General features: G+C 69.0%; 51 protein-coding genes (1 of these 51 cut by a window edge). 25 read left to right on the forward strand and 26 right to left on the reverse strand.

The window, feature by feature from the left end:
* Positions 1-146: 146 nt before the first annotated feature.
* Positions 147-605 carry a MaoC family dehydratase gene (locus MSZK_RS27965; protein WP_099251786.1) on the reverse strand — a complete coding sequence of 153 codons (459 nt, stop codon included), beginning with the start codon at positions 603-605 and terminating at the stop codon, positions 147-149.
* 19 nt (positions 606-624) lie between these two features.
* Positions 625-2,454, reverse strand: a complete 1,830-nt coding sequence (locus MSZK_RS27970; protein WP_099251787.1) for an acyl-CoA dehydrogenase — start codon at positions 2,452-2,454, stop codon at positions 625-627.
* 261 nt (positions 2,455-2,715) lie between these two features.
* Between MSZK_RS27970 and MSZK_RS32500 the strand changes: the two genes are divergently transcribed.
* Positions 2,716-2,853 carry a hypothetical protein gene (locus tag MSZK_RS32500; protein ID WP_158230651.1) on the forward strand — a complete coding sequence of 46 codons (138 nt, stop codon included), beginning with the start codon at positions 2,716-2,718 and terminating at the stop codon, positions 2,851-2,853.
* Positions 2,854-3,486 carry a TetR/AcrR family transcriptional regulator gene (locus tag MSZK_RS27975; protein WP_099251788.1) on the forward strand — a complete coding sequence of 211 codons (633 nt, stop codon included), beginning with the start codon at positions 2,854-2,856 and terminating at the stop codon, positions 3,484-3,486.
* Here MSZK_RS27975 and MSZK_RS27980 read toward each other — a convergent pair.
* Positions 3,476-4,000, reverse strand: coding sequence for a dihydrofolate reductase family protein (locus tag MSZK_RS27980; RefSeq protein WP_099251789.1), 525 nt, complete (start codon positions 3,998-4,000; stop codon positions 3,476-3,478). The genes MSZK_RS27975 and MSZK_RS27980 overlap by 11 nt on opposite strands.
* Positions 4,001-4,062: 62 nt before the next feature.
* Between MSZK_RS27980 and MSZK_RS27985 the strand changes: the two genes are divergently transcribed.
* Genes MSZK_RS27985 through MSZK_RS27995 form a run of 3 tightly spaced genes read left to right on the forward strand, consistent with a single transcriptional unit; the run spans position 4,063 to position 7,117 of the window.
* Positions 4,063-4,905 (forward strand): PaaI family thioesterase, encoded by an 843-nt coding sequence (locus tag MSZK_RS27985; protein WP_233211555.1) that lies wholly within the window; start codon positions 4,063-4,065, stop codon positions 4,903-4,905.
* 5 nt (positions 4,906-4,910) lie between these two features.
* Entirely contained in the window at positions 4,911-6,074 is a 1,164-nt protein-coding gene (locus MSZK_RS27990; RefSeq protein WP_099251791.1) for an acyl-CoA dehydrogenase family protein, read from the forward strand.
* The gene (locus MSZK_RS27995; RefSeq protein WP_099251792.1) at positions 6,071-7,117 is read left to right on the forward strand and encodes an acyl-CoA dehydrogenase family protein; all 1,047 of its coding nucleotides are present in this window, start codon (positions 6,071-6,073) and stop codon (positions 7,115-7,117) included. Before MSZK_RS27990 ends, MSZK_RS27995 begins: the two co-directional genes overlap by 4 nt.
* Here MSZK_RS27995 and MSZK_RS28000 read toward each other — a convergent pair.
* The gene (locus MSZK_RS28000; RefSeq protein WP_099251793.1) at positions 7,111-8,007 is read right to left on the reverse strand and encodes a LysR family transcriptional regulator; all 897 of its coding nucleotides are present in this window, start codon (positions 8,005-8,007) and stop codon (positions 7,111-7,113) included. The two genes, MSZK_RS27995 and MSZK_RS28000, sit on opposite strands and share 7 nt — an antisense overlap.
* A 72-nt stretch (positions 8,008-8,079) precedes the next feature.
* Between MSZK_RS28000 and MSZK_RS28005 the strand changes: the two genes are divergently transcribed.
* A complete protein-coding gene (locus MSZK_RS28005; RefSeq protein ID WP_199203522.1) occupies positions 8,080-9,096 on the forward strand; it encodes a DMT family transporter in 1,017 nt (338 codons plus the stop codon).
* Here the strand turns inward: MSZK_RS28005 and MSZK_RS28010 are convergent.
* Positions 9,023-9,805, reverse strand: a complete 783-nt coding sequence (locus MSZK_RS28010) for a crotonase/enoyl-CoA hydratase family protein (RefSeq protein ID WP_371411399.1) — start codon at positions 9,803-9,805, stop codon at positions 9,023-9,025. The two genes, MSZK_RS28005 and MSZK_RS28010, sit on opposite strands and share 74 nt — an antisense overlap.
* Positions 9,806-9,959: 154 nt before the next feature.
* On the opposite strand from MSZK_RS28010, the gene MSZK_RS28015 reads away from it, so the two are divergent.
* From MSZK_RS28015 to MSZK_RS28030, 4 genes are read left to right on the forward strand one after another with little or no spacing between them, the layout of a single operon-like run.
* Positions 9,960-10,700 carry a 1-acyl-sn-glycerol-3-phosphate acyltransferase gene (locus MSZK_RS28015; protein WP_371411403.1) on the forward strand — a complete coding sequence of 247 codons (741 nt, stop codon included), beginning with the start codon at positions 9,960-9,962 and terminating at the stop codon, positions 10,698-10,700.
* On the forward strand, positions 10,700-12,328 hold the full coding sequence (gene fadD12, locus MSZK_RS28020; protein WP_099251795.1) for an acyl-CoA ligase FadD12: 1,629 nt from the start codon (positions 10,700-10,702) through the stop codon (positions 12,326-12,328). The genes MSZK_RS28015 and fadD12 overlap by 1 nt, the downstream gene beginning before the upstream one ends.
* Positions 12,297-13,583 (forward strand): alpha/beta hydrolase, encoded by a 1,287-nt coding sequence (locus tag MSZK_RS28025; protein ID WP_099251796.1) that lies wholly within the window; start codon positions 12,297-12,299, stop codon positions 13,581-13,583. The genes fadD12 and MSZK_RS28025 overlap by 32 nt, the downstream gene beginning before the upstream one ends.
* Positions 13,576-14,463, forward strand: a complete 888-nt coding sequence (locus MSZK_RS28030; protein WP_233211557.1) for a DUF4436 family protein — start codon at positions 13,576-13,578, stop codon at positions 14,461-14,463. Before MSZK_RS28025 ends, MSZK_RS28030 begins: the two co-directional genes overlap by 8 nt.
* Here the strand turns inward: MSZK_RS28030 and MSZK_RS28035 are convergent.
* From MSZK_RS28035 to MSZK_RS28045, 3 genes are all read right to left on the reverse strand, one after another.
* Positions 14,460-15,878, reverse strand: coding sequence for a wax ester/triacylglycerol synthase family O-acyltransferase (locus tag MSZK_RS28035; protein ID WP_099251797.1), 1,419 nt, complete (start codon positions 15,876-15,878; stop codon positions 14,460-14,462). The two genes, MSZK_RS28030 and MSZK_RS28035, sit on opposite strands and share 4 nt — an antisense overlap.
* Before the next feature lie 55 nt (positions 15,879-15,933).
* A complete protein-coding gene (locus tag MSZK_RS28040) occupies positions 15,934-17,124 on the reverse strand; it encodes an alpha/beta hydrolase (RefSeq protein WP_099251798.1) in 1,191 nt (396 codons plus the stop codon).
* 156 nt (positions 17,125-17,280) lie between these two features.
* Entirely contained in the window at positions 17,281-18,267 is a 987-nt protein-coding gene (locus tag MSZK_RS28045; protein ID WP_099251799.1) for a glycoside hydrolase family 6 protein, read from the reverse strand.
* Between the two features lie 111 nt (positions 18,268-18,378).
* Here MSZK_RS28045 and MSZK_RS28050 point away from each other — a divergent pair, with 111 nt between their 5' ends.
* Entirely contained in the window at positions 18,379-20,013 is a 1,635-nt protein-coding gene (locus MSZK_RS28050; protein WP_099251800.1) for an amidohydrolase, read from the forward strand.
* A 6-nt stretch (positions 20,014-20,019) separates the two neighbouring features.
* Here MSZK_RS28050 and MSZK_RS28055 read toward each other — a convergent pair whose 3' ends face one another.
* The gene (locus MSZK_RS28055) at positions 20,020-21,045 is read right to left on the reverse strand and encodes an alcohol dehydrogenase catalytic domain-containing protein (protein WP_099251801.1); all 1,026 of its coding nucleotides are present in this window, start codon (positions 21,043-21,045) and stop codon (positions 20,020-20,022) included.
* 7 nt (positions 21,046-21,052) lie between these two features.
* The gene (locus MSZK_RS28060) at positions 21,053-22,996 is read right to left on the reverse strand and encodes an NAD(P)/FAD-dependent oxidoreductase (protein WP_099251802.1); all 1,944 of its coding nucleotides are present in this window, start codon (positions 22,994-22,996) and stop codon (positions 21,053-21,055) included.
* A gap of 138 nt (positions 22,997-23,134) precedes the next feature.
* Here MSZK_RS28060 and MSZK_RS28065 point away from each other — a divergent pair, with 138 nt between their 5' ends.
* Genes MSZK_RS28065 through MSZK_RS28075 form a run of 3 tightly spaced genes read left to right on the forward strand, consistent with a single transcriptional unit; the run spans position 23,135 to position 26,291 of the window.
* Positions 23,135-24,022, forward strand: a complete 888-nt coding sequence (locus MSZK_RS28065) for an alpha/beta hydrolase (protein WP_099251803.1) — start codon at positions 23,135-23,137, stop codon at positions 24,020-24,022.
* A gap of 5 nt (positions 24,023-24,027) precedes the next feature.
* Positions 24,028-25,131, forward strand: a complete 1,104-nt coding sequence (locus tag MSZK_RS28070; RefSeq protein ID WP_099251804.1) for an acyl-CoA dehydrogenase family protein — start codon at positions 24,028-24,030, stop codon at positions 25,129-25,131.
* Complete coding sequence (locus MSZK_RS28075) at positions 25,128-26,291, forward strand: acyl-CoA dehydrogenase family protein (protein WP_099251805.1); 1,164 nt, start codon at positions 25,128-25,130, stop codon at positions 26,289-26,291. The genes MSZK_RS28070 and MSZK_RS28075 overlap by 4 nt, the downstream gene beginning before the upstream one ends.
* On the opposite strand, the gene MSZK_RS28080 is transcribed toward MSZK_RS28075, so the two are convergent.
* The 3 genes from MSZK_RS28080 to MSZK_RS28090 all read right to left on the reverse strand — a co-directional run bounded on the left by MSZK_RS28080 (position 26,195) and on the right by MSZK_RS28090 (position 29,774).
* The gene (locus MSZK_RS28080; RefSeq protein ID WP_099251806.1) at positions 26,195-27,589 is read right to left on the reverse strand and encodes an amidohydrolase family protein; all 1,395 of its coding nucleotides are present in this window, start codon (positions 27,587-27,589) and stop codon (positions 26,195-26,197) included. The two genes, MSZK_RS28075 and MSZK_RS28080, sit on opposite strands and share 97 nt — an antisense overlap.
* A complete protein-coding gene (locus tag MSZK_RS28085; protein WP_099251807.1) occupies positions 27,583-28,770 on the reverse strand; it encodes a CoA transferase in 1,188 nt (395 codons plus the stop codon). The genes MSZK_RS28080 and MSZK_RS28085 overlap by 7 nt, the downstream gene beginning before the upstream one ends.
* 83 nt (positions 28,771-28,853) lie before the next feature.
* Entirely contained in the window at positions 28,854-29,774 is a 921-nt protein-coding gene (locus MSZK_RS28090) for an acyl dehydratase (protein WP_099251891.1), read from the reverse strand.
* Positions 29,775-29,943: 169 nt separating this feature from the next.
* On the opposite strand from MSZK_RS28090, the gene MSZK_RS28095 reads away from it, so the two are divergent.
* Both MSZK_RS28095 and MSZK_RS28100 read left to right on the forward strand, forming a co-directional pair.
* Positions 29,944-31,101, forward strand: coding sequence for an acyl-CoA dehydrogenase family protein (locus MSZK_RS28095; protein ID WP_099251808.1), 1,158 nt, complete (start codon positions 29,944-29,946; stop codon positions 31,099-31,101).
* Between the two features lie 6 nt (positions 31,102-31,107).
* Positions 31,108-31,860, forward strand: coding sequence for a GntR family transcriptional regulator (locus MSZK_RS28100; RefSeq protein WP_099251809.1), 753 nt, complete (start codon positions 31,108-31,110; stop codon positions 31,858-31,860).
* Here MSZK_RS28100 and MSZK_RS28105 read toward each other — a convergent pair.
* The 6 genes from MSZK_RS28105 to MSZK_RS28130 form a co-directional block, all read right to left on the reverse strand.
* Positions 31,857-32,795, reverse strand: coding sequence for an enoyl-CoA hydratase/isomerase family protein (locus MSZK_RS28105; protein ID WP_099251810.1), 939 nt, complete (start codon positions 32,793-32,795; stop codon positions 31,857-31,859). The genes MSZK_RS28100 and MSZK_RS28105 overlap by 4 nt on opposite strands.
* Positions 32,796-32,806: 11 nt before the next feature.
* Positions 32,807-34,342, reverse strand: a complete 1,536-nt coding sequence (fadD4, locus tag MSZK_RS28110; RefSeq protein ID WP_099251811.1) for a fatty-acid--CoA ligase FadD4 — start codon at positions 34,340-34,342, stop codon at positions 32,807-32,809.
* Between the two features lie 66 nt (positions 34,343-34,408).
* Entirely contained in the window at positions 34,409-35,314 is a 906-nt protein-coding gene (locus MSZK_RS28115; RefSeq protein ID WP_233211558.1) for a DUF4436 family protein, read from the reverse strand.
* Positions 35,315-35,402: 88 nt separating this feature from the next.
* Positions 35,403-37,229, reverse strand: coding sequence for a phosphoenolpyruvate carboxykinase (GTP) (locus MSZK_RS28120; RefSeq protein ID WP_099251812.1), 1,827 nt, complete (start codon positions 37,227-37,229; stop codon positions 35,403-35,405).
* Between the two features lie 124 nt (positions 37,230-37,353).
* The gene (locus MSZK_RS28125) at positions 37,354-38,805 is read right to left on the reverse strand and encodes a hypothetical protein (protein ID WP_099251893.1); all 1,452 of its coding nucleotides are present in this window, start codon (positions 38,803-38,805) and stop codon (positions 37,354-37,356) included.
* Positions 38,802-39,704 (reverse strand): hypothetical protein, encoded by a 903-nt coding sequence (locus MSZK_RS28130; protein ID WP_099251813.1) that lies wholly within the window; start codon positions 39,702-39,704, stop codon positions 38,802-38,804. Before MSZK_RS28130 ends, MSZK_RS28125 begins: the two co-directional genes overlap by 4 nt.
* A gap of 93 nt (positions 39,705-39,797) precedes the next feature.
* Between MSZK_RS28130 and trmB the strand changes: the two genes are divergently transcribed.
* From trmB to MSZK_RS28145, 3 genes are read left to right on the forward strand one after another with little or no spacing between them, the layout of a single operon-like run.
* Positions 39,798-40,556: a tRNA (guanosine(46)-N7)-methyltransferase TrmB gene (gene trmB, locus MSZK_RS28135; protein WP_099251814.1), complete on the forward strand. Its 759-nt coding sequence runs from the start codon at positions 39,798-39,800 to the stop codon at positions 40,554-40,556.
* Positions 40,553-41,245: an NYN domain-containing protein gene (locus MSZK_RS28140; protein ID WP_199203524.1), complete on the forward strand. Its 693-nt coding sequence runs from the start codon at positions 40,553-40,555 to the stop codon at positions 41,243-41,245. Before trmB ends, MSZK_RS28140 begins: the two co-directional genes overlap by 4 nt.
* Positions 41,246-41,290: 45 nt before the next feature.
* Positions 41,291-44,197, forward strand: a complete 2,907-nt coding sequence (locus MSZK_RS28145; RefSeq protein ID WP_099251815.1) for an MMPL family transporter — start codon at positions 41,291-41,293, stop codon at positions 44,195-44,197.
* 66 nt (positions 44,198-44,263) lie between these two features.
* On the opposite strand, the gene MSZK_RS28150 is transcribed toward MSZK_RS28145, so the two are convergent.
* Complete coding sequence (locus tag MSZK_RS28150; protein ID WP_099251816.1) at positions 44,264-45,418, reverse strand: AI-2E family transporter; 1,155 nt, start codon at positions 45,416-45,418, stop codon at positions 44,264-44,266.
* An 81-nt stretch (positions 45,419-45,499) separates the two neighbouring features.
* On the opposite strand from MSZK_RS28150, the gene MSZK_RS28155 reads away from it, so the two are divergent.
* Both MSZK_RS28155 and MSZK_RS28160 read left to right on the forward strand, forming a co-directional pair.
* Entirely contained in the window at positions 45,500-46,678 is a 1,179-nt protein-coding gene (locus MSZK_RS28155; RefSeq protein WP_099251817.1) for a YbhN family protein, read from the forward strand.
* Positions 46,679-46,708: 30 nt separating this feature from the next.
* The gene (locus tag MSZK_RS28160) at positions 46,709-47,083 is read left to right on the forward strand and encodes a DUF3054 domain-containing protein (RefSeq protein WP_099251818.1); all 375 of its coding nucleotides are present in this window, start codon (positions 46,709-46,711) and stop codon (positions 47,081-47,083) included.
* Here MSZK_RS28160 and MSZK_RS28165 read toward each other — a convergent pair.
* The 4 genes from MSZK_RS28165 to MSZK_RS28180 form a co-directional block, all read right to left on the reverse strand.
* On the reverse strand, positions 47,080-48,405 hold the full coding sequence (locus tag MSZK_RS28165; RefSeq protein WP_099251819.1) for a HAMP domain-containing sensor histidine kinase: 1,326 nt from the start codon (positions 48,403-48,405) through the stop codon (positions 47,080-47,082). The two genes, MSZK_RS28160 and MSZK_RS28165, sit on opposite strands and share 4 nt — an antisense overlap.
* Before the next feature lie 7 nt (positions 48,406-48,412).
* Positions 48,413-49,081: a response regulator transcription factor gene (locus MSZK_RS28170; RefSeq protein ID WP_199203527.1), complete on the reverse strand. Its 669-nt coding sequence runs from the start codon at positions 49,079-49,081 to the stop codon at positions 48,413-48,415.
* 58 nt (positions 49,082-49,139) lie between these two features.
* On the reverse strand, positions 49,140-49,508 hold the full coding sequence (locus tag MSZK_RS28175; RefSeq protein WP_099251820.1) for a heme-binding protein: 369 nt from the start codon (positions 49,506-49,508) through the stop codon (positions 49,140-49,142).
* A 167-nt stretch (positions 49,509-49,675) separates the two neighbouring features.
* The gene (locus MSZK_RS28180) at positions 49,676-50,212 is read right to left on the reverse strand and encodes a hemophore (RefSeq protein WP_099251821.1); all 537 of its coding nucleotides are present in this window, start codon (positions 50,210-50,212) and stop codon (positions 49,676-49,678) included.
* 263 nt (positions 50,213-50,475) lie between these two features.
* On the opposite strand from MSZK_RS28180, the gene MSZK_RS28185 reads away from it, so the two are divergent.
* Genes MSZK_RS28185 through MSZK_RS28195 form a run of 3 tightly spaced genes read left to right on the forward strand, consistent with a single transcriptional unit; the run spans position 50,476 to position 54,331 of the window.
* Complete coding sequence (locus MSZK_RS28185) at positions 50,476-53,412, forward strand: MMPL family transporter (RefSeq protein ID WP_099251822.1); 2,937 nt, start codon at positions 50,476-50,478, stop codon at positions 53,410-53,412.
* The gene (locus MSZK_RS28190; protein ID WP_099251823.1) at positions 53,409-53,903 is read left to right on the forward strand and encodes a transcriptional regulator; all 495 of its coding nucleotides are present in this window, start codon (positions 53,409-53,411) and stop codon (positions 53,901-53,903) included. The genes MSZK_RS28185 and MSZK_RS28190 overlap by 4 nt, the downstream gene beginning before the upstream one ends.
* Positions 53,900-54,331 (forward strand): CoA-binding protein, encoded by a 432-nt coding sequence (locus MSZK_RS28195; RefSeq protein WP_371411400.1) that lies wholly within the window; start codon positions 53,900-53,902, stop codon positions 54,329-54,331. The genes MSZK_RS28190 and MSZK_RS28195 overlap by 4 nt, the downstream gene beginning before the upstream one ends.
* Here the strand turns inward: MSZK_RS28195 and MSZK_RS28200 are convergent.
* Both MSZK_RS28200 and MSZK_RS28205 read right to left on the reverse strand, forming a co-directional pair.
* A complete protein-coding gene (locus tag MSZK_RS28200) occupies positions 54,318-55,007 on the reverse strand; it encodes a hypothetical protein (RefSeq protein WP_099251824.1) in 690 nt (229 codons plus the stop codon). The genes MSZK_RS28195 and MSZK_RS28200 overlap by 14 nt on opposite strands.
* Positions 55,004-55,594, reverse strand: coding sequence for a hypothetical protein (locus MSZK_RS28205; protein WP_099251825.1), 591 nt, complete (start codon positions 55,592-55,594; stop codon positions 55,004-55,006). The genes MSZK_RS28200 and MSZK_RS28205 overlap by 4 nt, the downstream gene beginning before the upstream one ends.
* 67 nt (positions 55,595-55,661) lie before the next feature.
* Here MSZK_RS28205 and MSZK_RS28210 point away from each other — a divergent pair, with 67 nt between their 5' ends.
* Positions 55,662-56,959 carry the 5' portion of a M13 family metallopeptidase gene (locus MSZK_RS28210; RefSeq protein WP_099251826.1) on the forward strand. 688 nt of this gene lie beyond the right edge of the window, so the window shows 1,298 of its 1,986 coding nt (coding positions 1-1,298); its start codon is at positions 55,662-55,664; its stop codon lies off the right edge, out of view.

Below are 56,959 nucleotides of genomic sequence, written 5' to 3' on the forward strand. Positions count from 1 at the left end.
CCAGCGCGGCGACAAAACCACCCGGACCTACCGCCCCCGCGAACCCAAACCGCCATCATGAGTGTCAGCGATGTCCCAAGACATAAGTGTCAGCGATGTCCCGAGACACCACACGTCGCTGGGCGGCGGTTAGCGCGCCGAAGTCGTTAAAAGAGCGCGCGCACGATCATCTCGGCCACCGCGGCCGGCTTGTCGACGCCGTCGATCTCGATGGTGTGCTTCACCGTCAGGTTGACCGTGGTGTCGTCCACCTTGTCGGCGCCGATGAGTTCGGAGCGCACCCGCACGCTGCTGTCGACCGGGACGGCGGCCACGAACCGGACCTTGTTGAGGCCGTAGTTGATGGCCATCTTGGCGTTTTCCAGCCGGAAGTTGTCCTTGGACAGTGCCGGGACCAGCGACAGCGTCAGGAAGCCGTGCGCAATCGGTGTGCCGTAAGGGCTTTCGGCCTTGGCCCGCTCGACGTCGACGTGGATCCACTGATGGTCCCCGGTGGCGTCGGCGAAGTCGTTGATCCGCTTCTGGTCGATCTGCAGCCACTCGCTGACGCCGAGTTCCTGGCCGACCGCGGACACCGCGTCGTCGATGGACGTGATCACCTTCATGGGCACACGATAGCCAGCGTCAGAAGGCCTCTTCGCGCAGGTCCATGATCGTCAGGTCGATGGACTCGGCGATCTGGCGCTCGGCGGCCAGCCGGGGCAGCACGTTGGCGGCGAAGAAGGTCGCCACCGCGACCTTGCCGCGGTAGAAGGCCTCGTCGCGCGGGTCGGGATCGGAGTCCAGCGCCTGCAGCGCGATCTCGGCCTGGCGCAACAGGAACCAGCCGATCAGCAGATCGCCGACCGCGAGCAGGAAGCCGACCGATTCCAGGCCCACCCGATAGAGCTCACGCGCGTCGTCTTGGGCGCCCAGCAGGTAGCCGGTCATCGCCGTCACGATGCCCCGCACCTGATCCAGCGCGCCGGCCAGCGCGGCCCGGCCGGCCGCCAGCTCGGCTCTGGCGTCCGGGCTGTCGACGAACTTCTCGATCTGGGTGACGACATGCGCCAAAGCCCCGCCCTGGTCTCGGGCGATCTTGCGGAAGAAGAAGTCCTGGGCCTGGATGGCGGTGGTGCCCTCGTAGAGGGAGTCGATCTTGGCGTCGCGGATGTACTGCTCGATCGGGTAGTCCTGCAGGAAGCCCGAGCCGCCGAACGTCTGCAGTGACTCGGTCAGGCACTGGTAGGCGCGCTCGGATCCGACGCCTTTGACGATCGGCAGCAGCAGGTCGTTGACCCGTTCGGCCATCGACGCGTCCGCGCCTGAAACCACTTGGGCCACAGCCGGATCCTGATGGGCGGCGGTGTAGAGGTACAGCGCACGCAGGCCCTCGGCGTAGGCCTTCTGCGTCATCAGGGCCCGTCGTACATCGGGGTGGTGGATGATCGTCACCCGCGGTGCGGTCTTGTCGGTCATCTGGGTCAGGTCGGCGCCCTGCACCCGGGTCTTGGCGTACTCCAGGGCGTTGAGATAACCGGTCGACAACGTGGCAATCGCCTTGGTGCCCACGAACATCCGGGCGTATTCGATGACTTTGAACATCTGCGCGATGCCGTTGTGGACGTCGCCCACCAGCCAGCCGACCGCAGGCGTGCCGTGCAGTCCCAGGCTGAGTTCGGTGGTGGCCGACGCTTTGAGGCCCATCTTGTGTTCGAGGTTCGTGACGTAGGCGCCGTTGCGGGCGCCCGGCTCGCCGGTCTCGGGATCGGGCAGGAACTTCGGGACCACGAACAGGCTCAGGCCCTTGGTGCCGGGCCCGGCGCCCTCGGGCCGGGCCAGCACCATGTGCAGGATGTTCTCGAAGAAGTCGCCGGTGTCGCCGTTGGTGATGAAGCGCTTGACACCCTCGATGTGCCAGGTACCGTCGCCGGCGTCGACAGCCTTGGTGCGCCCGGCACCGACATCGGAGCCGGCGTCCGGCTCCGTCAGGACCATGGTGGCGCACCAGTTGCGCTCGGCGGCCAGGCTCGCCCAGTGCTGCTGCTGGGCATTGCCGATGTGGAACAGGATGTTGGCCATGATCGGGCCGGCCATGTACATGAACACCGCGGGGTTGGCCCCCAGCACCAGCTCGTCGATCGCCCAGGCGACCATCGCCGGGGCCGGAACGCCGCCGACCTCCTCGGCCAACCCGATCCGGAACCACTCCCCCTGCTGCCACGCCCGCATCGACTTCGTGAACGGTTCGGGCAGCGTCACCGCATGGGTACCCGGGTCGAAGGTAGGCGGATGCCGATCGGTCTCGGCGAACGAGTCGGCCACCGGCCCCTCGGCCAGCCGGGCCGCCTCGGCCAGCATCTCGCGCACCGAGTCGGAGTCCAGGTCCGGGTAGTCGTCGAGCGTCTTCGCCAAATCGAGCAGCTCGAAGAGGTTGAACTCGAGATCGCGGACGTTGCTCTTGTAGTGGCCCATCGCTTGCGTCCTTCTCATCGCCGGCTGCCTCAACCCTAGCCCGGGTGGCCGGTCTGATCAGGGAGTTCAGCCGGCGCTGAGAAATATGATCTGGATCATACAAAGCGTCTTCGTGCCTGGTCGGCGCCAAGGTCACAAGGACTGTTTTCCAGCCGTTAACGTCGGCGACAACATCGAGGTTGCACTAAGAGCGTTCTAATCTTATGGTCGTAAGCATACTTATGGAGTCGGTCGCCCGACCCACCCCGCGAGGAGACAGACATGTGGCTGATCGAGCTGAACATCGCCGGCCACCGGTTCACGCGCCAGGTGCCCGACCGGCGCCGGCAGCTGTTCGGACGCAGCGCACGCGCGCTGACCTGGCGGGGTGGCCATGTCCGGGAAACCCCCGCCGCCTGAATGACCCCGACACCGCCGGCAACCCCCCGCCGAGCTCGCGGCTCCACCCGCACCAAGATGCTGGTGAGCGCCGCCGAGGTGCTGCGCGAACGCGGCGCGGCCGGGGTGACCATCGACGAAGTCCTGGCCCGCAGCGGGGCACCGCGCGGGTCGGTGTACCACCACTTCCCCGAGGGCCGCAGCCAGCTGCTGCGCGAGGCACTCGACTTCGCCGGCTATGAGATCAGCGCCAGCCTCGACGAAGCCGCCCAGGAGAGCACCACGGTGCTGCTGCGCCGGTTCGTCGATCTCTGGGAAAACGCGCTGCTGACAAGCGATTACACCGCCGGATGTCCGGTGCTGGCCGCCGCCGTGGGCTCCGGTGAGGACGAGAACCAGCTCACCTCGGTCGCCGCGGACATCTTCGGACGCTGGCGGGAGGCCGCCAAGGCGTGCTACGTGCGCGACGGTTTCGAGGCAGCCGAGGCCAGCGCGCTGGCCGACACCACGCTGGCCGCGATGGAGGGCGCGGTGGTGCTGTGCCGCTCCGCGCGCAGCCTGCAGCCCCTGCACGACGTCACCGCCCAGCTGGAATTCCTGATCAAGGCAAAGGAATTCGTGACGAAGTTCGGTGTCCCGACGCTCAACGCCTGAACTGCCAGCGGGCACAGACGAAATCGCCGTTGACACCGGTCTCGGCGAGCACCCACTCCGAACGCAGCGGCAGGACCGGCGCACCCGAGCCCAGGCTGCACGGCGCATACGACACGACCAGCTCGTCGACCAGCCCCGCCGCCACGAACTGCGCCCCGACGTCACCGCCGCCCATCACCCACACGTCCCGCTCACCGGCGGCCTCCACCAGCCGCGGGTGCAGATCGGTCACCGGGCCGGCGAACGCCGTCACGGGGTGACCGTCGGCGATGATCTGCGGGCGGTGGGTCAGCACCCAGCTGGGCTGGCTGTACATCCACTCTCCCGGCTGATCGGCCAGCAGCCACTCATAGGTCGCCGACCCCATCACCAGCGCTCCGATGCCGGCATTGAACGCCCGGTAGCCGAACGGTCCGTCGATGTCGATGTCACGCGAGGTCAGCCAGTCCAGGCTGCCCGCGTCGTCGACGATGAACCCGTCCAGGCTGGAGGCGGTGAAGTACACAGTGGCCATGGCTGCCGAGTATGGTCGGCCCGTCTGACACGGAGCCGACCGCTGGTGCTGGAATACAACGTGTGACGACGTCCGACCCATCGACCGAAGCGCTGGATCCGGAAACCCCGGAAAGCGTGCTGACCCGGTTCGGCATCCAGACGCTCGACGAGAACTTCACCGAGTTCACCGTGGTGGCCTCGATGCCGGCGGGACACCTGACCAACCCGTTCACCGGCATGCCGACCGTCGGGCCGCTGGCCATCCTGGTCGACGACGTGGGCGGGCGGGCCAATTTCTACCGTCGCGGCTCGGGACAATGGACGGTGTCCAGCGAACTGACCGTGGAACTCAGTCCCGACGGCATCGAAAGCCTGCAGGCCGCTCCGGACGAGCCCGTGGTCGCTGCCAGCCGCCCGCTCGGCCCGCACGGGGCGACGCTGCTGGCCATCTGCACCCTCAGCCACCGGGGCACCACGATCGGGGGCGGCACGGTGCGGACGGTGGCGATCGCCGGGGGACCCGACGGACCCATCGACCGCGGACCCGACACCGTGACGCGCACCCGCCAGACCCCGCTGGCCGACCTGATGGCCGTCGACCCGCAACCGGCCGAGTCCGGCACCTACCGACTGACCCAGCGCCCGGATTCGATCATCAACAACCTGATCGGAATCGTGCACGGCGGGGTCAGCAGCGCAGGCCTGGAACTCGTGGCCTCCGCGGCGATCAACCACCAGCAGACCGACCCGCTGCGGACCGCCTCGATCCGGGTCAACTTTCTGCGACCATTCTTCGCCGGCGCCCGATCCCGTTATGAGGGAACGGCGTTGCGTATCGGCCGAAACTCCGCGATCGGTGACGCGCAGGCGGTCGGCGAGGACGGCAAGGTGGCGATCCTCGCCCGGGTCACCGGTTACCGGTGAGCGCCATGATCGACGACTTCGCCGCGCTGTGCGCCAACGAACCCGACCTGGCCGCGCTGCGCGCCTCGGTGCGGACTTTCCTGTCCGCTGATCGCGACGAATTCGGTTGGCAGCCAACGGTCGACGCCTGGCTATCCAGCTGGGACGAGGATTTCAGCGCCCGGCTCGGTGACGCCGGATTCCTCGGCCTGACCATTCCCCGGGAATACGGCGGACACGGCCGCAGTCACCTGCACCGCTATGTGGTGACCGAAGAGCTGCTGGCCGCCGGCGCCCCGGTGGCCGCCCACTGGATCGCCGACCGCCAAGTCGCGCCCGGCCTGCTGGCCTACGGTTCGCAAGAGCAGCGTCACCGGCTGCTGCCGCGAATTGCCGCGGGCCGGTATTTCTCCGCGATCGGGATGAGTGAACCTCAGGCCGGTTCGGACCTCGCCGCGTCTACCGCCAAAGCGGTGCGCGCCGACGGCGGCTGGGTGCTGTCGGGCACCAAGGTGTGGACCAGTGGTGCGCACCTGGCGCATCAGATCGTGGTGCTGGCCCGCACCAGTGCGATGGACCCGGCCCACCGGCACGCCGGCTTCAGCCAGTTCATCGTGCCGACGGAGAGCCCCGGGGTCACGATCAGCCCGATCGTGCTGATGTCCGGCGAACACCATTTCAACGAGGTGACCTTCGACGAGGTGTTCATCAGCGACGAGAACCTCCTGGGCGAGGTCGGCGCCGGCTGGCACCAGGTCACCGCGGAGCTGTCCTTCGAGCGCAGCGGCCCCGAGCGGATCCTGACCACCGCCCCACTGCTCACGGCGCTGGTGCGGTTGCTGGCCGCCCAGGACGATCTCGACGACCATGCCGCCGCGGCCGTCGGCGACCTGCTGGCCCGGGCGATCTCGTTGCGGCAGTTGTCGATCTCGGTGGCCCGAGCGCTGGCCGCCGGGGAGTCGCCGGTGAACGAGGCGGCCCTGGTCAAGGACCTCGGCACCCGCTTCGAGCAGGAATCGGTGGACCTGGCGGCCGATCTGTTCTCCTACGTCGCGACCGACACCCCGGGGCGCGAGCAAGTGACCGCCCTGCTGGATGTCGCACGATTGCACGCTCCGCTGTTCACGTTGCGCGGCGGAACCAACGAGGTGCTGCGCGGGGTGGTCGCGCGGGGGATGGGGTTGCGGTGACCCGGACGTTGACCGGCGGGGTGTTCGGACCCGTTCGCGCCGCAGCGGATTTCGCCGATCTACGGCAGCTGGCCGAGGACATCGGCGCCCGCTCGTTCGACGACCGGATCGGCCACCGCGGCCTGCCGGACGCCTTCGACGCGACGGCGTGGCGTCATCTCCAGGACGCCGGGCTGACCCACCTGACGAGTGATCCCGAATCCGGTGGCGGGCCAGCCGAATCGGCCGTCGTCCTGCGGGCACTGGCCCGTCATGCCGTATCGGTTCCCTTGGCGGAGAACGATGTTCTGGCCGGCTGGCTGGCCGCCAGGGCTGGAATCGAGCTGCCCGACGAAGGCCCATTGACGATCGCGTTCGGTGATGCCGGGGCGACAACCGTCACGGGTGTGCCGTACGCCGGTGCCGCGGCCGCGGTGCTGCTGGCCCTCCGCGACGGTCCCGACCTGAAGGTCGCGATCACCAAGCCCTCGGCAATCACGAACGGCCACAACATCGGTGGCGAGCCGCGCGACACGCTGAACGTCGGCGCCGAAGCGTTCGTCACCGTCAACGGCACAGCCGACGAACTACTGCGGCGCGGCGCCTGGGCCCGTTGCGTACAGTCGCTGGGCGCGCTGGACGCGGCGGTTGAGTTCTCGGTGGCGCACACCAGAGAGCGTGAGCAGTTCGGCCGCCCACTCAGCGCCTTTCAGGCGGTGCAACACACTCTGGCCGCGATGGCCGGTGAGGTCGAGCGCGCCCGGGCGGCCACCGAACTCGCCGTCGCGGCCGTCACCGACCACGGATTCGGCAGCGCCCAAGCCGATTACGCGGTCACCGTTGCCAAAGTGGTGATGGGCCGTGTCGTTCCGAGCGTCGTCACCGCCGCCCACCAACTGCACGGGGCCATCGGGGTGACACTCGAGCACCGGCTGTGGCCGGCGACCATGCGGGCGCGCGGCTGGATCGACGAGTTCGGCGATACCGCCTCGTACGCGCGACGATTGGGCCGGATGGCGCTGACAGCAAGCGACCCGTGGGACTTCGTCGTCGGATGTTACTGAGCGACCACTTCCCTGGCGAGAGTCTCGAGGATCTCGATCACCTGCGCAACGGCCGGACGCGCGGCGGCTCCGGCCCGGGTGACCGCTTCGATCCGGCGTGCGATCCGGACCCCGTTGAGCGGCTTGCGGATCAGGGCTCGGGTGGTGTGGACGTAACGCGGGAGTAGCGCAATTCCGATCCCAGCGGCGACCATTTCTTCGACCACACGGAAGTCATTGACTCGCTGAACTATTCGCGGCTGGACTCCGGCAACGGTCGCCAGAGAGCGCAGAACATCGTCGACCATCAATCCGCCCTCGACACCGATCCAGGGCTCGTCGGCCAGCTCGCGCAGCGTGATCCGCTTGGCATCGGCCAGCCGATGATTCTGCGGCAGAAGGATTTCCAGCGGTTCACGCAGTAGTGGCGTGGCCTCGATCCGCGGCCCCCATGGGCTGATGTCGCGTTCATCCCGGTGCACGACGACGATGTCGAAATCGGCGAGCTGAGCGGGTGCGTTCACGGCGGGCTGATCGATATCGCGGCCCAGGACAGCGACACCGACGTCGGCGGCGCGGGTGATGAGCCCCGCGAGCAACATGGCGGCACCCGAGGGAAACATGGCGACCCGCACCGTGCCGCGCGGGGTTGAGCGGTAGGCATCCATATCCGCCTGCGCCCGGTCGAGGGCCGCGAGAATCTCGTCGACCCTCGCAACCAGGGTGCGGCCGGCATCGGTGAGCCGCACCCGTCGCCCGTCGGGTTCGAGGAGCAGGACGCCGGCTTCCCGCCGCAAGATCTTGAGCTGCTGGGACACCGCGGACGGCGTCAGCGACATCGCCTCGGCGACCGCGTGGACGGTACCGCGTTCGGAGAGCTCACGCAGCAGGCGCAGCCGCATTATGTCCATGTAGAAATACTACTGATTTGGTTAAAGATGTATCGCTTGTCTAATCAGTTGTCGCCTGGACACCATGTCGGCATGCTCGCGCCCCGCCGTGTCGACCCGGCTCTGCTCGCCGTCGCCGCTCTTTGGGGGTCGAGTTATCTGGCGGCCAAGGACGTCGCAACCCCCGATGCCGTCTTCGGCTTTCTCACCCTCCGATTCGCCGTTGCCGCAGTCGGTCTCGCCGTCGCGCTAAGCCCGCGGTTACGCCAGATCAGCCGTGCCGAAGTCGTCCTCGGAGCTCTGTTTGGAGCGATCCTGGGCGTCGTCCTCACGGTGGAGACGTTCGGGCTCACCATGACGTCGGCCTCCAATGCGGGGCTGATCATCTCCCTGACCATCGTCATGACTCCGCTGCTCCAGCAGGGCATCCAGCGCACCCGCCTACCGGTGCCGTTCTACGGGGCCACCGCGATCGCCGTGCTCGGGGTCGGACTGCTCACCCAAAGCGCGCGGTACAGCGCACCCGGCGTCGGCGACCTGTTGATGCTGGTCGCCGCCGCCGCCCGCGCCTGCCACGTAGTCGTGATGGCGCAGCTGTCCCGGGGGCGGCGCCTTGACTCCGGACGCGTCACCGTCGTGCAAATCTGCGTCTGTCTTGCGTTGTTCGCCACAGCCGCGCCACTCACCGGCCGGGATGTCGCCGACGTCGCCGTCGGATTCTCGGTCGAGGACTGGCTCGTCACTGCCTACCTCGCACTGGGATGCACGGTTTTCGCCTTCGCCGTTCAGGCGTGGGCGATCCAACGGACATCACCGGCTCGAGTCAGCCTGCTGCTGGGTACCGAACCGCTGTGGGCGGCGGGAGCAGGCATCATTGTCGCCGGCGACCCGCTCACCGTGATCGGAGCAGCCGGCGCGATCCTGGTGTTGACCGGAACCAATTGGGGCAGAGGGCTTGTCGGAAGGTCAGACGCAGACCGGGATCTCGGTGACGGCGCTCGGGTTGTTGCCGATCGCCGCGGTCCATCGCTCGGGGTCAGCTACCCGTCCAGTTCGGAGCGCGCTTCTCGGCGAAGGCGACCGCGCCTTCCCTGGCGTCGTTGGACGTGAACACCGGCATCATGATCTTGCCCTGTTTCTTCCACTGCTCGTCGGGCGACCAGGCCCGCGACTCGGTGATGATCCGCTTGGTGGCCGCCACCGCGAGCGGGCCGTTCGCGGTGATCCGCTCGGCCAGTTCGATCGCCGCCTCGAGCGCATGTCCGGGTTCGGCCAGCACGTTGACCAGACCCAGCTCGTGGGCCCGCGCGGCGGGCAGGTTGTCGCCGGTCAGCGCCAGCTCCATCGCGATCTGGTACGGGATGCGCTGCGGCAGGCGCAGCAGCCCGCCGCCGCCGGCCACCAGCCCACGCTTGACCTCTGGGATACCGAAGGCGGAATCGTTGGCCGCCACGATCAGGTCGGTGGCCAGCGCCAGCTCCGTGCCGCCGGCCAGCGCATAGCCCTCCACCGCCGCGATCAGCGGCTTGAGCGGCGGGCGCTCGGTGAAGCCCAGGCCGCGCCCCTCGGCCACGACGTTCTCGCCGCGCGCGAACGCCTTGAGATCCATGCCCGCGCAGAACGAACCGCCCGCGCCGGTCACGATGCCCACCGACAGGCCGGCGTCGTCGTCGAGCTCGTCCATCGCGGCGGCCAGGCCGTTGCTGACGGCAGCGTTCACGGCGTTCTTGGCCTTGGGCCGGTTGATGGTGATGATCAGGATGCGACCGCGACGCTCGGTGAGGACGGCGGGCTCTTCGGTAATGGCGTTTTCACTCACGTTTGTCATGGTAACGAGCGAGGTAGGACGATCGGCGTCTGCCCGGTACCATCAAAACTAGAACACGTTTCAATTCTTAGGAGGACGTGTGAGCACCGACGACGTGACCCGCACCGAGACGGAGAAGTGGGATCCGGGCCTGGTGGAGAAGACGATGGGCGTACTGCGCCCGTTCCTCAAGCTCTACCACCGCAGTGAGGTCCGCGGCCTGGAGTCGTTCCCGCACGGCGGCGCCCTGGTGGTGTCGAACCACTCCGGCGGCCTGTTCGCGATGGACGTGCCGGTGTTCGCCCTCGGGTTCTACGAGCATTTCGGCTATGACCGGCCGGTCTACACCCTGAGCCACGACCTGGTGCTGACCGGCCCGACTGCGGGTTTCTTCAAGCGCAACGGCTTCATCCACGCCAACCACGAGAACGCCGATGAGGCGCTGCGCTCCGGCGGCGTGGTGGTGGTGTTCCCGGGCGGTGACTACGACGTCTACCGGCCGACGCTGGCCCAGAACAAGATCGACTTCGACGGCCGCACCGGTTACGTGAAGGCCGCCATCAACGCCGGCGTCCCGATCGTGCCGACAGTGGCGATCGGCGGGCAGGAGAGCCAGATCTTCCTGACCCGCGGAACCGGCCTGGCCAAGGCGCTACGGCTGGACAAGCTGCTGCGCGCCAAGATCCTGCCCATCTCGTTCGGCTTCCCGTTCGGGCTGAGCGCCGTCGTCCCGCTCAACGTGCCGCTGCCCACCAAGATCGTGGTTCGCACACTCGAGCCGATCGACATCATCGAGCAGTTCGGTGAAGATCCTGACATCCACGCCGTCGACGCCTACGTGCGCGCCGTGATGCAACGGGCGCTCGACGAATTGGCCGCCGAACGTCGCCTCCCGGTGATCGGCTGATGGACCTGCTGTCCCGGCTGACGTCCGTCGGCGACGCCGTCGTCACGCTGGCCAAGGCCGGCTTCCTGACCCCGATGCGCCCGGACCGCACGGTCGCGATGGTGAACGCCGCCCGCGCCGAGGGGTTGTCAATCGCCACCGGATTCGCGACGGCCGCCGCGCGCCGCCCGGACAGCCCCGGCCTGATCGACGAGCTGGGCACGCTGACGTGGCGCGAACTCGACCAGCGGGCGCATGCCCTGGCCGCCGCGCTGCAGCAGTTACCCGGCGGAGCCCCCGAGGTAGTCGGCATCATGGCCCGCAACCACCGCGGGTTCGTCGAGTCGCTGATCGCGGCCACCCGCATCGGCGCCGACGTACTGCTGCTCAACACCTCGTTCGCCGGTCCGGCCCTGGCCGAGGTGGTCAACCGCGAACAGGCCGACGTCGTCATCTACGACGAGGAGTTCACCGCGTCGGTGGACCGGGCGCTGGCCGACCGGCCGGCGGCAGTCCGCATCCTGGCCTGGACCGACGAGGCTGGCTCCGATGCACGTACCGTCGAGAAGCTGATCGAGGCCCATTCGGGTCAGCGGTCGCCCCGCAGCGAGCGCAAGAGCAAACTCATCCTGCTGACCTCCGGCACCACCGGGACTCCCAAGGGCGCCAAGCACTCCGGCGGCGGTGCGGGCAATCTCATCGCGATCCTGGCGCGCACACCGTGGCGCCTGGGCGAGACGACGGTGGTGGTCGCGCCGATGTTCCACGCCTGGGGCTTCTCCCAGCTGGTGTTCTCCTCGGCCATGGCCTGCACGATCGTGACGCGCCGCAAGTTCGATCCGGAAGCCACGCTGGCCCTCGTCGACCAGTACCAGGCCACCGGACTGTGTGTGGTGCCGGTGATGTTCGACCGCATCATGGACCTTCCCGAGGATGTCCGGCGGCGCTACAGCTGCCGTTCCCTGCGGTTCGCCGCCTGCTCGGGGTCGCGGATGCGGCCCGATGTCGTCACCGCGTTCATGGACGAGTTCGGCGACGTCATCTACAACAACTACAACGCCACCGAGGCGGGCATGATCGCCACCGCGACCCCGGCCGACCTGCGCGCCGCACCCGACACCGCGGGCAAACCGGCGGTCGGCACGCAGATCCGCATCTACGACGACGAGTTCGGCCCGGTCCCCACCGGTGAGGTCGGCCGCATCTTCGTGAAGAACTCCACCCAGTTCGACGGCTACACCACCGGCAGCACCAAGGACTTTCACGACGGCTTCATGTCCTCGGGCGACATCGGCCGCCTGGACGCGGCCGGTCGGCTGTTCGTCGTGGGCCGCGACGACGAGATGATCGTCTCCGGAGGAGAGAACGTCTACCCCATCGAGGTGGAGAAGACGCTGACCGCCCATCCGGAGGTGGCCGAAGCCACGGTGCTCGGCGTCGACGACGAGCAGTACGGCCAGCGCCTGGTCGCGTTCGTGGTACTGACGGACGGATCGACCGCGACCGCCGACGACCTCAAGGCCCACGTCCGGGAGAACCTGGCCAACTACAAGGTGCCGCGGGAGATCACCATCCTGACCGAGCTGCCGCGCGGCAGCACTGGCAAGATCCTGCGTAATGAACTCATCGCTCGCGCGTCTGACGGCTAGGCTGCGGCGCCCCCGCCCCCTGGCCCGCGCCATCGTCGAATTCGCCAATGCCGCCAACGGCTTTCGCCCGCTCGGCCGCCAAGGCTACAAGACCCTGGCGATGTTCTGGTTCGGCTGGCCGACCTCGGAGCTGCCGCTGTTCTACCTGACCGGCTCGGTACTGGACGCCGCCCGGCGCGGCCTTCGCGGCGACTTCCGCGGCCGCCGTGGCCTCGCGGCGCTGCTGCTGACGGTGGCGTCGTGGCCGATCCTGGTGGCGATCCAGCGGCGCAACGTGACCACGCCCCGGCCGGTGCTGCGCGCCGCCCTCGTCGACGGTCTCGGTGAGGATTTCGCCGACGTCCTCGACACCCTGCCCAGCACCCCGTCGCCGTCGGGGCGGCCCACGGCCTGGCGGACCACCTGGTCGCGGCGGCGCTACGTGGAGAAGTCCAACATCGTCACCTACGGCCCGCACGGCCGGGCCAACCTGGCCGACGTGTGGCGCCGGCGCGACCTGCCGCGCGACGGCAAGGCGCCGGTGCTGCTCGAGGTGCCCGGCGGGGCGTGGGCGATTGGCTGGCGACGCCCGCAGGCCTATCCGCTGATGGGCCATCTGGCCGACCGCGGCTGGATCTGTGTGGCGATGAACTACCGGGTCAGCCCGGCGCACACCTGGCCCGACCACATCGTCGACGTCAAACGCGCGCTGGCCTGGATCAAGGACAACATCGCCGACTACGGCGGCGACCCCGATTTCGTCGCCATCACCGGCGGGTCGGCCGGCGGCCACCTGGCCGCGCTGGCCGCCCTGACCGCCGGCGACCCGGAATACCAGCCCGGCTTCGCCGACGCCGACACCTCGGTGGTGGCCGCGGTGCCGGTGTACGGCCGCTACGACTGGTACACCGCGCACGGCGACGGCCGCCGCGAGTTCATCGGCTACCTGGAGCGGTTCGTGGTCAAGCGACAGTTCAGCCGCTTTCGCGACATCTACACCGACGCCTCACCGATCCGCCGACTGCGCGCCGACGCCCCGCCGTTCTTCATCCTGCACGGCGAACACGACTCGCTGATCCCGGTCGGTGAGGCACGCGAGTTCGTCGAGCAGTTGCGGGAGGTGTCCCAGTCGCCGGTGCTCTACGCCGAGCTGCCCGGCGCCCAGCACGCCTTCGACATCTTCTCCTCCCCGCGGGCGCACCACTCGGCCGAAGCGGTCGGCGAGTTCCTGTCCTGGGTGTATGCCAGCCGGATGAACACCGATCGGCATGCGTAGACACATCCGGCGGGTCCGCGACATCGGCCTATGGCGGTTGACGGTCGCCGTCGTCGTGTTGGCCGGCCTGATCACCGCGAGCGTGTCCGGATACCTGACCAGCCGGCACAGCACCGACCAGGAGTCCGCCTTCGGCGACCAGAACAACCCGAACCGGGTGAACGTCACCGTGTGGATATCGCGGGTCGACGCAGTGACACAAGCACTTTCGGTCACCGTGATGGGTGTGGAGCCGGCCGGGTCGATGGCCGACCCCCAGGGTGCGTTCGCCCAGGACCTCACCCTCACGACCAGAGCGATCGGCAACTGGCGCGCCGAGATCAAAGCCGGCGATTTCCCGCCCGACATCGAACAGAAAGTCACCGTCGACGGCGCCGTCACCGACTATCCGTTCGACAGCTACACCGGAACCATCGAGGTACACGTCTTCGACGCGGCGGGCACCGACGTGCCGATGTACCTCACCGTGGTGAACACCGACTCGTTCTTCTCGATGAGCACCTCGGCGGGCGCCGCCCCCAACGGCGGCACCGTGGTCAACGTCAGCATGCACCGCAGCGCACCGACTCTGGCCTTCGCGGTGTTCGTGATGGTGCTGATGCTCGGTCTGGCCGTCGGCGCCGTGGTGGCCGCGTTCTACGTGCTGCACTGGCGGCGGGGGCTGATCTTCCCGGCCTGTTCGATGATGGCCGCCATCCTGTTCGCGCTGATCCCGTTGCGCAACGCCGTGCCGGGCGGTCCGCCGATCGGATCGATCATCGACTTCGGCTCGTTCTTCATCGCCGAGGCCGTCATCTCCATCGCGTTGATCGCCAGCATCGTGGTCGGCTTCCGCCATCAGCGCGACATCGAACGCGCCGAGGGCACACCGCAGCCCTAGGCTTGCGCCATCGCGCTGTCCACCACCGCGAGTTCGCCGGAAAGACCTGCGGCAACCCGTATTTCGGAGAACGCCTGCAACATCGCCTCGGTGACTTCGTGCGGGTCGCCGACGGTGGAGCCGTCGGAGAGCACCGAGATGTTGAGCTGGTCCACGTAGCTCCACACGGTGATGTTCAACCCGCTGCCCGCGGTCAGCGGACCCACGGAGTAGATCTCGGTGACCAGCGCACCGCCGACGCGGCCGTGCTCACGCGGGCCGGGCACATTCGAGATGGGCAGGTTGAGCACCTTGTTCTGGCCGTCCTTGGCCGACAACCACTTGAACAGCGCCTGCGCCGGCGCCGGCGGCAGGTACGTCGACCACCGGCTGACCAACTCCGGGCCGACGAGTTGATGGCTTTCCTTGGCCAGCACCGCGGCGTCGTGGGTCTGACGCACCCGCTCCAGCGGGTCGGCCACCTCGACCGGAACGGCCACCATCATGCCGGTGAAGTAGTTGCCCGAGACACGGTCCGGGTCGAAGTTGAAACTCACCGGCACCGAAGCCAGCAGCGGGTGATCCGCCTTGCCGTCGTAGCGCAACAGCAACGTGCGCAGGGCTCCGGCGGCGGTGGCGAGCACCATGTCGTTGATCGTCACGCCGAGCAGCTTGCTCGTCTCCTTGACCTCGGCCAGCGCCAAAGTCGCAGTGGCGAAACGTCGTTGGGGATCGAGCATGTGGTTGAGGAACGACGGCGGCGGGGTGAAGGGCATGGTCAGCTCTGGTGAGAGCTTGCGATTGCTCCGACGCACCCGTACCAGTCCGTCATAGGTGTACTTCATGACACCGGGCAGCTTGCCGAGCTGGCGCAGATGGTCGGTGAACGCCGACCGGACGAGCTCGCCGCGGGTGGGCGCGGGATCGGTCGCGAACTCCTGATCGGGATCGGGGCCGCTGCGCAGATCCATCCCGCGCGCCATCAGGTTGCCGGAGGCGACCCCGTCGGCGAGCGCGTGGTGAATCTTGCCGACCACCGCGATCCGGCCGTTGGCCAGCCCTTCGACGAAGTACATCTCCCACAGCGGGCGGCTGCGATCCAGCGGGGTGCTGGCGATCTCGCCGATCGCCTCGTCGAGCTCGCGCCGGCCGCCCGGCTCCCGGACCCGCCACGGACGGATGTGGTAGTCGAGGTCGACATCGCAGTTCTCCCGCCACATCGGATGGTGGAACTTGAACGGGATGTTGACCAGTTGGTAGCGGAACGGGTCCAGCTTGTAGAGCCGGCCGCGGATGACCTGCCGGAACTCCTCGACGCCGAAGGTCCGGTCGCCGAGGTCCTGCAACTCGATGACCGCGACTTTGAGGGTGTGCATGTGCACATTGGGCGCCTCGCTGTACAGCAGCACCGCATCCCAGCCGCGCAATCTTTTCATCGTCGCCCTCTCCACCCCTGCCCGTCCCAGTCGGGACGATACAACGGGCGAGGGTTCAGATCACCTCTTTGGTGGACATGACACCGCGGTCACGGTGAATCTGGTTGAGGAACAAACCGATTGCGGTGGCGACCGAACCGGTGCGCGCGCCGTCGGTCATGTCGAAACCGTGTCCGGCACCGGGCAATTCGACGTAGCCGACCGCAGAGCGCGACACCGCGCGCAGCCGTTCGACGAAACTGCGGGCCTGCGCGACGGGGATCACGCTGTCTCCGGAACCGTGCACCAACAGAAACGGCGGGGCCTCGGGATGCACCCGCGCGATCGGCGAGGCCTTGCGGAACAGCTCGCCGTGCCGGCTCTGCCGCTTGTTGACCACCACCCGCTCCAGGAAGTCGACGAAGCGGACCCGCTCGGGGGTCGAGCGGTCCTCCCAGTCGTAGCGGCCATAGATGCCGACGACGGCGTCGACGGCGGTGTCCGATCCTTGCGGCAGGTGCGCCTGGTACTCCGGGTCGTCGATGGTCAGCCCAGCCAGCGCGGCGAGGTGCCCGCCGGCCGAACATCCGGCGACGGCCACGAAATCCCGGTCGCCACCGAAGCGGTCGACGTTGGCACGGGCCCACGCGATCGCCGCCTTGACGTCGTGGATGTGCCGCGGCCACCGGTGGTGCGGCGCGACGCGGTAGTCGATCGACAGGCACACCCAGCCCTTGGCGGCCAGGTGCGACATCAGGGCGTACCCCTGCAGGATCCGGCTGCCGTGCACCCAGGCGCCGCCGGGCAGGAACAGCAGCACCGGTGCGGGTTCGGCGGGCAGGTCCTTGCGCCGCCAGACGTCGAGCAGCTGCGCCGGGTCGTCGCCATAGCGAACTGAGGTGCGGTAAAGGTGCTTGCGGTGTTCGAGCGCGTTCATCACCGGCGGCGTGCGCTCCGGTGCCGGCCACTCGATCTGCAGGTCCTCGGGGGCGACGACACCGCGCAGCCCGGCCTCGGCCACCTCCCGGGTGCTTTCCCGCTGTGCCTTGCGCGTCTCACCGGCGCCGGGGCTCAGCCACGACCGGGCGGCCGCACCGACCAGCTCGGGCATCTGCCGGGCACCCCACACACTCATCGCGGTGGCGGCACCGAGCGGCTCGAGATGGCGGCCGACCACCGGAATCTGTGCGGACGCCACACTCATCGCCAGCAGATAGTCAGCCGGTCCGGCCTTCATCAGCCAGCGCGCTGTCGTCCACGGATTCATTGCGGCAGCGTACCCCGCCGCCCATGGGTGAAACGACAAATTCTTCGGAATGTTCACTGCTTTGCTGGCTCGGGGAGAGATCCCCCGTCCGTCAAGGCATGCCGCGATGGTGGGCGTTTGCCCACACGCGTCGCAGCGGGGTGGCGGGAACCGGCGTCAGTGCCCGGCGTTGCGGGCCAGTTCGATCGCGAATGCGTTGACGAAATTGCCCGGCCCCGGGTTGCCGCGGCCACAGGACCCGTCGGAGTCGCCAGGACGCTTCACCCACAGGAATGCGTCGATGTGGCCGTTGCCGGTGGCGGTGGTGGGCTGCACTCCCAGGGCCCGGCCGCTCGGATTGCACCAATACAATTCGCCGTCGGCCGGTCCGTTGCCGTTACGCGAGGTGTCGATCACGTAGGGCTTGCCGCCCGTCATCCCCGAAATCGCTTCGCCATAACCGATTTCCTCGTCGGTGGTGAAGAAGTTCGAGGTGTTGAGGCTGAAGCCCCTGGCCCGGTCGATGCCGACCTGGTTGAGCCGGTTGGCGATCTCGTCGGCCGGCAGCCAGCGCGAGTGGCCGGCGTCGATATACACCGCAGCCGCCGGGTTGCGGGTCAAGGTGTCGACGCCGTAGCGGATGAGGTCGAACCGCTCCTGGCGGGCGGACCCGGACAGGCAGTCGGCCATGTCGAGCGCGTCGGGTTCGAGGATGATCGTCACCGGGCCGCCACCGATCTGGGCCGCGACGCGGTCGATCCACCCGCGGTAGGCGTCGGCCGAGCCGAACCCGCCGGAAGCGAAGCTGCCGCAGTCGCGGTTCGGCAGGGAATACATGGCCAGCATCGGCATGGCGCCCGCCGCCCACGCTCCGGTGAGGTACTTGGTGACCGCGGCGTCCGGAACCAGGTTGTCGATCCAGTACGCCTGCGGGGTGTTCGCGATGTAGGCCAGCTCGGGGCTGTCCGGGTTGGCCCGTGAGGCCCGCATGGCCGCCGAGTTCGGGTCGACGTAGAACGGCGAGCCGCCGATCGGGGCAGCGTCGTCGGCCAGGCGAACGGCCCCGGTGTGCACCGGGTCGGCGGACACGACGAGGCCGATGACGACCGCGGCCGTCAGGAACGGGGCGATCCAGCGTGCGAGGGCGCCGACAGCTGAGGACATCACCGGAGAAAAGCTAGTGGGCAGGGTCGACAAACGCCAACCGTCGGCCGCTATGGGCCACCGGGGACACCGGGCGCCCCTACACTCAGGACACCGTGAAGGAGGCCGGAGATGGCCGAGGCCGCAGACGTCGTCTACACCGGCGACATCGTCACGATCAACGACGCGAACCCGTCGGCAACCGCGCTGGCGGTGCGCGCCGGGCGCATCACCGCGGTGGGCGACCGCGAGGACGTGGTGGCCGCACACCGCGGTCCGTCGACTCGGGTCGTCGACCTCGACGGCGCGACCATGTTGCCCGGCTTTCTCGATCCGCACAGCCACTACATCAACTCGCTGACTGTCGCCAACCAGGTCAACGTGTTCGCACCGCCGGCAGGCCCCGGTTCCGATGTGGCGGCGATCGTCACGGCCCTGCGAGCGTTCCGCGACTCGCAGCGGGTGCCGCCCGGGGAGATGATCGTCGCCTACGGCTATGACGACACCCTGATGCCCGGCGGCCGGACCCTGCACAAGGACGACCTCGACGTCGACTTCCCCACCAATCCGGTTCTGGTCGGCCATGTCTCGATGCACGGTGCGGTGCTCAACTCGGCGGCGATGCGGATGTTCGGCATCGACGCCGACACCGAGACGCCCCCCGGCGGAGTGATCGTCCGCAAAGAGGGCTCCACCGAGCCCGACGGTCTGGTGATGGAGACGGCGTTCCTGCCGATCTTCGCCGCCATGCCCAAACCCACGCCGTCGCAGGAGATCGCCTGGAGCAAGGCCGGCCAGCTGCTCTACGCCGCGGCGGGCATCACCACCGCGCACGAGGGCGCCACCCACGCCGCCGACGTCGAGCTGATGTACCGGGCCGCCGAGGGCGGAGCCACCCTGATCGACGTGGTGGCCTACCCGTTCATCCTCGAACTCGACGAGGTGCTGCAACGCCACCCGGCCGCCACCTTCGGCAGCTACCGCAACCGGGTCAAACTCGGCGGGGTGAAGGTCACGCTGGACGGCTCACCGCAGGGCCGAACCGCCTACTTCACGACGCCCTACCTGACCGATGGGCCCGACGGCCAGCACCCGTGGTGCGGCGAACTCGGCTTCTCCCAGGACACCGTCAACAGATGGTTCAAACAGGTTTACGACCTCGGCCTGCCGCTGGACATCCACGCCAACGGGGACGCGGCGATCGACGTCGCACTGGCCGCACACGAATTCGCCGCCGCCGGGGATCCCGGCCGGGACCGGCTCACGGTGATGGTGCATTCCCAGTTCGTCCGTCCCGACCAGCTGCAGCGCTACGTCGACTATCGGATCATCCCGTCGTTCTTCACCCCGCACGCGTTCTACTTCGGCGACGCCCACGTCCGGTTGCGCGGCAAGGCGCAGGCCGACTTCCTGTCCCCGATGCGCGCGGCGATCGACCTGGGGCTACGGCCCACCAACCACACCGACTTCGTCGTCACCCCGCTCGATCAGATGTTCGTGGTGTGGACCGCGGTGAACCGGATCTCCCGCAGCGGCGCCACCATCGGAGCCGACCAGCGGGTCACCCCCCTCGAAGCCCTGCAAGCGATCACGATCAACGCCGCACGCCAGTACCGCGAGGCCGACACCAAGGGCTCACTGGAGGTGGGCAAGCTGGCCGATCTCGTTGTGCTCGACGGCAATCCGCTGACCGTCGACCCGATGGCGATCAAGGACATCCGGGTGGTCGAGACCATCAAGGAAGGCGCAACGGTCTACCGCGGGTAGCTCCCATCACGGGGTCAGCAGCACCTTGACGACATCACCCGACCGCGCCGCGACGGCGGCGTAGCCTTCGGCCGCCTGCCCCAGCGGCAGGCGGGTGGTGAAGATGTCGTCGACCTCGAGGCGGCCGGTCTGCAGCAGCGGGATCAGTTCCGGCCAGGTCTGCTGCACCGGAGCGGTGGTGGCCCGAAACGTCAGGCTGCGCAGCAGCGCGGTGAGCGCCGGGAACGGATACGGGTTGAGGTTGTGCACCCCGACCACCGACACCGTGCCGCCGGCGCGCACCGTGGCCAGTGCGTCGTCGAGCGTCGTGTCGTTGCCGACCGCGTCGATCACCGAGTGCGCGCCGAGACCGCCGGTTGCCGCCGTCACGGTCGGCGCCGCGGCCGGTTCGATCGCGATGGCGCCGAGCCGGGCCGCGCGGTCGCGGCGCTGCGCGACCGGATCGACCGCGTAGACCCGCGCCGCGCCGAGGAACAGCGCGCTACGCACCGCGCACAACCCGACCGCGCCCAGACCGATGACCACCGCGGTGCCGCCGAGCGGGATGTCGGCGCGCTTGGCGGCCGCCCAGCCGGTGGCCAGGTTGTCGGTGAGCAACAACGCCTGCTCGGTGGAGATGCCCTCCGGCATCCTCAGGAGCTGGAAGTCGGCGGCCGGCACGGCCATCAGCTCGGCCTGCGCCCCGCCCAGCAGCCCGGACCCGAACACCTGCGGGCCCGACGCGCACAGGATCGGGTCCTTGGTCGCACACCCGGCGCAGGCACCGCACCCGGCCACCGAGGACACCATGACCTGGTCGCCGACGGTCACCGAGTGCACATCCGGCCCGACCTCGACCACCGTGCCGATGGCTTCGTGGCCCAGCGAGACGGGCGCGAACAGCGGGTAGTCACCTTCGTAGAAGTGCAGGTCCGAGCCGCAGATGGCGGCCGCGGTCACCGAGACGATGGCGCCGGTGGGTCCGGGGAGCACCGGATCGGGCCACTCGTCGACCCGGACCGATCCCGGCGTGTCGATCAGCACCGCGCGCATGGTGTCCTCACTCTCCCTGTTCCACAACGAAGTTCGCCCACTGCGGGGTGCGGATCGCGTTCCAGTAGACCGGCAGCCGCCACGGGCTGACGGTGTGGATCTCACCATCGGGGTTCTTGAAGTACGAGTGCTCGATCGACGGATGTGCCCACACCATCGTGTTGATCTCGGCTTGGTGTTTGCGGTGCCACTCGTCGGTGGCCGTCGTCGTAGGTTCGATTGCAGTCCAGCCGTTTTCGATCATCTCGGCCAGGCAGGTGTTGATATAGCGCATCTGCAACTCGGAGTTGAAGATCAGGCTGCCGCCGTGCGCCAGATGATTACCGGGGCCGTACAGCATGAAGAAGTTCGGGAAGCCGGGCACGGTGATTCCCAGGTAGGCCGACGGCCGCTGCCCCCACGAGCTGCGCAGGTCGACACCGTGGCGGCCGGTGATCGCCATCGGATAGAGCACCTCGGTGGCGCGGAATCCGGTGGCGTACACGATGACATCCACCTCGTGGGCCACGCCGTCGGCTGTCACCACCGCGTGCGCAGTGATGCGTTCGATCGACGTGCGCACCAAGTCGACGTCGTCGCGACGCAGTGTGGTCAGCCAGGTTCCGTTGTCCTGCAACGTGCGTTTGCCGGTTGCCGGGTAGTCCGGCAGCACCTTGCTCAGCAGTTCCCGGTCGTCGCCGACCTGAGTGGTGATCCAGTCGGTGAACATCAGCCGGGCCATCGCGTTGATCTCGCTGACCGCGTAGTTCGGGTCGTCGGGGTGGGTGTAGTCCGGATCCGAGCGGGCAGCCTCCAGACCCTTGTCCGCGCCGGGCCACAGGATCAGGAAGCGATACCAACGGTTGTAGTACGGAAGGTGATTCATCGCCCAGCGCACGCCGTCCGGCACGCTGTCGTGGTACATCGGGTTGGGGAACATCCACTGGGCGCTGCGCTGGAACACGGTCAGATGCGCCACCCGGTCGGCAATCGCCGGGGCGATCTGGAACCCGCTGGCTCCCGCGCCGATCAGTGCCACCCGCTTGCCGGTCAGATCGACCGAGTGATCCCACGCCGCCGAATGGAAGGCGGGACCCTCGAACGTGTCGGCACCCTCGATGTCGGGAATCGCCGGCCGGTTCAGCTGTCCCACCGCGGTGATGACCGCCCTGGCGCGGATGCTGGATTCGGTTCCGTCCTTGCTTCGCACCACCACCAACCAGGTGTCGTCCTCGTCATGCCAGTCGGCCGACACCACCTCGGTCTCCCAGCGGACGTTCTCGTCGAGGTGGTGCCGGGCCAGCACGGTCTCGAAATAGGCCCGCAGTTCCGGCTGTTCGGCGAAGTAGTGCGTCCAGTCGTTGCTCGGCTCGAAGCTATAGCAGTAGAAGTGGTTGGCGACGTCCACCCGGGCGCCGGGATAGCTGTTCTCCCACCATGTTCCGCCCGGTCCGGCGTTCTTCTCCACGATGGTGAACGGGATGTTGGCCTGTTTGAGCCGGATACCGGCGAGCAGCCCCGACTCACCGCAGCCGATCACCACCACCGGGTAGTCGGCGGTGGCGGCGGCATCGAGGGCGGCCGGGCGGCGCGGGTCGACGCCCTCGAGATCCATCTCCTCGAGGACCATCGGGCGGTACTCGTCGTCGACGTGCTCGCAGGCCGTCCAGTCCAGCATCTCGGCGATCAGCTCGGGGCTCAGCGGCACCGGTCCCGGGCAGCCCCGGTCGCGGTAGTCGGCGATGACCGGCAGAGCCAGCGCGCGGGCCCGGGCCTTGTCCTCCTCGGACATGAAGCCCTGAACTTCGTTGAGGAAGACGCCGGCCTGCTTGAACTCGCGGATGAAGCGCGGGTCACCGGTGATGTGGACCAACGACAGCAGCAGGGTGGGGATGCTGACCTGTTCCAGTGCGGCCGCGATCTCCTCGTCGGAGGACGTGAAGGGTTGCCCCGCATAGGGATTGGTCGTCATTGACGGTGTCCTCTCATCGACCCACAATTACGCTACGCGTGGTTCCGTAATTGCCGCCACCACGATACTGTCTCCCGCCGTCGCGGATCAAGGTCCTGTCCTGTCGCAGCGGATTTTCCCGGTTGGCATACTTGGCACGTGTCAAAAAACGACATCCATCCCGAACTACGCACAGCGGCTCGGTTCACCCCCCGCACGCTGATCACGCCCTGGACGCTGCCCGTCCTGCGGCGCCTCGGCGGACTGCAGCGCACCCGCTCCGACGGTGTCGAGGTGTTGACCTTGGAGTCGGGCGTCGGGATCCGCCTCTACCGGCCCGACGGCGTCACCTCGCCGGCCCCGGCACTGCTCTGGATCCACGGCGGTGGCTACGTCGTGGGCACCGCCGCCCAGGACGACAACCTGTGTCGCCGGTTCGTCAAAGAACTGGGCATCACGGTGGCCGCCGTCGACTACCGCCTGGCTCCCGAGCACCCCTACCCCACCCCGCTGGAGGACTGCTACACCGCGCTGGAATGGCTGGCCGGACTGCCCGCCGTCGACCCCGAGCGTGTCGCGATCGGCGGGGCCAGCGCCGGCGGCGGTCTGACCGCGGCGCTGGCGTTACTGGCCAGGGACCGCGACGGGGTCAAACCGGTGTTCCAGGTGCTGGTCTACCCGATGCTCGACGACCGCAGCGTGGGCAGCCACCTCAACGATCCCGGGCAGCGGCTGTGGAACGCCACCAGCAACAAGTTCGGCTGGCAGGCTTATCTGGGCGGAGCCGACCCACACGTGGCGGCACCCGGACGTCGCACCGATCTCGCCGGCTTGCCGCCGGCCTGGCTCGGCGTCGGCACCCTGGACCTGTTCCACGACGAGGACCTCGACTACGCCGCCCGGCTGCAGGCCGCCGGCGTGCCCTGCGCGGTCCACGTGGTGCCCGGGGCGTTCCACGGCTTCGACGGAATCGCTGCCGCGGCCGACATTTCCCAGGCCTTCTTCTTCAGCCAGTGCGACAGCCTGCGCCAGAGTTTCGGGAGCTGAATCCGATGACAACCCTGACCACCGAACAGCAGGCGCTGGCCGAAGCCACCGGCGACCTGGTGTCCAAACGCTCGCCCGAGGCCGACGTACGTCGTCTGATGGCCACCGACACCGGCTACGACCCTGCCGTCTGGGCAGAACTGGCCGCCATGGGCCTGCTCGGCCTGGCGATACCCGAGACATTCGGCGGGTCCGGTGCCGGGGCGGTCGAAGTGGGGCTGGTGATGGAGGCGATGGGTGGCGCGCTGTTGTGCGCGCCCTACCTGTCGACCGCGGTGCTGAGCACCCAGCTGCTGATGGCCCTCGGCGACGCCAAAGAGCAGGCCGATGTCCTGCCGCGCATCGCCGCCGGCGACCTGATCACCACGGTCGCGTTCGCCGAACCGGGCTCGGCCCGTCCGCCGCTGGCACCGCAGACCGTCGCGCGCCCCGCGGGCTTCGAGTGGCGGTTGTCGGGCACCAAGACCTATGTGCTCGACGCGACGACCGCGCAACGGATCTATGTGCTGGCCGGAACCGCGGTGTTCGCGGTCGAGCCGGACGCGCCGGGCCTGCAGGTCAGCGCACTGGCGACGGTGGACCAGACCCGCAAACAGGGCCGAGTCGTACTCGACGACACCCCCGCTCGCCTGGTGGGCACCCTGGAGAACGGCGCCGAGGCTCTCGAGCGCGCCCTGGACCACGCCGCGGTGGCGCTGCTGGGTGAGCAGGCCGGCGGCGCGATGCACGCGATGCGGATGGCCGCCGACTACGCCAAGACCCGATTCCAGTTCGGCCGCGCGATCGGCAGTTTCCAGGCGATCAAGCACATGTGCGCCGACATGCTGCTGGAGGCCGAGTCGGCGCTGTCGGCAGCCCGGCATGTGGCGGCCGCCTTCGACGCCGACGACCCGGGTCGGCATCTGGATCTGGCTGCGGCCCAGGCGTTCTGCTCGGAGGCATTCGTCACGGTCGCGGCCGACACCATCCAGGTGCACGGCGGAATCGGCTTCACCTGGGAACACCCCGCACACCTGTACCTGCGGCGGGCGCGGACCGACGCCGAGTTGTTCGGCGACCCGGCCTGGCACCGCGAACGCTACATCCGACTGCGAGAGGCACAGCGATGACCGACGACGACCTGCGCGCCGAGGTCCGCCAGTGGCTGGCGGACAACTGGGACACCGGCCTGGATCGCGCACAGTGGGCGCAGCTGGTGTTCGACGCCGGCTGGGCGGTGCCGAGCTGGGAACCGCAGTGGTGGGGGCGCGGCCTGACCGACTCCCAATCACGGATCGTGGCAGCCGAATTCGCGGCAGTAGGGGCACCGGGGACCGGGCATGACCGGGCCAACCTGTTCGCCTGCACCTTGCATGACCTCGGTACCGACGAGCAGAAGCAACGACTGATCCCGCCGTCCATTCGCGGCGAGACGAAATGGTGCCTGCTGTACTCCGAGCCCGGCGCGGGATCCGATCTGGCCGGGTTGCGCACCCGCGCCGAGCGGGACGGCGACGACTGGGTGATCACCGGCCAGAAGGTGTGGACGTCGTTCGCGAAGTCTGCCGACTACGGCCTGCTGGTGGCCCGCACCGACTGGGATGTGCCCAAGCACAACGGGATCAGCTTTCTCATGTTCCCGATGCGCCAGCCCGGTGTCGAGGTGCGCCCGATCCACCAGATCACCGGCGAGTCGGAGTTCAACGAGGTGTTCATCTCCGGAGCCCGGGTACCCGACGCGAACCGGGTCGGGGACGTCGGCGGCGGCTGGGCGGTGCTGCAGGTGGCGCTGGCCTACGAGCGGCGGCTGATGGGCGATCTGGCCCGTACCTCTCGCTCGGCCCGCAAGCCGCAGACCGATTCGGACAGTCTGGTCGAGATGGCGCGCCGGGCAGGCAAACTCGACGATGGGTTCATCCGTCAGGAGATCGCCCGGGTGGAGGCCTACGCGGCGGTGAACCGGTGGAACACCCAGCGGGCCAAGGCCACCTCCGACCGGGTCGAGGCCGCGACGTTGATGGCGCTGGGCAAGATCGCGATGTCGCGGATCCTGCACCAGACGGCGCAGGTGCAGACCGAGATCGCCGGACCGGAGGCCATGCTGACCGGCCCGGACAACCCGGTCGGCGACGCGGTCACGTTCCGCGCCCTCAACGCTTACTTCACGTCCATCGGCGGCGGCACCGACCAGATTCAGCGCAACATCGTCGGCGAGCGCGTCCTCGGACTTCCGAAAGAGCCTGAGCCGTATCGCAATACCGCGTTCCGCGAGCTGCCCACTTCGGGGTGATTTCGGCGCGCGAACAGGTGGCCGTTGACGACAGTGGCGGCCACCAGGCCGGCATCCAGCGCGTCGAGCACCTCGGCGGGCGCGGCGGCCAGGACGCACAGGTCGCCGGGCTGTCCCGGCGCGACGGTCCTGGGCAGGTCAGGGCGATCGGGATGGCCGGTGAACAGTGACAATGCCACTGCGGCCGAGACGCATTCGAGGGTATTGAGCACCGCACCGGTGGGTGTCGTGCGGTGCACCGCCGCGCGCATCGCCGCCCACGGGTCGGCTCCGCCGAACGGCAAGTCCGTGGACAGCGCCACCCGCACACCGGCGGCGCGCAGCGATCTCAGCCGCCACAGCGCGGGCCGGTCGACCGGGTCGACGTCGGCCAGGTAGTGGTCGCCGCGTTCGGCGACGAAGTTGGGTTGGGTCACCACCAGCACACCGAGGGCGGCGAGTTCGCCGATGGCCTCGACCGGCACCACCGCCGCATGCTCGATCCGGTCACCGGGGTGGCTGCCTGCGGCCCGCAACGCCGCCAGGCTGACGACCAGCTGGGCGACCGTCACGCAGTGCAGGGCGACTGCCCCACCGTCGCGGTGCCGGCCGGCGATCCAGTCGGTGAGCTCGTCGAGATCCAGCGAATCGTCGTGCAGGATCCGCTTTCCCGGCGCCAGCCAGTGCACCCGCTGATGCAGTCCGCCGTGCCGGTGTTCCTCGCTCAGCGTCACGATGTCCTCGGCGCGCAGGCCGGGGGTCGCATCGGTGACGCCGGTGACCCCGAAGTCCAGCAGCCGCCGGCTGATCGCCGCCAGCGACGCGTCCCGGCGTGCCACCGCATCAGACCAGGTGTCGTAGCTGCGCAACCGGCCGTCCGGGTGCTCGGGGAGGCCGACCGCGGCCAGGCCCGCGGAATTCAGGAACCACAGCACCCCGCTGCGATGCTGGATCCGCACCGGTACCGATTCGGCGAGCTCGTCGAGAACCCACCGGTCCAATGGGCCCGCAACGGATTCGTGGTAGCCGACCGCCCGGATCCAACCGTCGATCCCTACCGGCGCCTGAGCCAGCGCCCGGCCGAGGTCGGCCCGGTTGTGCAGCACCATGGGCCCTACCTGAACCGAATCCAGCGCGGCCGCGGCCGCCCGCAGATGCACATGGTGATCGTGCAATCCCGGTATCACGGTGCCGCCCGCAGCGTCGAACACCGTTTCGCCACGGTTCGGGGCCAGCGAGTCGGCCACCGACTCGATCTGGACGCCGACCCGGATGTCGACGGCCGTGCCGTCCAGTAGCTGGGCGCGCTGGATCAGCATCGGATCGCATTCCGTTGGGCAACAATGTCGTTCACGGCGCTATTGTCGGCGCCGAGTGCTGCCGCCGCCGCACTCGGTGCGGGTGGCCGCGGCGGCGCGACCGCCGAATCGGACAGCGAAGCTTCCACCGGGAGTTGCGCGTAACTCGCGGCGACCGCCGCCATCGACACGTCGATGGTCTCACCGCCGCCGCGATGCAGCGAATGAGCTACGGCCAGTGCGGCTTCCAGCCCGGTCAGCGGATCGGCGATGGCGTCACCGCAGAACACCGGGCCGTCCGGGCTGCTCCCCACCAATCCCCCGGCCACCGCCGCGTCGTCGCCGAATGCGGCCCGCGGCGAGTCGGGCCCGTGGCCGCTGACCCGCAGCCACACCCTGCCGTCGGGGCCGCCCAGGTCGTCTGGGCTCAGGCCACGGCGCGCGAGCGCGCCGGACCGCGACCCCTCGATGACGACATCGGCGGCGGCGATCAACGCCCGCAGCCGGTCCGCATCGGTATCGAAATCGACCGCATAGGAGAGCTTTCCGTGATTCATCCAGTCATAGAACGCCCGATTTCCGCCCCGGGTACCGTCCGGACGGGACGGACTCTCCACCTTGACCACAGTGGCGCCGGCCGCAGCCAGGATCTGGCCGCACAGCGGGCCCGCCCACATCGACGACAGGTCAGCCACCAGGAGTTCCTCCGTAGGGCGGGGCACCGTCCGGCGGCCGCCCGCACGCACGGTGGGTACCGCCGTCGTCGTTTCACCGAGCCGCGCCGCGGGCAGGCCCAGCAGGGCGGCACGCTCGACCGCCTCGTCGGCGCTCCGCCCGGCGGCCCAGCGGGCAACCGCCTGCCAGGGATCATCGGGCACCACGTCGGCTTCGACCAGTGCCGGCACGGCCGCGAGGTCGTCGGCTCGGGACAGGGTCAGCGCGCACCAGCCATCCCGCGTCGGCAGCAGGTGGGTAGCCCCGCCGGCCGAGATGCGTCCGCGGCGATGCAGGCCCAGCAGCGCCGCCCGCCCGGTCAGCAGCGTGGCGGCGTCCAGCGCCACGCCCAGTTGGGTGGCCAGGTTCGCGACCACGCTGGCGGCACGGGTCAGCACCGCCGACCGGGAGTGGTCGGGTGGGCCGTCAGGCGGCCCGGTCAGCCAGGCCAGGCCGCTGCCGGCCCAGCCGACGCCGGTGTCAGTCACCCGGCCATTGTCGCGCGGACCGGCGGGCGCCCGCTGGGATCCTCGGTTGTTGTCCGCCTCCGAGCGACAGGTGGCCGAGCGGCCTAGAAATGCAGCGCGGTGAACCGCCAATCCAGCACCGGGCGGTCCGCCCCCTCATCGGCCACCGCATATACCACCGACCGCAGGGTGAGCACGCCGCCGCGGTCGCCGGGCAGCGGATCGGCACGCTCGATGTGCAGTTCGCTGTAGAGCGTGTCCCCCTCGTGGACCGGGCCGGTGTGGTCGCACGACGCCCAGCCCAGCACGGTCGCCAGGTTGGGCAGCAGCTGGCCGGCCTGGCCCAGTGCCAGCCCGATCGTGTGCCCGCCGTAGACCAGACGCCGGCCGCCGACCCGCGAATCATGATGGGTGGCAGCGATGTTCAGGGTCAGCCTGGCCAGCTCCGGCGCCGAGGACACCACATCACCGGTGCTGCGCAGGACCGAACCCGCCATGTCGGGATAGAAGTGCGGGCCCGGGACGCGTTCACGGAACGCGGCCGCATTCCAGTCGGCGGTCGGATCCGGGGCGGGCGGCAGGTCGGCGCCGATCACCGACAGGTCGTCAGCGTGACCGGTGTCGGCGGCACCGGGGCTGCACGGCAGCATCGCGCAGCGGTAGAAGTCCAGCACCAGCCGGCCGACCTGGTCGACGGTGGTCATCCGCAGTGCCACCATCCCGGTGGGGGCCCGGCCCGGCTTGGCGGTGTTCTGGCGCAGCCCGACCACCTCGGTACGGGTGAACACCGTGTCACCGACCACCGGATAGCGATAGAAGGTCAGGCCCCGATAGAACAGGTTGGCCTTGACGCGCTGTGTCGCGAGCGTGCTCTGCCCGATCGCCACGTCGCACACCAGTGCCGGATGCGCCAAGGGTCCGGTGCAGCCGACCGTGGCGTGGGCCAACTCCGCGTCCAGCGACAGCCTCAGCCGGTCGCCGACGATCGCCTGATGGGTCGCCGCCGCGCCGGAACTCAACGTCATCGCCGGCGCCCAATCGAAGACCTGGCCTACGACCAGATCGTCGAAATAGGGGCCGCCCGCCTCACCACCGCCGATATGGCCGTACAAAGTCACAGTGCCCCATACTGGTGCTTCTTTGTAGGTCGTGTCAATATGGCCGTACATTTTACGACGGCTTGGAGCGAACTACGTGAGCACTGCACTCAACGACGAAGAGACCATGCTGGTCCAGACGGTGCGGGCGTTCATCGACCGCGACGTCAAACCTTCGGTCCGCGAAGTCGAGCACGCCAACAGCTACCCCGAGGCGTGGATCGAGCAGATGAAGCGCATCGGCATCTACGGGCTCGCGATCAGCGAGCAGTACGGCGGCACCCCGGTGTCGATGCCGTGCTACGTCGAGGTCACCCAGGAACTGGCCCGTGGGTGGATGAGCCTGGCCGGTGCCATGGGCGGGCACACGGTGGTGGCCAAACTGCTGGAGACGTTCGGCACCGAGGAACAGAAGCAGACGTATCTGCCGTCGATGGCGACGGGTCGGATCCGGGCCACGATGGCACTGACCGAACCGGGTGGCGGGTCGGATCTGCAGAACATGATCACCGTCGCCCGCCGCGACGGCGATGAGCTGGTGATCACCGGGGCCAAGACGTGGATCACCAATGCCCGCCGGTCCGGGCTGATCGCCCTGTTGTGCAAGACCGATCCCCAGGCCACCCCCCGGCACACCGGGATATCGGTGGTGCTCGTCGAGGCCGGTACCCCGGGAATGGCCGTGTCGCGGGACCTACCGAAGTTGGGCTACAAGGGGGTTGAATCCTGCGAGCTCGCGTTCGACGACTGCCGGGTGCCGGCCACCGCGATCCTCGGTGGCGAAGCCGGCCGCGGGTTCGGTCAGATGATGAAAGGCCTTGAAACCGGCCGTATCCAGGTGGCGTCGCGGGCGCTGGGCGTGGCCACTGCCGCACTCGAGGACGCGCTGGCCTACGCCCAGGACCGGGAGAGCTTCGGCCAGCCGATCTGGAAACACCAGGCGATCGGCAACTACCTCGCCGACATGGCCACCAAGCTGACCGCCGCCCGCCAGCTCACCCGCTATGCCGCCGAGCGCTACGACAGCGGGCAGCGCTGCGATATGGAAGCCGGCATGGCCAAACTGTTCGCCTCCGAGGTCGCGATGGAGATCGCGCTCAACGCGGTCCGGATCCATGGTGGCTACGGCTATTCCACCGAGTACGACGTCGAGCGCTACTTTCGTGACGCGCCGCTGATGATCGTCGGTGAGGGCACCAACGAGATCCAGCGCAATGTGATCGCCGGTCAACTCGTCGCGAGAGGCGGCATCTAGCCGGCCATGAAACCCGAACCCGCCTATCAGGTCCTGCGACAACGGCTCCGGGACGAGATCGCCGCCGGTGCCTATCCCGAGGGCGTCCGGTTACCGACGGAGTCCGAACTGGTCGCCGAGCACGGACTGTCCCGGCAGACCGTGCGCCGGGCGTTCCAGGATTTGGTGGCTGAAGGGGTGGTGTACCGGGTGCCGGGGCGAGGCACGTACGCGAATCGGGGGTATCTGCGACAGCTGGGCTCGATCGAGGACCTGATGAGCTTGTCCGAGGACACGACGATGGAAGTGCTGCAAGGACTTTCACGCCGGGTCGACGTCTCGGCAGCCAGCCGGCTTCGGCTGGACCACGATGTGGTCTACACCGTGGTGTTCCGGCGGCTGCACGGGCGGGCAGGAGCGGAGCGACCCGGGGAGAACGACGGCGTTCCGTTCGTGGTGACCACCGTGCACCTGCCGGAGTCGGTGGCCCGCCTGGTGTTCGACTGCCCGGAGCTGGTCGACGGCGCGGTGGGCACCAACACGGTCATCGGGATCCTCGAGCCGCATCTCGACCAGCCGATCGATGAAGCGGCACAATCCATCACAGTCGCACCCGCCGACGATCTGGTGGCCGGGGCGCTGGGTTGCCCACCGGGACATCCGATGTTGCGGGTGGACCGGCTGTACTCCGACACCACCGGCATCCCCATGGAACTGTCGGTCAGCCACTTTCTTCCCGAGCAATACACCTACCGGGTGACCCTGCGCAGGTCGAGCTAGCCGACCTCGTCGACGAGCCCCCACGCCAGCGCAGTGGCCGGGTCGACGGTGCGACCGGACAGCACCAGATACGCGGTGCGCCAACGCCCGATCCGGCGGGCGATGCTCAGCGTGCCGCCCGCCCCTGGGATCAGTCCCAGCATCAGCTCGGGCAGGCCCAGCACCGCATCGGGGCGGCAGCCGATCCAACCGCAGAACGCCGCCATCTCCAGGCCGCTGCCCAGCACGCGACCGTGGATCTCGGCCCGGCAGGCCCGGCCCAGGCGTCGGGTCAGCTCGTCGAGGGCGAGTGCGGGGCTGTGCCGGGTTCGGGCCAGATGCGCGGAGGCCGGGTCGCTGAAGGTGCCGAATTCCGCGAGATCGCCACCACTGCAGAAAGACTCACCGTTTCCGCTGAGCACCACCTCGGTCACCGTGTCGTCGATCAGGGCGACCGTCAGCGCCTCCAGAAGCAGCGCCCGCGCGTCGGTGCTGAACGCGTTGTGCCGGGCCGGCCGGTTGAACCGGATCCGCAGGGTGCCGCCGTCACGCTCGGCCAGCACCGGATCGGGAAGATCTGGTGCGGTGGCCGGGCCGCGCTCGGTCAGCCAGCGGGCGAACTCCGGCCCGGACTGCAGCGTGGAGTAGGCCAGCGACTCGGTGATGATCCCGGGCAGTGCGGGCCCGGTCACGTCCACCGAACGCAGCACATCGTCGCAAACCGCGCTGGCATGCGGCCAGCGTCGGCAGCGCTCGGTCAGCTCGGCCACGGTGTCGGAGACCGACGGCACGGTGACATAGCGGCGGTCTTCGTGGTGGGTCTCGGTCAGCGCGAAAGTCGCCGTGTCGAGCCAGTATTCGCCGTCGGCGCCGGCCGGTTCCCCGACGGCGACGACGACACCCGGCGGTCCGATCGGCCCGACCCGGGGCGGGGCCGACAGGTCAACCACCAACATCGGGGCGGTGTCTAGCCGGTCGGCGCGGGCGAGTACTTGACGATCAGCTCCTGCTTGTACAGCTTGCCGGTGTCGGTGCGGGGCAACTGCGCCTCGAAGGAGATCGACCGCGGACACTTGTAGTGCGCCAAGCGTTCCCGCAGCCAGCTCAACAGTTCATCGGCGAGTTCGTCGGATGCTTCCGCGGGGTCGACGAGCTGAACCACGCCCTTGACGCTCTGGCCCATCTCGTCGTCGGGCACACCGAACACCGCGGCGTCCATCACCCGCGGGTGGGTGACGAGCATGTTCTCGGCTTCCTGCGGATAGATGTTCACCCCGCCGGAGATGATCATGTGGTGGCGGCGATCGGTGAGGTAGAGGTAGCCGTCCTCGTCGAGGTAGCCGATGTCGCCGACGGTCATCCAGCCTTCGGCATGCCGTGAGGCCGCGGTCTTTTCGGCGTCGTTGAGGTACTCGAAGGAGTTGCCCCCCTCGAAGTAGATCTCGCCGGGCTCGCCGGGCGGCAGCTCGTTGCCGTCCTCGTCGAGGATGTGCAGGTTGCCCAGCATCGGCTTGCCCACCGATCCGGGGTGCGCCAGCCACTCCTCGGCGCTGATCAGGGTCGAACCGATGGCCTCCGAGGAGGCGTAGTACTCGTCGACGATCGGACCCCACCAGTCGATGATCTGTTTCTTGATGTCCACCGGGCAGGGGGCCGCGGCATGCATGACCCGCTCCAGGCTGGAGATGTCGTACGAGTTACGCACGCTCTCGGGGAGTTTCAGCATTCTGGTGAACATGACCGGCACGAACTGACCGTGGGTGACGCGGTGGCGCTGGATCGCGTCCAAGGTGCCCTCGGCGTCGAACTTCTCCATCACCACCACCGGGATCCCGGCGCTCTGCATCGTCAGCGACCACACCGACGGGGCGGTGTGGTACAGCGGTGCCGGGCTCAGGTAGACCCCGTTGGGGTTCATCCAGAACCCGACCAAGGCGCTCATCAGGCCCGGCGCCTCCGAGGGCGGCAGATGCGGCAGCTCACGCTTGATTCCCTTGGGCCGTCCGGTGGTTCCCGACGAATACTGCAGCAGATCGCCCTCGATCTCGTCGTCGATCGGGGTGCTGGGCAGGTCCGCGACGCAGTCCGGGTAGCTGCGCCAGCCGTCCAGTTCGCCGTCCGCGATCACCAGCAGTTCTGGCAGGCCGTTGGGCAGATGCTCGCCGAGCTGCTCGAGCACGGGCCGCAGCGCGCCGGATCCGATGATCGCCTTGGCCTCGCAGTTGTCGATGATGTAGGCGGCCTCGGCCGGCGTCAGGTGGGTGTTGATCGGCACGTAGTACAGCCCGCTGCGCCGGGCGGCCCACATCACGGTGTGGAAGTGTTCGTTGTTCTCCAGGAGCATCGCGACGGCGTCGCCCTCACGCAGCCCGGCCTCGCGGAACAGGTGCGCCAGCTGGTTGGCCCGCGCTTCCATCTCGCCGAAGGTGACGGTTTTACCGGAGGGATACAGGATGACGGCGGGTTTGTCAGGAGTGGCCTGCGCATGCTCTCGGATCTGCATGGATGCACTGTACGACAGGCCCAATTGACAGGCGTCAAGAAGGTCGTTCTTGGGCCGCCGCCACGGTTAGTCGGAGCGGCGCGCCCAGGCCACCAGATAGATCACCATCGCGGCCACCAGCGCCATCAGCACCCAGATCACCAGCACCTCGTCGATCCAGGACCCCGCCGGTGGATTGCCGGGCAACACCGTACGCAGCGGCACCACCGAGAACAGCATGGCCGCAAACCACGTCGAGAACGGCGGCTGGAACTTCTTCTTGCCCAACAGCATTTCGATCGCGGCGTACAGGGCAATCGCCGGCAACGTCACCAGGACCAGGCAGATCCCGAGGATCAGTGCCATCGGCCCGCGTGCGCGGGTGAACGTGATGGTGGCGCTGTCGCCGGGGAACCCTGCCTGCGCGGAGGGCCCGGTCCGTTCGCTGCGGATGTCCCAGCCGTACAGCGACCCCGCCACCTCGACCCGGGCCGGCACGAATCGCTGCGACCCTCCCTCGGGGCCCACCAGGACGTCCGCGCCGACACTGCCGATGGTGAACGTGTCGAACGGCCACATGTCCGCCGCACCCTCGGCGACCATCGAGGTGCGGACCACCTTGGGCACCTTGCCCTTCGGAAACTCCAACTCGCCTAATTCGGCGCACGGGCACAGCCGGACGGACATGTCCGTGGTCAGCTTGCCCAGCTCCGGATCCAGGAAACCGGTCTGCGGAATCAGTCGCACGTCGACCTCGACCCGGTGGTCCGTCGGGTGGATCGCCGTCACCTCCAACAGCACGACGGTCACCGCCGACGCGTCGAGATTGCCGGGCTGCAACTCACGCGCGGAGCTGTCCAGCCAGAAGTAGCCGAGGATGGATATGACGTAAATGGCGACGACGGCGCCGATCGTGACGATCCGCCACCGCCACCGGCGCAGCGGGGGCTGACCCTGCGACTCGACGGGTGCGTCGACGGTCGGGACGTCCACCGCACGGATGGTAGCTATGCGCGGTCGCGCTCAGCGGCCTTTCGGACGGTTCGGCACTGGGTGATCCGGGGCCTGGCGGCCCGCCGGTTCAGTCGGCTTCGGCCAGGCGCTGCTTGAGCGCCTCGAACTCGTCGCGCACCCCGGTCGGCAACTTCTCGCCGACGAACTCGAACCACTCTTCGATCAGGGGCAGCTCGTCGCGCCACTCCTGGACGTTGACCGCCAGCGCCTCGTCGACATCGACCGGATCGGCGTCCAGCCCGGACAGGTCCAGGTCGCCGGCGCTCGGCACGATGCCGATCGGCGTCGTCGAGCCGTTGGCCTTGCCCTCGACGCGCTCGATGATCCACTTCATCACGCGGCTGTTCTCGCCGAAGCCCGGCCACAGGAAACGGCCGTCGTCGCCGCGGCGGAACCAGTTGACGAAGAAGATCTTCGGCATCTTGGACTCGTCGGCGTTCTTGCCGAGGTTGATCCAGTGGGCGAAGTAGTCGCCGACGTTGTAGCCGAGGAACGGCAGCATGGCCATCGGGTCACGACGGACGGTGCCGACCTTGCCCTCGGCGGCGGCGGTCTGCTCGGAGCCCAGCGTCGCGCCGATGAAGACGCCGTGCTGCCAGTCGCGGGCCTGGGTCACCAGCGGCACTGTGGTCTTGCGTCGGCCGCCGAACAGGATGGCCGAGATCGGCACGCCCTGCGGGTCGTCCCACTCGGGTGCCAGCGTCGGGCACTGCGACATCGGGGTGCAGTAGCGCGAGTTCGGGTGTGCGGCCTTCTCGTCCGACCCGGGCTCCCAGTCGTTGCCCTTCCAGTCGATCAGGTGCTGCGGGTCGCCCTCGAGGCCCTCCCACCAGACGCCGCCGTCGTCGGTCATCGCGACGTTGGTGAACACGGTGTTGCCCGCCGCGACGGTCTTCATCGCGTTGGGGTTGGAGCTCCAGTTGGTGCCCGGCGCCACCCCGAAGAAGCCGAACTCCGGGTTGGTGGCGTACAGCCGGCCGTCCTTGCCGAACCGCATCCAGGCGATGTCGTCGCCGACGGTCTCGGCGCGCCAGCCGGGAATGGTCGGCTGCAACATCGCGAGGTTGGTCTTGCCGCAGGCCGACGGGAACGCCGCGGCGATGAAGTAGGCCTTGTTCTCCGGCGAGATCAGCTTGAGGATCAACATGTGCTCGGCCAGCCAGCCCTCGTCGTGAGCCATGGCCGAGGCGATGCGCAGTGAGTAGCACTTCTTGCCCAGCAGGGCGTTGCCGCCGTACCCGGAGCCGAAGCTCCAGATCTCGCGGGTCTCCGGGAAATGGGTGATGTACTTGGTGTCGTTGCACGGCCACGGCACGTCGTCCTGGCCCGGCTCCAGCGGGGCACCCAGTGAATGCAGCGCCTTCACGAAGAAGCCGTCCTCGCCGATCTTGTCCAGCGCGGCCTTGCCCATCCGGGTCATCGTGCGCATCGACACTACGACGTATTCGGAATCGGTGATCTCCACACCGAGCTTCGGGTCGTCGGCGCCCAGCGGGCCCATGCAGAACGGCACCACATACATGGTGCGGCCGCGCATGCAGCCGCGGTACAGGTCGGTCATCAGCCCGCGCATCTCGGCGGGATCCATCCAGTTGTTGGTCGGGCCGGCGTCGATCGCGCGCTCCGAGCAGATGAACGTCCGGGACTCGACGCGGGCCACGTCCGACGGCGCCGAACGGGCCAGATAGGAGCTGGGCTCCTCGGAATCGCTGAGCTTGATGAACGTCCCGGCGGCCACCAGCTGGTCGCACAACCGCTGGTACTCCTCGTCGGAGCCGTCGGCGAAGACCACCCGATCGGGCTGCGTGAGTTCGGCGACCTCCTGGACCCAGGCGAGCAGGCCCTGATGCTTGGTCGGTGCCGTATCCAATCCGGGGACGGTCGCTGAAGTCATCGCTCTATCTCCTGCTTACTTTTATGGCCAGGACGCAGGCCGGATTCCGCGCCGAGACACGGTCCTCCCTGAAAAGTAGGTTAACGCGGGTGAGATACCCGCGGTTAATCGGGATTATGTCCGATCACTCACAGGAACGATTCAGAAGCGCGTAATTGGAGCCCTTGCCCCGATTCAGCGCTTCCCGTTCGTCGCGGACCGCCGCCAGCGCCCGGGCGATCGCCGGTGCGCGCAGGTCGCGGGCCCGGGTGGCGCGGCCGGCGGCGGCCACCTCGGTGCGGATGTCGCGGTCGATCCCGGCCAGGGTCTCGTCGGCCTGCGCGGCGGCAGCGGCGTCGCGTTCGGCCGCCGCCCGGCCCAGCTCCGCCTCCGCGGCCAACATCCGGACCGCCACCCACTCGTCGAGGGCGGCGCGCACCGAGGCGACGACCTCCACCACCCAGCGGTCCAGCACCGCCCGGTCGTGCAGCACGGCCCGCAAGCCGGCCATCCACGCCGTCAGGACCACCCCGAGGATCGCTCCGCCGACCGCTCCGCCGACCGCCCACCGTGGCGCCAGGTCGGCGAACACCCGGCTCACCGTCAGCGCGACCCCGAGACCGAAGCCCGCCCCCAACAGCAGCATCAACAGCGTCTCCGGGCCGCGTGACCGCAACGGCGCGGGACCCACTCGCACCACCGGCCGCGACGAGTCGGGATCGACGGGCAGGCCCAGCTCCGCACCGACGTCCGTCAGCACTGCGGTGACCTCGTCGGCGACGTCGTCGGCCACGTCCTCGGCCCGGCATCGCACCTGCGCATCGAGGTCGCCGAGGGCACGCCGGCTCGCCCCGGCCACGTCGTCGCGGAGTTCGGCCCGCACCGATGCGCACCGGTGACGCACGCACGAGGAGGACTGCAGCCGGGCCTGCTGGATGCGGGTGCGCAGCGCGATCGTCCGCTCGGTCTTGTCCCACTGCGTCCGCCGCACCGCCGCGGCGCGGTGCGCACGCAGTGCACTCACCCGCGCCTGTCGGTCGTCGACTTCGCCGTTCAGCCGGTCGTCGGCCGAAAGAAGCCGAACTTCCCACTCCCGCAATCGATTTCGCTGTACCAGCGTGTCGTCGGCCAGGACAGATCGCAGCGTCGCCACGAGGTCGTCGAGGATCGGAGGACCCAGGTCCGGGGCGGCGGCCACCCCCACCCACGGCACGTCGCGGTAGCGCGGCGCCACGTCGGCCAGCAGGGCACGGTTGGCGTCGAGAACCTCGCGCCAGGTGCGGTGCACGTCGATCTTGGCCACCACGCCGATCACCGCATCGGTGTCGGCGGCGACCGACGTCAGCAGCGCGCAGTCCGAGCCGGCGAGCGGCGCGGTCGCCGACACCACGAACACCACCGCCGCAGGCACCTCCCCCGCGCCGAGTTGATCCGCCTCGAGGACGGCGCACTCCGGCAGCCGGTCGCGCAGCACCGCGGCCACGCTGCTGGTGCCGGCCAGCCACGGGCCCGCCACCAGCACCGCTTCGCGACGGGACGGCGGCGGCGCCAACCCCAGCTCGAACTGAGCCACCATGGCGTCGATCGCGGCGGTCACGACGGCGGCCCCGCAGACTGCACCGCACCACCGGCGCGTTCCCACATCCGCAGCGATCCGCGGGCGATGTCGGCGCCGCAGGATCGGTGCAGCCGCGACACCGGGCCGCGGGAGTAACGCTGCCAGGTGATCGCGCGACGCAGGTGGGCCGCCGCAGTGACGTCGTCGTCGACCGTCATCCCGGCGGCCCGCACCACCGCCACGGCAGCGGCCATCCGGGCCGCGACCGCATCATCACCGGTCGGGAAGGTGGCGACGTGCGCGCGGATCAACCGGTGATAGCGCACCGTGGCGGCGGTCGCGTCGACGGCGGCCAGCACCCCGTCGATCCCGCTGGCTCCTCGCAGCGCGGCCCGCACCCCGGCCGCGCCGTGACCGTCCCGCAGGGCGAGCACCGCGTGGGCGATGCCGAAGAGGTCCAGCGCGGTGAGCAGGCGCCGGCGCAGCGCGCGGGCCACCCGATGCGTGCCGGCCGCGAACCGGTCCGGCGAGCCCAGATCGGCCGGGTCGCTGGTCAGCGCCTGCAGCGCGGCGAGCAGCTCGTCGTCGATCACGGTGTCGTCCAGTGCGGCGAGCGCCGCCAGTCCGGCCACCGGGTGCACTGCCACCCCGGCGAGTTCGCCGAACACCCGGCAGCGCGCGGCGGCCGCCGCCATCGGCCCCGCACCGCCGAAGCCGGTCAGGTCCGCCTTGGTGAGGACCGCCACGACCGGCCCGGGCGAGGCGGCCAGCGCGTCCAGGTCTTCGGGTTTGAGCGCCTCGGCCAGCACATAGACGTCCAGGTCGGCGGGCCCGGGTGGGTCGGCGACGAGCACGCCCGCGGCCCGCAGCACCCCGGCGACCGTTGTCCGGCCGCATCCGGGGCGGCCGAGGACCCTGACCCGCACCACACCGGACATGCTGGCACCCGCCGACCTGTGGCGCGAGCCACTACCAGGCGAAGGCAACTGTTGGGTATCAATCTGCACCACGGTGCGGGTACACCCTCATTCATGAGCGACCATGGACAAATGCATGCGCAGCGCCACGGTGGCTCAGCCACGCCCGACGTCTGGCCAGCGCATCCCCATCCCCGCATCACCAGCTTTCGCTCGCGGCGTTCGACGCTGACCGAGGCCCAGCAGGACGCCTGGGATCGGCTCTGGCCGCAGATGGGCACCCAGGCCCGCAACGGCGAGCAGCCTGCCGGGCTGCTGGACACCTCCGCGTGGTTCGGCAGGCAGGCACCGGTGGTGCTGGAGATCGGGTGCGGCACCGGGACGTCGACCCTGGGTATGGCGCTGGCCGAACCGGAGATCGACGTGGTGGCCGCCGAGGTCTACAAGCGCGGGCTGGCGCAGCTGCTCAGCGCCGTCGACCGGGAAGGCGTCGACAACATCCGGCTGGTCCGCGGCGATGCCGTCGACGTGCTGGAGTACATGTTCGGTCCCGGCTCGCTGACCGGAGTGCGGGTGTTCTTCCCCGATCCGTGGCCCAAGTCCCGCCACCACAAGCGCCGGCTGCTGCAGCCCACCACCATCGCGATGATCGCCGACCGGCTGCGGCCCGGCGGCGTGCTGCACGCCGCCACCGACCACGCCGGATACGCCGAACAAATCGCCGAAGCCGGTGACGCCGAACCGCTGCTGCGGCGGGTGCAGCCCGGTGACGAGCTGCCGATCTCGGTGCAGCGGCCGATCACCAAATACGAGACGAAGGCCCGCCACGCAGGCAGCGCGGTGACCGAACTGCTGTGGATGAGACGACCATGAGTGTGATGGAAGACGCCGCGGCCGCCCCGGCTCCGCCCGACGGCGACGAGCAGCCGGTGAACCCGTCGATCCTGAGGGTGCTGCTGGTCTGGGATGCCCCCAACCTGGACATGGGGCTGGGGTCGATCCTCGGCGGCCGGCCCACGGCCGCCCACCGGCCGCGGTTCGACGCGTTGGGACGCTGGCTGTTGACCCGCACCGCCGAACTGTCGGCCGGCCACCCGGAAATTTCGGTGGAACCCGAGGCGACCGTCTTCACCAACATCGCGCCCGGCAGCGCCGACGTCGTCCGCCCCTGGGTGGAGGCGCTGCGCAACGTCGGTTTCGCGGTCTTCGCCAAGCCCAAGGTCGACGAGGACAGCGATGTGGACAGCGACATGCTGGCCCACATCGAGTTGCGCCGCCGCGAGGGCCTCGCCGCGGTGCTCGTCGCGTCGGCCGACGGGCAAGCCTTCCGCGCGCCGCTGGAGGACATCGCCCGCGCCGGGACCCCCGCCTACGTGCTCGGATTTCGTGAACATGCCAGCTGGGCATTAGCGTCGGATACCTTGGAGTTCGTCGACCTGGAGGACATTCCTGGTGTTTTCCGAGAGCCACTGCCGCGAATCGGCCTAGATTCGCTACCAGAGCAGGGGGCGTGGCTACAACCGTTCCGGCCGCTGTCCTCACTACTGACATCGCGCGTGTAGGAGAACCCGATGCGCAGGTCGCCGCAGATTTAGTTAGGAGATTACGTGTTCGCCTGGTGGGGTCGAACTGTGTATCGCTACCGATACATCGTGATCGCAGTCATGGTCGCGCTGTGCGTCGGCGGCGGCATCTACGGTGCCAGCCTCGGCAAGCACGTCACCCAGAGTGGTTTCTACGACGAGGGCAGCCAGTCGGTGGCGGCGTCGCTGCTCGCCGACGGTGCCTACGGCCGTGACACCTCCGGCCACATCATCGCCATCTACACCGCGCCGGACGGCAAGACCGTCGACGACCCGGAGTTCGGCAAGAAGATCCTGGACAACCTGGCCCAGGTCGAGCGCGACCACCCCGACGAGATCCTGCGGTCCATCGGCTACTTCAAGAGCCCGCAACTGCTGTCCAACATGGCCGACGCGGACAAGAAGCACGCCTTCATGTCGATCCAGCTCAAGGGCAACGACGACGACACGATCCTGAACAACTACAAGAAAGTCGACAAGGATTTCTTCATCCCCGGCGTCGACGTCAAGCTCGCCGGCCTGCAGCCGCTGGCCGCCGAACTGACCGGCACCATCGGCGAGGACCAGCAGCGCGCCGAAGTGGCGGCGATCCCGCTGGTGGCGGTGCTGCTGTTCTTCGTCTTCGGCGGCGTGGTCGCCGCCAGCCTGCCCGCCATCATCGGCGGCCTGTCGATCCTCGGCGCGCTGGGCATCATGCGACTGATCGCGCTGGTCACCCCGGTGCACTTCTTCGCCCAACCGGTGGTGACGCTGATCGGCCTGGGCATTGCCATCGACTACGGCCTGTTCATCGTCAGCCGCTTCCGAGAAGAGATCGCCGAGGGCTACGACACCGAGGCCGCGGTCCGCCGCACGATGATGACCTCGGGCCGCACGGTGATCTTCTCCGCGGTGATCATCGTGGCGTCCTCGCTGCCGCTGCTGCTGTTCCCGCAGGGCTTCCTGAAGTCCATCACCTACGCGATCATCGCCTCGGTCATGCTGTCGGCGATCCTGTCGGTCACCGTCCTGGCCGCGATCCTGGCGATCCTCGGCCCCAACGTCGACGCGCTCGGGGTCCGCACCCTGCTGCGGGTGCCGTTCCTGCGCAACTGGGGTTTCTCGCGGGCGATCATCGACTGGTTCGCCGAGAAGACCCAGAAGACGAAGACCCGCGAAGAAGTCGAGAGCGGCTTCTGGGGCAAGCTCGTCAACCGCGTGATGAAGCGCCCGATCCTGTTCGCCGCCCCGATCGTGATCTTCATGGTCCTGCTGATCGTTCCGCTCGGGAAGCTGTCCCTGGGCGGCATCAGCGAGAAGTACCTGCCGCCGGACAACTCGGTGCGCACCGCCCAGGAAGAGTTCGACAAGATCTTCCCCGGGTTCCGCACCGAGCCGATCACGCTGGTGATGAAGAACACCGACGGCCAGCCGGTCACCGATCAGCAGGTCGCCGAGATCCGCAACAAGGCGATGGCGGTCAGCGGGTTCACCGATCCCGACAACAACCCCGACGCGATGTGGAAGGAACGTCCCTACCTGGACGGCGCCTCCAAGGACCCGTCGGTCCGGGTGATCCAGAACGGCCTGGTCAACCGCAACGACGCGGCCAAGAAGATCACCGAGTTGCGATCGATCACCCCACCCAAGGGGGTGACGCTGTACGTGGGCGGCACACCCGCGCTGGAGCAGGACAGTATTCACAGCCTGTTCGCGAAGCTGCCGCTGATGGTGGTGCTGCTGATCGTCACGACGACGATCCTGATGTTCCTCGCGTTCGGCTCACTGGTGCTGCCGATCAAGGCAGCCTTGATGAGCGCGCTCACCCTGGGCTCCACCATGGGCGTGCTGACGTGGATGTTCGTCGACGGGCACGGATCCGGGCTGATGAACTACACGCCGCAGCCGTTGATGGCGCCGATGATCGGGTTGATCATCGCGGTGATCTACGGCCTGTCCACCGACTACGAGGTGTTCCTGGTATCCCGCATGGTGGAAGCCCGCGAGCGCGGCATGTCCACCACTGAGGCGATCCGCATCGGTACGGCCACCACCGGCCGGCTCATCACCGCGGCGGCCCTGGTGCTTGCCGTGGTCGCCGGGGCGTTCGTGTTCTCCGACCTGGTGATGATGAAATACCTGGCGTTCGGCCTGCTGATCGCGCTGCTGCTGGACGCCACGATCGTCCGGATGTTCCTGGTGCCGGCGATCATGAAGCTGCTCGGTGACGACTGCTGGTGGGCGCCGCGCTGGATGAAACGGCTCCAGGTCCGCATCGGCCTCGGTGAGACGCATCTGCCCGACGAGCGCAAGCGGCCGGTCGTCCGCGACGAGGCCGTGGTGGGCGCCGGAATGTCGGCGGCCGAGGCTCGCCGGCCGGTGCACGACCCCACCCATCCCGGTGGCGAGGCGCGTCCCCGCCCGCGGGTGGTCGGCCGTGCCGAATACCGCACCCCGCCGCCCCAACAGGCTCCCTCGGCGGCCGGCACCGCTCGGATGCCCGAGCCCGAACCCGCGGGTTCCGCCGAGCTCACCGACGCTCCCACCACCCGGTTCTCGGTGGCCAAGAACGCCGTCAAGAACGCGGTGAACAGCGCCGCGGCCGCCGCCAAGACCACCCGTCCGCAGGCACCGCCGGCACCCGACCGCGAGATCGAGTCCTGGCTGGGCGAACTGCGCGGCAAGCCGGCGCCCGCCCCGGCCCAGCCGGCGGCACCCGAGGACGCCACCACCGCCATCCCCGGCCAGGGCGAACCCGACGAGGTGTCACCGGCGATCAGCGCCGAGGAAACCCGCGCGATCCCGGTCAGTCGGCCCGACCAGGGCGACTCCGAGGTGGCGACCGAGAAGCTGAACTCGCGGGGCAAGAAAGAGGGCGACGAGCAGCGCCGGCGCGGCACCGGTGGCGGTGTCAGCGCCCAGGATCTGCTTCGCCGCGAGGGTCGTCTGTAATCGAGTCAGAACTGAGAGCGAAGATCCGGCCAGGTTTTCGCTCCCGCTTCTGGATCGACGCGCGGACTAGTCGCGCTCGCGTTTCGGGGGGACCACGTCAGGTTCGGCGTTCATCACGATGCCGTCGTCGTTCTCTTCGAGCTCGGCAGCCTCTTCGGCCGGATCGTCGGCCAACAGCACCCGGATCGCGCTGTTGAGGAACGCCACCAGCGGCACCGCCAGCAGGGCCCCGACGATCCCGGCCAGCACGGCACCGGTGGAGATGGCCAGCACGATCGCCAGCGGATGGATCGACACCGCGCGACCCATCACCAGCGGCTGCAGGATGTGGGCCTCGAGCTGCTGCACCGCGATGATCAGGCCGAGGGTGATCAGGGCGTAGACCACACCCTTGGCCAGCAACGCCACCACGACCGCCAGGAAGCCACTGACCACGGCGCCGACCAGCGGGATGAAGGCGCCGAGGAACACCAGCGATGCCAGCGGCAGCGCCAGCGGGATGCCCATGATCGCCAGACCGGTGCCGATCCCGACCGCGTCGACCAACGCCACCAGGAAGGTGGCCCGCACGTAGCCGATCAGCGAGCCGAACCCGGCACGCCCGGCGTCGCGCACCCGATCCCGGTTCTCCGCCGGGATGAGCTTGGTGACGAACGCGTAGATGTTGCGCCCGCCGTGCAGCAAGAAGATCAGGGTGAACAACACCAGCAGCGCGCCGGTGATGATCTCGGTGAGCGTGGCCGCCGTCGACAACGCACCGGTGGTCAGCTTCTCCTGGTTGTCGCGCAACGCCTTGATCGCGGTGTTGCCGGCGTTGTCGATCTGTTCGCGGCTCAGGTGTGCGGGCCCCTCGATCAGCCAGCCGCGCAGGTTGTCGATGCTGTGAGTGACCTGCTCGACCAGCCCGGGCAGGCCCGAAACGAATTGGCTGACAACGAAAGTCAGGATCCCACCGAAGACGCCGAAGCCGGCGAGCAATACCAGGGCCACCGCGCCGCCGCGTGGCGCCCCGCGGCGGTCCAGCCAGTCGACGGCCGGCAGCAGCAGCGCGGCCAGCATGGTCGCCAGGGCGACCGGCACCACGATGACCTCCAGGCGGCGCACCACCCACAGCAGCGCCACGATCGCCGCCGTGATGACCAGCAGCCGCCACGACCACGCTGCGGCTTTGCGGACGAGAGGACCGACGGATTCGTCGTCCGAGACACGGGTCGCCGGCATGCGGCCAAGCGTAACCGGCACACCCGGACATCCCGTGCCGAACACCGTGAACGCCGGGCTACCCGAGTTACCCTGAACTGCGTGTCCTACGACGCGCCGGTCGACCACGCCCGCGCGGAACACAACCCCCCGGCGCGCGGGAAGTACTGGTGGGTCCGCTGGGCGCTGCTCGCCGTCGCGCTGATCGTGCTGGCCGTGGAGGCCACCCTGGTCTGGGACCAGCTCGCCAAAGCCTGGAAGAGCCTGATCTCGGCCGATGTGTGGTGGGTGCTGGCGGCCATCGTGGCCGCGACGGCCTCGATGCACAGCTTCGCGCAGATCCAGCGGACCCTGCTGCGGTCGGCGGGGGTCGTCGTCGCGCAGTGGCGCTCCGAAGCCGCCTTCTACGCCGGCAACGCGCTGAGCACCACGATGCCCGGCGGTCCGGTGCTCTCGGCCACCTTCGTCTACCGCCAGCAGCGGCTGTGGGGCGCCTCCCCGGTGGTCGCATCCTGGCAGCTGGTGATGTCGGGCGCGTTGCAGATCGTCGGCCTCGCACTGCTGGGCCTCGGCGGCGCATTCCTGTTGGGCGCCAAGAACAATCCGTTCTCGTTGCTGTTCACCCTCGGCGGGTTCATCGCGCTGCTGCTGCTCGCCCAGGCGGTGGCCACCCGCCCCGAACTGATCGACGGTATCGGCGTCAAGGTGTTGGGCTGGGTCAACTCCGCGCGCGGCAAGCCGGCCGACACCGGCCTGCACAAGTGGCGCGAGACGCTGACCCAGCTGGAGTCGGTCAGCTTGAGCCGCCGCGAACTCGGAGTCGCGTTCGGCTGGTCGTTCTTCAACTGGGTCGCCGATGTGGCCTGCCTGGCATTCGCCGCCTATGCCGCCGGCGGGCATCCGTCGCTGGCCGGTCTGACCGTTGCCTATGCGGCTGCGCGCGCGGTCGGCTCGATCCCGTTGATGCCGGGCGGGCTGCTGGTGGTGGAGGCCGTACTGGTTCCCGGCCTGGTGTCCAGTGGGATGGCGTTACCCGCCGCCATCTCCGCGATGCTGATCTACCGCCTGGTGAGCTGGATCTTCATCTCGGCGATCGGCTGGGTGGTGTTCTTCTTCATGTTCCGCACCGAAGGCCAGCTCGACCCCGACGCCGTGCTCGAGGAACTCGCCGGTGCCGATCCGGCCGACGACGCGGTGCCCGCCGGTGATCCCGCCGAAACCGCACTGCAGGGCCCGGTGCCACCGCCGGGCCCCGGCTCCGAGGACGACGTGCGTCAGTGACGCACCGGGGCGGCGTGCTTAGATCCGTGCATGGCAGCACGTAGCGACACCCGTCCCGCGGTGGCGGCGCTGGCCGGCGACATCGTCTGTGTCGTGGTGTTCTGCGCGCTCGGGCGCCGCAGCCACGCCGAGGGACTGACGCTGGCCGGCATCGCCGAAACGGCGTGGCCGTTCCTGTCCGGCACGCTGATCGGCTGGCTGATCGCCCGCGGCTGGCGGGCGCCCACAGCCGTCGCACCCACCGGCCTGATCGTCTGGGTGGCCACCGTCGCGGTCGGAATGATGTTGCGTAAGGCCAGTTCTCAGGGCCTCGCGGTCAGCTTCATCGTCGTCGCATCGGTGGTGACCGCAGTGCTGTTGCTGGGCTGGCGTGCCGTCGCCGCGCTGCTGCGCAGGCGCGGCTAGACCTGACCGGCTGCGGTGGCGGGCTCGGTGGAGGCCACCACCGTCAGGACGGCGCGCAACCCGCCCAGCGGCCCGTCGGACAGTTCGATGCCGCCCCCGTGGAGGGCGGCCTGCTGGGCCACCAGCGCCAACCCCAGACCTGATCCGCCTGCGGTGGCCGTGCTGCCACGGGCGAAGCGCCCCAACACCTTTCGATGTTCCTCGGCAGGCAGGCCGCGGCCGTTGTCGTCGACGGTGATCGCCAGCAGCGAGTCCATCCGACGGGCCCGCAACACGATGCGGGTGGCCTCGCCGTGGGTGACCGCGTTGCGCACCAGGTTGTCCACCGCGAGCCGCAGACCGGCCGGCCAGCCCCACACCGCGCCTGCCTCGTCGGCCTCCACGATGATCTCGACCGCGCCGGAGCGGACGTTTTCGCGTGCCACCCGGTCCAGCATCTCGGCGACGTCGATCAGCTCCCGGTCCTCGGCGCGGGCCAACTGCCCCGAGGCCAACTGGCCGAGCGCGGTGATGATCGCCTCGACCCGGCGCTGGGCGCGGGACAGGTCGCCCACCACCTCGGCGCGCTCCTCGGGCGGTAGGTCGTGGATGCGCAGTGTGTCCAGGTCGGCACGCATCGCGGTGAGCGGGGTGCGCAGTTCGTGGGCGGCGTTTGCCGCGAAATCTTGGGCCGCCTGAAGCGAATTCGTGGTCGCCGCCTGCGCGTCGGCGAGCCGGTGCAGCATCGCGACCATCGCCTCGGACAGATCTTCGGCTTCCCTGGCGCCGTGCACCGGATCCAACCGGTCGCGTCCCGTGCCCAGCCGCCGGGTCTGCTCGGTCAGGCGCAGCAACGGGCGGATCGCCGGCCCGGCCAGGATCCAGCCCAGGGCCGCCGCAATCATCACCGCCAGGCAGACGATGAACACGTAGAGGGGGATGCGCGCCCGACTCAACAGGATGCTGTCGGCGCGGATGCCGATTGAGACCAGGATGCCGCCGGACTGCTCGACCGGCACCGTCCGCACCCGGTAGTCGACGCTGTTGACGGTGACCGTCGCCGTCCCCGGCGGCAGCGGCGGCAACTGGAAGCCCCGCTGGAAGACCACCTGGCCGGTGGAGCGCGACCGTCCGGTGGTCAGCACCCGGCTGGGATCGCGCAGTTGTTCGGGGAACATGCTGGCGTCGACGATCGAGTCGAGCCGCCGATCCAGCTGCGCATTGTCGTTGTTGGCCAACACAGTCCACGTCAGCAGCGCCAGCAGGGCGACCACCACGGCGGCGGCCAGCGCGGCGGCCAGGGCCACCCGGACCCGCAGGGAGAGGCTCCGGCCCGATGTCACGACCGACTCACGGCTCCGACCGGAGCACGTACCCGATTCCGCGCACGGTGTGGATCACGCGCGGCACGCCCTCGCGTTCCAGTTTTCGGCGCAGATAGCTGACGAACACGTCGGCGACGTTGGTGTCGACGTCGAAGTCGTAACCCCACACCAATTCGAGCAGCCGCTGCCGGGACAGCACCACACCGGAGTTCTCGGCCAGCACGGCCAGCAGGTCGAACTCGCGTTTGGTCAGCTCCACGCGGTCGCCGTTGACAAACACCAGCCGGCGGGCGGTGTCGATGGTGAGCGGCCCGATGGTGACGGCGTCGGAGCCCTCGTGGGAGTTGACCGCCCGCCGCAGCAGCGCGTGCAGCCGAGCGACCAGCTCACCCAGATCGAACGGCTTGGTCAGATAGTCGTCGGCGCCGGCTTCCAGGCCGGCGATCCGGTCGTTGACGGTGTCCCGCGCCGAGAGCACGCAGATCGGGATGTCGTTGCCCAGCGCGCGCAGTGCGGTCACCACCGCCACGCCGTCGAGCTCGGGCATCTGGACATCGAGCACCAACGCGTCGTGGTTCTCGTTGGCCAGTAGCCGCAACGCCTCCTTGCCGGTCGCCGCGACCCGGACGTCGAACCCCGAATGCCGCAAACCGCGTGCGACCGAGGTCCGGACATCCGGGTCGTCGTCGACCATCAGGACGGTGCGGCCGGCGCCCTCCTGCGCGGGCTGCTGTCCTACCCGCACCTGCGAACTAGGAGACAGGAACGTCAGGGGCACTGCCGCAACGGTTCTTCAGGTCGACCAGCGGCTGGCGGATGCCCTGCAGGTCGGCCTTCACCGAGGGGTTGTAGTCCAGGTACTGCTTCACCTCGGACCGGATGGTGTCGCGCGGCGCACCCTCCAGACCGGTGAAGAACGCGTTGACGTCCGGATGCGTGAACAGGTACGCCGACGTCGCGGCGGACACACCCGCGGCGACACCAGCCAGGTCGGCGGCGGTGCAGTTCGGCGGCGGGTCGGCCAGCGCGGACGGGGCGCCAACCAGGATCGCGCCAGCGACAGCGCCCGTGCCGATCACACCGGCCACTGCGCGACGGGCCAGACGGGCATTAACCAACATGCTCGGACTCCTTAAGCGTAGGGAGAAGCGATGCCAGTAACCGCTACTGACAGGGAAAGCTAAGCAGAATTGCCGCGGACTTTCGCGCCTTGAGCTTAACCAATCGTGAGAATGTTCCGACGCAGCTGGTCAGAGCCCCGCGCCCGGGCCATTCGGCGACGCAGCGGTCACCGCGTGATGACCGCGACCGGGCCGGGTGCGGGCCCGCTGCCCAGCGGAACCTGGCTGCCGGCAACCTGTTGTGCGGCGCTCGCCCCGGCCAGCGCGCCCGGGTTCGTTCCAGCCAAACCACCGGACTGGGCCGACTGCAACAGTCCGAGCAGCTGCGGCAGGCTCACCGGCAGCGAGCACTGCGTGGACACACTCGTCAGCGGCTGCTGGATGGTCTGCAGGTCCTTGGCGGCCGCGGGATTGGCGTCGAAGTAGGTCTTCAGCGCCACCAGTGTCTGCGGACCGGCCTGCTGCTGGGAAATCGTCGTCAGCGCCTGGTTGGTCTGCGGGTGGGTGTCCAGGTAGGTCCCGGTGTTGGTGGCGACGGTGCCGATGGTCTTGGCGATCTGGCTGGCCGCGCAGGGGTCGGGGGCGGCGGTCGCCGCCGACGACGACAGCGCGAGCGCCGCCGCGCCCCCGGCCGCCGTGGCGGCCAGCACGGCGCACAGCCCGCGGCGGACGACCGCGATCGTCGAGTGGGTGGAGGCGAGCATCGGGACTCCTCGGGTTCGCTGACAACAGCGCCGCGCCGCAGCAACGCCGCGACTCGGCTAAGTCCCCGACCCGGTACATGGCCACCGCACATCCTGCCATCGGCGGCGGCCGTCCTCCACTCGGCGTTGGTTACGGGGAGCCGATCAGCCGGTCTCAATCCAGCTAAGACGCCGATCACGCCGGATCAACGCACAGCAACCTGAGGTACGCTCGCAGCCACGCAATCCGGGGAGAATGCGGGGAGATCGCCATCCAGCAGTTCATGATGCGTCTGTCCAGCAACCTGCGCAGATACCGCTGGCTGGTTTTCTCGTGCTGGTTGCTCGCACTCGTGCCGGCCGTCTATTTGGCTCTCACCCAGTCCAACCACCTCACCGGTGGTGGCTTCGATGTGGCCGGCTCGCAATCGCTGCATGTGCAGTACCAACTCGAGGACCACTTTCCCGAGCAGGGCGCTTCGCCGCTGGCGCTCGTCGCCGCGCCCCGGGCCGACGCCAGCTACGAGGACATGAACAACGCCGTCGCCCAGCTGGAGCAGGCCGCCAAACAGACGCCGAGCGTGGTGATCGTCCCCAATCCCGCGCAGCCGGCGCCGGCCCCGGACAAGCCCTACGTGGTGTCGCTGCGGCTGGACTTCAACAACACCGGCGCCGTCGACGTCGCCCGGCAGTTGCGTCAGAAGATCGGTGTGACCGGTGACCAGCCCGGGCAGATCGACAACGGCCGGGTGCGGTTGTACGTGATCGGCCAGGGCGCGCTCGGGGCGGCCGCGCAGACCAGCACCAAGCACGACATCGCCGAGGCCGAGCGCTGGAACCTTCCGATCGTCCTGATTGTTTTGCTCGCGGTGTTCGGCTCGCTGGCTGCCGCAGCGGTCCCGCTGGCCCTGGGGCTGTGCACCGTCGTGGTGACGATGGGCGTGGTCTACCTGTTGTCGATGGTCACCACGATGTCGGTGTTCGTCACCTCGACGGTGTCGATGTTCGGCATCGCCCTGGCCGTCGACTACTCGCTGTTCATCCTGATGCGGTTTCGGGAGGAACTGCGCGCGGGCCGCGACCCGCAACAGGCGGCCGACGCGGCGATGGCCACCTCCGGTCTGGCGGTGGTGTTGTCGGGTCTGACCGTGATCGCCTCGCTGACCGGCATCTACCTGATCAACACCCCGGTGCTGCGATCGATGGCCACCGGCGCGATCCTGGCGGTGGCGATCGCGGTGCTGACCTCGACCACGCTGACACCTGCGGTGCTGGCCACCTTCGGCCGGTCAGTGGCCAAGCGTTCCCCGATGCTGCACTGGTCGCGTCGGGCAGAGGCCACCCAATCCCGGTTCTGGACCCGCTGGGTCAACGAGGTCATGCGCAGGCCGTGGCTGTCGGCGCTGGCCGCCACGCTGGTACTGCTGCTGATGGCCGCCCCCGCGTTCTCGATGGTGCTGGGCAACAGCATGCAGCGGCAGTTCAAGTCGTCCCACGAGATCCGCGGTGGGGTGGCCGCGGCCGCCCAGGCCCTCGGCCCCGGCGCGCTCGGCCCGGTTCGGGTGCTGGTCACCTTCCCGGACGGCGGGGCGTCGGACCCCAAGCACGCCCCGGCGCTCGAGGCGATCAGCACCGAGATGTCCAAGGCTCCCGACATCGTGTCGGTCTCCACGCCGGTGTTCGCCGACGACAACGGCAGCGCGCTGATCTCGGCGGTGCTGTCGGTGGATCCCGAGGACATCGGCGCGCGGACGTCCATCGACTGGATGCGATCGCATCTGCGTGCCCTGCCCGCGGCGTCGGGCGCCCAGATCGACGTCGGCGGGCCGACCGCCTTGATCAAGGACTTCGACGATCGGGTGTCGGCGACTCAACCGCTGGTATTCGTGTTCGTCGCCCTGATCGCCTTCGTGATGCTGCTGATCTCGGTGCGCTCGGTGTTCCTCGCGCTCAAGGGTGTGCTGATGACGGTGCTGTCCGTCGCGGCCGCCTACGGCAGCCTGGTGATGGTCTTCCAATGGGGCTGGCTCGAGCAGCTGGGCTTCGAGAAGATCACGTCGATCGACAGCACGATCCCGCCCTTGGTGCTGGCGATGACGTTCGGCCTGTCGATGGACTACGAGATCTTCCTGCTCACCCGGATCCGGGAGCGTTACCTGCAGGCCGGTGACACCCGGGACGCGGTCGCCTACGGGGTGGCCACCAGCGCCCGCACGATCACCAGCGCCGCGCTGATCATGATCGCGGTGTTCACCGGGTTCGCGTTCGCGGGCATGCCACTGGTCGCCGAGCTCGGGGTGGCCTGCGCGGTGGCGATCGCCGTCGACGCCACCATCGTCCGGCTGGTCCTGGTGCCGGCGCTGATGGCGATGTTCGACCAGTGGAACTGGTGGCTGCCCGGCTGGCTGGCCCGGATCCTGCCGTCGGTCGACTTCGAGAAGCCGCTGCCCAAGGTCGACCTGGGCGATCTGGTCGTGATCCCGGACGACATCTCGGCGCTGGTGCCGCCGACAGCGGATCTGAAGATGGTGGTCAAGGGCGCAGCCCGGCTCAAGAACCTGGCGCCGGATGCGGTCAGTGTGGCCGACCCGCTGGCGTTCACCGGCTGCAGCGAGCTCGCCGGCCGGGTCAAGGGCAGCGACGACGCCCGCGCCCAGCCGATGCGGGTCGGCGCGGGCAATACCGCGACGGTGAAGTTGATCCGCGGCTATCGCAGCGTCAGGACGGCGACGCCGCGGCCGGTGCACCCGGTCACGATGTGGCGCGGCCGGCTGGCGATCGCGCTGGACGCCCTCGAGACGGGTGCCGACAACGGGCAGCCGGCGGTCGAGCGGCTCAGCCCGGTGGAGACGACCAACGTCCAGCTGCCGACCGGCGACCGGCTGCAGATCCCGACCTGCGCCGAGACGCTGCGGATGCAGGCCTACCTGATCATGTGCCGCAACAGCCGGTCGGATTTCGCCGAGTTCGCCGACCTGGTCGGTGTGATGGATACCGAGGCCGCTGCGGTGGTACTCGCCGGGATGGACCGGTATTACTGTTCTGAACAATCTGAGCGACAATGGGTGACCACCCAGTTGGTCCGGCGGCTGGCCGATCCCAACCCCACCGACGTCGAGGTCGACGACTGGTGGGCGGGACCGGAGGGGGCCGCCGAATGGGAGCGGATCAGGCAGCGCTGCCTTGCGGTGGCGGTGGCGATCCTGGAGGAGGCGAGGTGACGGTGGCAGCGGATCGCGATGCCATACCCGCACCGGCCGCCCGGTCCTTCGCCGACAGCCGCCCCGTCGAGTTCTGGCCGACCGCGTCGATCCGCAGCGCGCTGGAGAACGGCGACATCACCGTCTGGCAGCGCATCGTCGTGGCGATCAAGCGCGATCCGTACGGCCGCACCGCCCGTCAAGTCGAAGAGGTCCTGGAGCACTCGCAGCCGTACGGCATCTCCAAGGCGCTCTCCGAGGTGTTGGTGCGTGCGCGCAGCCATCTGGAGGCCAACGAGCGCGCCGAGGCGGCCCGCCACGTCCGGCTGCTGCTCGACCGTTCCGGCCTGGCCGAGCAGGAGTTCGCGTCCCGGATCGGGGTGGGGCAGGCGGACCTGAGCACCTACCTCGACGGCACGGTCAGTCCCCCTGCCTCACTGATGATCCGGATGCGCCGACTGTCGGACCGATTCGCCAAGATGCGCGCCCAGCGAGCGTCCGGCGGCGCGTGACGGTGGTGGATTCACCGGATTCGGCCCAGCTGCAACAGATTCTGCGCGAGACCCGCACGGTTGCCGTGGTGGGCGTCTCGGACAACCCGGCCCGGCCCAGCAACGAGGTCTACCGCTACCTGGCCCGGTTCAGCCACTACCAGCTCTACCCGGTGAACCCGAACATCAGCGAGATCGACGGCACCCCGGTCTACTCCAGTCTGGCCGACCTGCCGGAGGTACCGGACATGGTCGACGTGTTCCGTCGTTACGACGACCTGCCGGCGGTGCTGGCCGACACGCTGGCGTCCAGCCCCCACCCGAAATGCCTCTGGCTGCAGCAGGGTCTGTGGCACGAGGAGGTCGGCGAGCGGGCGCAGGGTGCAGGCCTGCGCGTGGTGATGGATCGCTGCCTGAAGGTCGACTACGCCCGGCTCATCGGGCGTTGATCGGCGCGACGTCGACCACCAGCCACCGGGCGTCCTGCTTGACCAGCCCCACCCGCAGCGCGAGCACCGCGGTACTCGGCGGCTGACCGGGCTGGTTCTGGGTGCCCCGCATCACCACGGCGACGCTGGCGGCCCCGGGGCCCAGCGCTTCCAGGCCCGCCGAGATGGTCTGGGCCGAGGCGGAGATGTTCTTGGTGGCCAGCTCGGCCGTCGATTTCCCGAACTGGTTCTTGAAGGCGTCCGCCCGATCGGGCGCCATGAACGACGCCGCCCGGTCGATCGACGCGGTGGGGGCGCCCGGGGTGAAGGTGGCGGTGGCCTCGGCGACCGCGGTGGCGATGCGCACCACCTCCGCGGAGTCGCGGGTGAAGTCCCGGTCGGGCAGCGTCCACCGCAGGTAGCCGACGACCACCGCGGCCACCACCGCCACGGCGGCCGGCCCGACGACCGCCAACCGCAATCCCGGGCCGTCGTCGTCGGTGCCCACCGTCACCGAATCCCGCCGGTAGAACACCACATTGACGATGACGCCCTCGACGATGAGCAGGCACAGCATCGAGCACACCGACACCCACCACAGCGGCCAGCCGAGCACCACGCCGATGGCCAGCAGTCCGCCGACGGCGGCGATCGGGGCGGCCACGTCGAAGGCCAGCACCCGGGCCAGGTTCCTCATCGCATCGACTCCAGCCGGGAGATCATCAGCTTGCCGTCGACGTCGGACACCCCCAAGCGCAGATTCCAGCGCACGGTGGCCGGCTTGTCCCCGGCGTTCTCGCTGACCGAGGTGGCCACGACCAGCACGGTGTCGGTGCGCTGGGCCAGTTCTGGGGGCAGTGTGGCCGGAGTCGGCGCGCGCTGGCCCGGCTGGCGGTCGAGATCGCGGTGTACTGCTTCGAAGGAAACCGACTCGATGCGCCCGGTGGTGCGGGCGTTCAGGGTGCGGACCACTTCGCGGTAGGGCGTGATCGCAGCTTCGAAATCCGAGTTGAGCTGGCCGACGGTGCCGTCGTGCAGCTTCTGCAGACTGGCGTCGACGTTGTCGACGGTCATGTTGATCAGCACGCCGGTCCAGTCCGCGGCGGCGGCCATCACCCGGGTCTGGTAGGCCCGCTCGTCGACGGCGCTACGGTGCCCCGACCAGATCAGCGCGCCCAGCACGACGGCGACCACGGTGACCACGCCCAGCACGGCCGAGGCAACCCCGTAGCCGGAGAACACCCGGCCGGGTGCCTGGTCCTGCGTCGTCGCGGCCTCGGGCATGCAGGCGAGGCTACCGGGCGGCCCACGACCCGACCGCCGCGGTCTGACCTCTGGTAAGGATGGTTGGGTGACGGTAGAAGCACTGCGTTCGGGTATCGACCTGGCTCATGTCCAGGCCGAGGTTCGCCCGCAAGACGACCTGTTCGGCCACGTCAACGGGCGCTGGCTGAGCGAATACACCATCCCCGGCGACCGGGCCACCGACGGTGCGTTCCGGACGTTGTACGACCGGGCCGAGGAGCAGGTCCGCGAGCTGATCATCGAAGCGTCGAAGTCCGGCGCCGCGGCAAATACCGACGAGCAGCGGATCGGCGATCTGTACGCCAGCTTCCTGGACGCCGAGGCCGTGCAGCGCCGCGGCGTGCAGCCGCTGCTCGACGAGCTCACGCTGATCGACACCGCGGCCGACCCCACCGCGCTGGCGGCTGCGATCGGCGCACTGCAGCGCAGCGGGGTGGGTGGCGGTGTCGGGCTCTACATCGACACCGATTCGAAGGACTCCTCGCGATATCTGCTGCACGTCACGCAGTCCGGGCTGGGCCTGCCCGACGAGTCGTATTACCGCGACGATCAGCACGCCTCGATCCTGGGCGCCTATCCCGGGCACATCGCCGCGATGTTCGCGCTGGTCCTGGGTGGCACCGCCGAGGACTACACCGAGCGGGCCGCGCGGATCGTGGCGCTGGAGACCAAACTGGCTGCCGCCCACTGGGATGTGGTCAAGCGCCGCGACGCCGACCTGACCTACAACCTGCGCCGATTCGCCGACCTGCCGACCGAGGCGCCAGGCTTCGACTGGGCCGGCTGGATCGCCGGTCAGGGCGCTACCCCCGACGCGGTGGCCGAACTGGTTGTGCGTCAACCGGATTACCTCACCGCCTTCGCCGAGCTGTGGTCGAGTCACGACTTCGCCGACTGGCAGGACTGGGCCCGTTGGCGGCTGATCAACGCCCGGGCCGCGTACCTGACCGACGCGGTGGTCGAGGCGAACTTCGACTTCTACGGCCGCACCCTGTCGGGCACCGAGCAGATCCGCGACCGCTGGAAGCGGGCCGTATCGCTGGTGGAGAGCCTGATGGGCGATGCGGTCGGACGGCTGTACGTCGAGCGGCACTTCCCGCCGGATGCCAAGGCCCGCATGGATGTTCTGGTCGACAACCTGCGCGAGGCGTACCGGGTCAGCATCAACGACCTGGAGTGGATGACACCGGCCACCCGAGGGCGGGCGCTGGCCAAACTGGACAAGTTCACCGCCAAAATCGGCTACCCGAAGAAGTGGCGCGATTACTCCACGCTGGTGATCGACCGGGATGATTTGTACGGCAACGTCATTCGCGGCGCCGAGGTGGCCCACGACCGCGAGCT

It is taken from the genome of Mycobacterium sp. shizuoka-1, assembly GCF_002723835.1.
GTDB lineage: Bacteria > Actinomycetota > Actinomycetes > Mycobacteriales > Mycobacteriaceae > Mycobacterium.

What these genes read in the sequence shown, in the direction of transcription:
- MSZK_RS28090 (WP_099251891.1), bottom strand. Translation starts at nt 29,774, where the DNA reads ATGACGTTGAGTTCCGGCGCGGCGGCGACCCATCAGGCGATCGTCGGC.
- MSZK_RS28105 (WP_099251810.1), bottom strand. Translation starts at nt 32,795, where the DNA reads ATGTTGGTGGTTGACCTGTCGGCCCCGCCCCGGGTCGGGCCGATCGGA.
- MSZK_RS28050 (WP_099251800.1), top strand. Translation starts at nt 18,379, where the DNA reads ATGGCCGAGGCCGCAGACGTCGTCTACACCGGCGACATCGTCACGATC.
- trmB (WP_099251814.1), top strand. Translation starts at nt 39,798, where the DNA reads ATGAGCGACCATGGACAAATGCATGCGCAGCGCCACGGTGGCTCAGCC.
- fadD4 (WP_099251811.1), bottom strand. Translation starts at nt 34,342, where the DNA reads ATGCAGATCCGAGAGCATGCGCAGGCCACTCCTGACAAACCCGCCGTC.
- MSZK_RS28185 (WP_099251822.1), top strand. Translation starts at nt 50,476, where the DNA reads ATGATGCGTCTGTCCAGCAACCTGCGCAGATACCGCTGGCTGGTTTTC.
- fadD12 (WP_099251795.1), top strand. Translation starts at nt 10,700, where the DNA reads ATGGACCTGCTGTCCCGGCTGACGTCCGTCGGCGACGCCGTCGTCACG.
- MSZK_RS28015 (WP_371411403.1), top strand. Translation starts at nt 9,960, where the DNA reads ATGGGCGTACTGCGCCCGTTCCTCAAGCTCTACCACCGCAGTGAGGTC.
- MSZK_RS28180 (WP_099251821.1), bottom strand. Translation starts at nt 50,212, where the DNA reads ATGCTCGCCTCCACCCACTCGACGATCGCGGTCGTCCGCCGCGGGCTG.
- MSZK_RS28060 (WP_099251802.1), bottom strand. Translation starts at nt 22,996, where the DNA reads ATGACGACCAATCCCTATGCGGGGCAACCCTTCACGTCCTCCGACGAG.
- MSZK_RS28035 (WP_099251797.1), bottom strand. Translation starts at nt 15,878, where the DNA reads ATGAAAAGATTGCGCGGCTGGGATGCGGTGCTGCTGTACAGCGAGGCG.
- MSZK_RS32500 (WP_158230651.1), top strand. Translation starts at nt 2,716, where the DNA reads ATGTGGCTGATCGAGCTGAACATCGCCGGCCACCGGTTCACGCGCCAG.
- MSZK_RS28080 (WP_099251806.1), bottom strand. Translation starts at nt 27,589, where the DNA reads ATGCTGATCCAGCGCGCCCAGCTACTGGACGGCACGGCCGTCGACATC.
- MSZK_RS28000 (WP_099251793.1), bottom strand. Translation starts at nt 8,007, where the DNA reads ATGGACATAATGCGGCTGCGCCTGCTGCGTGAGCTCTCCGAACGCGGT.
- MSZK_RS28160 (WP_099251818.1), top strand. Translation starts at nt 46,709, where the DNA reads ATGGCAGCACGTAGCGACACCCGTCCCGCGGTGGCGGCGCTGGCCGGC.
- MSZK_RS28030 (WP_233211557.1), top strand. Translation starts at nt 13,576, where the DNA reads ATGCGTAGACACATCCGGCGGGTCCGCGACATCGGCCTATGGCGGTTG.
- MSZK_RS28025 (WP_099251796.1), top strand. Translation starts at nt 12,297, where the DNA reads ATGAACTCATCGCTCGCGCGTCTGACGGCTAGGCTGCGGCGCCCCCGC.
- MSZK_RS28070 (WP_099251804.1), top strand. Translation starts at nt 24,028, where the DNA reads ATGACAACCCTGACCACCGAACAGCAGGCGCTGGCCGAAGCCACCGGC.
- MSZK_RS28005 (WP_199203522.1), top strand. Translation starts at nt 8,080, where the DNA reads ATGCTCGCGCCCCGCCGTGTCGACCCGGCTCTGCTCGCCGTCGCCGCT.
- MSZK_RS28130 (WP_099251813.1), bottom strand. Translation starts at nt 39,704, where the DNA reads ATGTCCGGTGTGGTGCGGGTCAGGGTCCTCGGCCGCCCCGGATGCGGC.
- MSZK_RS28040 (WP_099251798.1), bottom strand. Translation starts at nt 17,124, where the DNA reads ATGAATCCGTGGACGACAGCGCGCTGGCTGATGAAGGCCGGACCGGCT.
- MSZK_RS27975 (WP_099251788.1), top strand. Translation starts at nt 2,854, where the DNA reads ATGACCCCGACACCGCCGGCAACCCCCCGCCGAGCTCGCGGCTCCACC.
- MSZK_RS28045 (WP_099251799.1), bottom strand. Translation starts at nt 18,267, where the DNA reads ATGTCCTCAGCTGTCGGCGCCCTCGCACGCTGGATCGCCCCGTTCCTG.
- MSZK_RS27970 (WP_099251787.1), bottom strand. Translation starts at nt 2,454, where the DNA reads ATGGGCCACTACAAGAGCAACGTCCGCGATCTCGAGTTCAACCTCTTC.
- MSZK_RS28100 (WP_099251809.1), top strand. Translation starts at nt 31,108, where the DNA reads ATGAAACCCGAACCCGCCTATCAGGTCCTGCGACAACGGCTCCGGGAC.
- MSZK_RS28170 (WP_199203527.1), bottom strand. Translation starts at nt 49,081, where the DNA reads ATGGTCGACGACGACCCGGATGTCCGGACCTCGGTCGCACGCGGTTTG.
- MSZK_RS28055 (WP_099251801.1), bottom strand. Translation starts at nt 21,045, where the DNA reads ATGCGCGCGGTGCTGATCGACACGCCGGGATCGGTCCGGGTCGACGAG.
- MSZK_RS28150 (WP_099251816.1), bottom strand. Translation starts at nt 45,418, where the DNA reads ATGCCGGCGACCCGTGTCTCGGACGACGAATCCGTCGGTCCTCTCGTC.
- MSZK_RS27990 (WP_099251791.1), top strand. Translation starts at nt 4,911, where the DNA reads ATGATCGACGACTTCGCCGCGCTGTGCGCCAACGAACCCGACCTGGCC.
- MSZK_RS28175 (WP_099251820.1), bottom strand. Translation starts at nt 49,508, where the DNA reads ATGTTGGTTAATGCCCGTCTGGCCCGTCGCGCAGTGGCCGGTGTGATC.
- MSZK_RS27980 (WP_099251789.1), bottom strand. Translation starts at nt 4,000, where the DNA reads ATGGCCACTGTGTACTTCACCGCCTCCAGCCTGGACGGGTTCATCGTC.
- MSZK_RS28140 (WP_199203524.1), top strand. Translation starts at nt 40,553, where the DNA reads ATGAGTGTGATGGAAGACGCCGCGGCCGCCCCGGCTCCGCCCGACGGC.
- MSZK_RS28200 (WP_099251824.1), bottom strand. Translation starts at nt 55,007, where the DNA reads ATGAGGAACCTGGCCCGGGTGCTGGCCTTCGACGTGGCCGCCCCGATC.
- MSZK_RS28075 (WP_099251805.1), top strand. Translation starts at nt 25,128, where the DNA reads ATGACCGACGACGACCTGCGCGCCGAGGTCCGCCAGTGGCTGGCGGAC.
- MSZK_RS27965 (WP_099251786.1), bottom strand. Translation starts at nt 605, where the DNA reads ATGAAGGTGATCACGTCCATCGACGACGCGGTGTCCGCGGTCGGCCAG.
- MSZK_RS28205 (WP_099251825.1), bottom strand. Translation starts at nt 55,594, where the DNA reads ATGCCCGAGGCCGCGACGACGCAGGACCAGGCACCCGGCCGGGTGTTC.
- MSZK_RS28120 (WP_099251812.1), bottom strand. Translation starts at nt 37,229, where the DNA reads ATGACTTCAGCGACCGTCCCCGGATTGGATACGGCACCGACCAAGCAT.